This is a genomic window from Rhodanobacter humi (assembly GCF_041107455.1).
Lineage (GTDB): Bacteria > Pseudomonadota > Gammaproteobacteria > Xanthomonadales > Rhodanobacteraceae > Rhodanobacter_A.
This window is the reverse complement of sequence record NZ_JBGBPY010000001.1, coordinates 3,232,797-3,287,301: the sequence shown is the minus strand read 5'-3', so window position 1 is coordinate 3,287,301 and position 54,505 is coordinate 3,232,797. Positions and strand designations below refer to the sequence as shown.

Sequence of the window (54,505 nt, the reverse complement as noted above, 5' to 3'; positions counted from 1 at the left end):
CGGATCTCGCTCATGCCTCGATGCCTCCCGTGGTTTCGGTCGCTACCGTAACCAGGTCGTCGCGGTGCACGATCTCGTGGCCATGGGTGTAGCCCAGCACGGCCTCGATGTCGCGGCTGTGCCGGCCGGCCAGCCGGCGCACCTCGGCGGCGGCGTACTGGCTGAGGCCGCGCGCCACCGCCTTGCCGTCGGCATCCGTGATCTCCACCAGGTCGCCGCGCTGGAATTCACCCTGCGCCCCGGCGATGCCGCCCGGCAGCAGCGAGGCGCGACCGCCGGCCAGTGCACGCGCCGCACCGGCATCCACGCGGATGCAGCCCGGCGCGGCCGGCGCATGGCGCAGCCAGTACTTGCGCGCCTGCATGCGGGTACCCGCGGCGTCGATCAGGGTGCCGTGCAGGCGACCCGCTGCCAGTGCATGCACGGTCGCCTCGTCGCGCCCGCCAAACAGCGCGGTGGGAATGCCCGCCGCGGCCGCCTTCGCCGCGGCTTCCAGCTTGGTGCGCATGCCACCGGTGCCGACCGTGCTGCCGCTGCCGCCGGCCATGGCGAGGATCTCCGGCGTGAGCGCGGCGACGCGCGCCAGCGGCACGGCGGCGGGATCGCGCCGCGGATCGGCGCTGTACAGCGCGGCTACGTCCGAGGCGATCAGCAGCAGGTCGGCGTCGACCAGCGCGGCGACGATGGCGGCAAGGTTGTCGTTGTCGCCCAGCTTCAGTTCGTCCACCGCCACGGTGTCGTTCTCGTTCACCACCGGCAGCACGTCCAGCGCCAGCAGGCCGCGCAAGGTGGTTCGCGCATTGAGGTAGCGGCGGCGGTTGCGCAGGTCGTCATGGGTGAGCAGCACCTGCGCCACCGGCCGCGGCGAGAGCGACTGCCACAGCGCGATCATCGGCGCCTGGCCCAGCGCCGCCAGCGCCTGCCGCGCCGCGAGGTCGCCGGAGGCTGGCGCGTGCTCGCGCAGCAGCGCGCGACCCGCAGCCACCGCGCCCGAGGAAACCAGCACCACCTGCCGTCCGGCGGCATGGCTCGCGGCCACGAAACCGGCCAGAGCCGCCGCATGGCGCGCGGTGAGGCCGCCGCCATCGGCCGCCAGCAGGTTGCTGCCCACCTTGAGCACGGCACGCCGCCAATGCGGCAGCGGCTGGTCCAGCGAGTGCCTCGCACTTTCCACAGCCGCCATCACCTGAACCTCGTTCAGCCGTCTAGACGTCCAAGCCTATCATGCAATTCGTCCAGGCGCAGGTCGTGGCCCGCACCCGGCGAGGTGCGCTGCGCCAGGCTGCCCTCGGGCGTGCGCCCCTGCCCGGCCGAGGCGGCCGTCTCGGCGGCGGCGCGGTAGGCGTCGCGGAACGGCACACCTGCCGCGGCCTGCTCGATGGCCACGTCGGTGGCATACATCGCCGGCTCGATCGCGACGCGCATCTTCGGCTCGTTCCACTCAAGGCGCGTCAGCAGGTCGGGCACCAGCTCCAGCGCCATCAGGCCGTGGCGCACGCCGTGGAAGATCGAGCCCTTGGAGAATTGCAGGTCGCGCTGGTAGCCCGAAGGCAGCGAGAGCAGCTGTTCGATCTCGGTACGCGCCGCCGCCACGCTGGCGTAGCTGGCGCGCAGCAGTTCCACCACGTCCGGGTTGCGCTTGTTCGGCATGATCGAGCTCCCGGTGGTGTACTCGCCCGGCAACTTCACGAAATCGAATTCCGCCGTGGTGAACAGCGACAGGTCCCAGGCCATGCGGCGCGTATCGAGAAGCGCGCTGGCGATGGCCTCCAGCACCGCCATCTCGTACTTGCCGCGTGAGAGCTGGGCGTAGATCGGCGACACCTGCATGCGGGCGAAGCCCAGCGCAGCCGTCGTATGCGCACGGTCCAGCGGCAGGTTCACGCCGTAGCCGGCGGCGGTGCCCAGCGGATTCGCGTCGATCAGCTCGCGCGTGCCGCGGGCGCGGAAGGCGTTGTCGATGAAGCCTTCGGCGAAGCCGGCGAACCACATGCCGGTGGACGACACCACGGCGCGCTGCAGATGGGTGTAGCCCGGCAGCGGGACCGCCGGCTGCGCGGCACGGTCGAGGCAGACCTGCGCGATGGCGCGGCAGTGCGTTTCCAGCGCTTCGAGTTTCTCCTTCAACCACAGTCGCGTGGCGACCAGGATCTGGTCGTTGCGGCTGCGCCCCGTGTGCACGCGACGGCCGGCATCGCCCAGCCGCTCGGTGAGGCGCGCCTCGATGGCGGAGTGGCCGTCCTCGAAACGCTCGTCCAGCACGAAGGCGCCGCTTTTGAAATCCCCGGCCAGCGCATCCAGTTCGCGCTTCAGCGCGGCGGCCTCATCGGCGCTCACCACGCCGATGTTCGCCAGGCCTTCCACGTGCGCCTTGCTGGCGGCGATGTCGTGCAGGAAGAACTCGCGATCGAGGATCACGTCGTCGCCGGCAAGGAAACGCATGATCTTCGCGTCGATCTGGATGCCGTTTTTTTGCCAGAGGGGCTGCGTCATCGTGAGAGATCCTGTAGGAGCGCACCCTGTGCGCGATGGCCTTGATGAGGTTCCGTGAAAGAGCTTTCGCGCACAGGGTGCGCTCCTACGGCTCCAACGGAATGCCGGTGTATTCGTCCACGCCAAGTGCGCGGTTGATGTTCTGCATCGCCTGCGTGGCGGCACCCTTGAGCAGGTTGTCCAGCGTGGCCACCACCACCACGCGCTTGCCGTCGGCCGACAGCGCGAAACCGCCGACCTCGGCGTGGTGCCGGTGCGCGATGCGGCTGACCCACGGCGCCTCGTCCAGCACCGCCACCAGCCTTTCGCCGTCGTAGGCTTGATGGAAACGCGCCAGCACGTCCGCGCGCTTCAGCGGCTTCGCGAGGTACAGGTTGGTGGTGACGGTGAGGCCGCGGAAATGCGGCGCCACGTGCGGCATGAACTCCACCGGCAGGCCGAGCTGGTAGCTGGCCTCCTTTTCGTGGGTGTGGCCGGTGAGCGCATACGGCATCAGGTTGTCGCGCAGCTTCTCGGGATCGTTCTTGTCCGAGGGCGTGGTGCCCGCGCCGGAATAGCCGGAGACGCCGAAGCACACTGGCGGCGCGGCGAGCTGGTCCTTCAACGGTGCAATGGAGAGTTCCATCGCGGTGGCGTAGCAGCCGGGGTTGCTGATGCGCCGCTCCCCATTCCACTTGTCGCGGGTAAGTTCGGGCAAGCCGTAGTACCAGGCCTTGTCGAAGCGGTAGTCGGCCGAGAGGTCGACGACCAGCGTATCGGGCGCCGCCTGGTCGATGACCTCCACGTAGGGTGCGGCCTTGCCGTTGGGCAGCGCCAGGATCACCACGTCGGCGCGCTTGGCCGCCACGGCGGTGGGGTCGAGGCTTTCGTAACGCAACTCGCCGGTGTAGGCGTCGCTGTGCTCGGCCACGCGCTGGCCGGCCAGTTCGCGCGAGGAGACGAAGGCCAGCTCCAGCGCGGGATGCGCCGCGATCAGGCGGATCAGCTCCGCGCCGGTGTGGCCGCGGGCGCCCACGATGCCGATGGTTTTCGATTGCATGAACACCCCTCTCATCAAGTCTGCTTTCCCTTCTCCCTCCGGGAGAAGGTGGCCCGAAGGGCCGGATGAGGGTTCGTTCGAGGCGTCGCGCTTCGACCGAACTCTCTCCCCACCCCTCTTCCTCGCTCCTCAGAGCAGGGGCATCCTGCCCCTTCCCCGCGTCCGGAGGGAGAGGGGCTCAAGCTTCAATCCACCAGCGTCGGCTGCCGCTGCGCGCAATGCGCCACGCAGCGGGCGATGGTGTCGAAGTTGCCGTCCAGGCCGTACCAGAACACCTTCCACTTCGGCTGCTTGAGGCAACCATCCGATTCGGCGTAGTAGAAGATGTTGACCTGGTTGTGGTGGCGCGAGCGCCAGAACAGCTGCGGGTTCTCCTCGCGCATCACCAGCCATACCGCGCGGCCCAGGCCTTCGCCCTGCGCGTCGTCGAGCACGGCGAACTTGTCGAGGTACGGCAGGCCCTCCTCCATGGTGAGGATCATCGCGGCGCGGTAGTTCTCGCTCACGTAGATGCGATACGGTTTGGTGCGCTCGAAGTAATCCGGCACCAGGGTGCGGCCGAAGCTGGATTCAATCAGCGTACGCATGCGTGCCTGGTCCACGCCCTGCCACGACTCGAAGCGCAGCACCTTCTCGCCGCGCCGCACCAGGGTGCCCGATCCCTTGTGGGTGAACAGCTCCTTGGCCAGTTCCGACGGCCGCGTGATCGACACCGAGGAAGCCAGCGGCAGCCCGGCCAGCAGGTCCGCGATCTGCTCGATCTTCAGCCGCATGCCGCCGTTGATCCACGGCTGCGCCATCAGGTGCTCGTACTCGGTGCTGAGGTTGATCGAATCGATCACCTTGCCTTCGCCGTCGAGCAGACCGCCGGTGCCGGTGAGGAACACGATCTTGTACGGCTGCAGCACGCGCACCAGCTCGTTCGCGGCCACATCGGCGTTGATGTTGAGGATCTGCCCCTCGTCGGTCTCGCCCAGGCTGGCGATCACCGGGATCGAGTTCGCGCGCAGGCCGGCCTCGATCGGCGCGAGGTTGATGCTCTCCACCTTGCCGACCATGCCCAGCGCGTCGCGGTCGAGGTAGCTGGCCATGAACACGCCGGAGGCCACCGAGGTGGCGCGCGTATCCATCGCCTGCAGCGCCTCGACCAGCTTGAGGTTCTGCTGCTGGAACACGCGCCGCACGATGCCCAGCGCCTTCGGCGAGGTGACGCGCAAGCCGTTCACCGTCTGCTTCTCGATGCCGGCGGCGGACAGCTCCTCGTCCAGCTGCGGGCCGGCGCCGTGCAACACGATGGGCGTGAGGCCCACCTGCTGCAGGAAGGTGAGCGACGAGGCGAGATCCTGCAGTTCGTCGCGCAGCACCGCGCCGCCGACCTTCACCACGGCGAAGCGCTTGGCGTCCACCTCGGAGAAGCGCCTGAGGTATTGCTGGATTTCCTTGGCGCTGCCCATGGCCGAGAGCAGGCGCACGATGGTCTTGCGGGTGTGCTTGTGCGTTTCCACTGTTGTGTTTTCCCGTGCGTTCATCCGTGAACGCCAGAGTCAAAAAGCGGCCTTCCATGGCCGCACTTTTCAATGAGACGAAAAATCACTTCGGCGTAATGCTGCAACTGTTCCAGCGCCACCCACTCGTCGGCGGTGTGCGCCTGCGCGATGTCGCCGGGGCCGTAGACGAAGGCGGTGTAGCCGGCGGCGGAGAACAGCGAGGCCTCGGTCCAGAAGTCCACCGCATTGCCTACGGGAATTTCCAGCTCGTCGGCGAGGTCACGCGCGGCCAGCCGGCGCGCCTCGGCGGCAGCGGTATCGCCCGCCGGCAGCGAGGGGCCGCGAAAGGTCTCGGCGAACTCCGCCGGCATGGGCTCGGTGAGCGTGCGGAAGCGCTCCAGCAGGCTGTCGGGATGCATCGTCGGCAAGGGCCGCATGCCGAAGCGCACTTCGGCGCTGGGCGCGATCATGTTCGCCTTGATGCCGCCTTCGATGCGGCCGATGTTGAAGCGCAGCCCGGTGAGCCCGCCGAAGCGCTCGTGCGCCTGCGCCGCCACGAAATCCAGCGCCGCATCGCCCCAGCGCACCGCCTGGTGCAGCGCGCTGTCGCTGGGCTTCTGCTCGCCCGAGGCATGACCGGCATGACCGGCGAAGCGCATCAGCACCGACTGGATGCCGCGATGGGCCAGCACGGCTTCACCCTTGGTGGGCTCGGCGACGATCACCGCATCGTAAGCAGGCTTGTCCGCGAGGAAACCGGCGATGCAACGCGGATCATTGGCTTCCTCGTCGGTGGTGAACAGCAACGCCATGTCGCCGTCGCTGGCATTCGCCACCGCCAGCAGCGCAGCCGCCGCACCCTTGATGTCGCAGGCACCGAGGCCGATCGCGCGGTCTTCCGTCACGCGCAGCATGTGCGGGCTGGCCGTCCAGGCCGGGGAGTCGGGCACGGTGTCCAGGTGCACGTTGAACAGCAGTTTCGGCCTGCCACGCACCGCATGCAGGCTCACCGCGCCGGCGCCATGGTCGGTCACCGTGATGTCGAAGCCGGGCAGATGCGCGCGCAGGTAGTCGAAGATGCCGCCCGTGGTGATCGCGCGCGGCGGGTTGCGGGTATCGAACGACACCAGCGCCTTGAGGTGTTCCAATGTGGATTGCAGTAAGTCGCTCATTTCGTCATTGCGCTCATTGCGGGTTCGCGGAATAGAACCACGCCGATTGGATCAATCCCTCGCATACTTCGAACACCGCCATGTTCTCCAGCGGCTGCTCGCCAAGGCCATGGATCAGCTCGTGGTCGAACACCTTGTTGCCGACCACGGTGCGCGAGATCAGCTCCGCCTTCAGCTTCGGATTGTTGAAGCGGTGCTCGGCGTAGAAAGCGGCCAACGCCGGCTTTCCCTGTACCGACGGCGTTTCTGCAGGGATGCGCCACGAACGGAAGTCGTCCGAAAAACAGGCCAGGAAGGCTTCGAGATCGTGGCGGTTGTACGCTTCGAACTGCCGAACCACAGGAGTGGCGATATCAGACATGCAGGAGTCCGCGTGGGAGTTCATGGGATGGCCACCGCGCTTCCGGCGGCTTGGGTGTAGAGATCGGGGTGAAGGATTTCCATCAGACGTTCGGGCCGGGCGGACGGTGCGAAGCCGAATTTCTCGTACAGACTGTGCGCATCGGCCGTGGCGAGCATGAAGCGTCGCAAGCCCTGCAATTGCGGATGCGCCATGACCGCCGCCACCAGCGTCTTGGAGTGGCCATGCCCACGGTACTCCGGCAGCACGAACACGTCCGCCAGATAGCCGAACGTGGCGCCGTCGGTGACCACGCGCGCGAACGCCACCTGGCACCCGTCGACATAGCCGCCGAAGCACAGCGATCCGGCGATGGCCCGCTCCACCGTTGCGCGCGGGATGTCGCGGCTCCAGTAGGCCTCGGTGGACAGGAAACGGTGGATCAGCCCGATGTCGAGCTGATCCTTGTCCGTGGTGACCTGCAGGGCAGTCATGCGGGCTCAGCCCTTGCCCGCCGGGCGGTTGACCTCGGCCCACAACGTGCTGCTCATGCCGAACAGCTTGATGAAACCCTCGGCCTCGGCCACGCCCCAGTCGGCCGACTGTGCGTAGGTGGCGCCCTTGGCGTTGAGGATGTGCTTCGACGCTATCGCCACGGCGTTGACCGTGCCGCCGTTCGTTTCCAGCGTGACCTCGCCGTTGACGGTGGACTGGCTGGAGGCGAGGAAGGCTTCGAGATCCGCCTTGATCGGGTCGTGGAAGAAGCCTTCGTACACCACCTCCACCCACTTGCGCGCCACGTCCGGCTTGAAGCGGTTCTGCTGCTTGCTGAGCACGGCTTCCTCCAGCGCGCGGTGCGCGGTCAGCAGCGAGATCAGGCCCGGCGCCTCGAAGACGATGCGGCCCTTGAGGCCGATGGTGGTGTCGCCGGTGTAGAGGCCGCGGCCCACGCCGTAGGGCGCGAACAGCGCGTTGAGCTTGGCCAGGATCTTGTGGCCGGCGAGCTTCTCGCCGTCCAGCGACACCGCCTCGCCGTTCGCGAAGCCGATCTTCACGCGCAGCGGCGCGGCCGGCCATTCGGCGCGCGGCTTGCACCAGCCACGCGCGCCTTCGCCCGGGGCTTCCCACTTGTCGATCTCGCCGCCGGACATGGTGACGCCGAGCAGGTTCTCGTTGATGGTGTAGGCCTGCTGCTTGGCGCGTACGCCGAAGCCGCGCTCCTCCAGGAACTTCTGCTCGTAGGCGCGCGTCTGCGTGTGCTCCTTCTGGATCTCGCGGATCGGCGCCACGATCTCGTAGTCGCCCAGCGACTTCACCGCGAGGTCGAAGCGCACCTGGTCGTTGCCCATGCCGGTGCAGCCGTGCGCGATGGCGCGCGTGCCGAGTTCCGCGGCGCGCTTCAGCGCAGCTTCCACGATCAGGTAGCGATCGGACACCAGCAGCGGGTACTGGCCCTGGTAGCCCTCGCCCGCCCACACGAAGGGCTTCACGAAACCGTTCCAGATCGCCGGACCGCCGTCCACGGTGACGTGGCTCGCTACGCCCAGCTCCTTCGCGCGGTGCTCGATGAAGGCGCGCTCCTCGGCATCCACGCCGCCGGTGTCGGCGAACACCGTATGCACGGCCCAGCCGCGCTCCTTTAGGTAGGGCACGCAGAAACTGGTGTCGAGGCCGCCGGAGAAGGCGAGGACGATGTCTTTGCTCATGGCTTGCGAATCCAGGTCGGTGAAGTGTCAGTCGGAAGAAATGACGATGCGCGGTTCGCAGCGCACCGGGAAATTCACGGAGTTGGCGATGAAGCAGGCGTGGTGCGCAGCCTCGTGGGCGGCCAGCGCCTTGCCGGGATTGCTGTCGGCCCGGATGGTGACCACCGGGCGCAATACGACCTCGGTGAAGTGGCCGCCATCGCCTTCGGTGGCCATCGTGCCTTCGGCGCTGTCGTCGTAGGCAACGACCACCACGCCGGCCACGGTGGCCATGTGCAGGTAGGACAGCATGTGGCAGGCGGAGAGCGCGGCCACCAGCATGTCTTCCGGATTGTGCCGCGTGGCATCGCCACGGAAGGCGGGATCGGACGAGCCGGCAAGGTCCGGCTTGCCGGGTATGCGGATCACGTGGTTGCGGCTGTAGTTGCGATAGCCGTCGGTGCCAGTGCCGCGGTTGCCGGTCCATTCCACGTCGACGCGGTAGCGATGCGGGTGGTTCATGCCTTCGACTCCTCCTGCAAGGCCATCAGCGCGGCCAGCTCCGCGTCGCCATCGCCGTCGCGGCGGCGCAGGCCGGCGATCACGCCGAGGCGGTTGCGTTCTGGGTGGTTCTGGCTGAGCTTGAACTTGCCTTCGATGCGCTCGATGGCGATCTCGATGCCGACGATGGCGCGTAGCGACTTCTCGATGTGATCGTCCGGCGCATCGGCGACACGCCAGGGCTGCGGCTCGGTGGCCTCGTGGCGGTCGGTCAGGCGCTCCAGCAGAGTGCGCAGCCAGGCCGCGCCCTCGACCACCTTCAGCCGGCCGTGCACGTGCGCCACCGCGTAGTTCCAGGTGGGCACTTCGCGATGCGTCTCCTGCTTGGTCGGATACCAGTTCGGGCTGATGTAGCCGTCCGGGCCGCGGAAGACCACCAGCACCTCGGCGCCGTCCAGCCGCGCCAGCTCGTTGCCGCGCGCCACGTGGCCGTGCAGCGCGCCATCCACCAGCTCGAACGGCAGGTGATTGGCGACGAGACCTTCTGCAGTGTTCGTCAGCACGGTGGCGAACGGATAGTCGTGGATCAATCCGTGCAGGACATCCATGCGCGTCTCGGCGAAATGCCTGGGCGTATACATGGGAGCCTCAGCCCTGCCCCGCCAGCGCTGCCATCACCGCCTTCTGCACGTGCAGGCGGTTCTCGGCCTCGTCGATGGCGAAGCAGTACGGCGCGTCCATTACCGCGTCGGTGGCCTTGACGTTGCGGCGCAGCGGCAGGCAGTGGCTGAAGAGCCCCTTGTGGGTCAGCGCCATCTTTGCCTCGTCCACGATGAAGTGCTTGTGCGCGTCGCGGATGGGCTTTTCCTTTTCCCATTGGCCGAAGTACGGCAGCGCGCCCCAGCTCTTGGCATAGACCACGTCGGCGCCGCTGTAGGCCTCCTCGATGTCGTGGCTGACCTTGAGCGAGCCGCCGTTCTGTTCGGCGTTCAGACGGCCGAATGCCATGTAACGCTCGTCCAGCACGTATTCCGGCGTGGGGCACAGCAGGGTCACGTCCATGCCCATCTTCGTGGCGATCAGCAGTGCCGAGTTGGCCACCGCGGTGTTGAGGGGTTTCGGGTGATACGTCCAAGTCAGTACGTATTTCTTTTTATGCAGATCACCAAGGCGATCCTGCATAGCCAGCGCATGCGCCAGCTCCTGGCAGGGATGGGTGATCGTCTCCATGTTGATCACCGGCACCGTGGCGTACTGCGCGAACGCCTTGATGACCTTGTCCTCACGATCCACCGTCCAGTCCTGGAACTTCGGGAAGGCGCGCACGCAGATCAGGTCCACGTAGCGGCTGAGCACGCGCGCCACTTCGGCCACATGCTCCTCGGTGTCGCCGTCCATCACCGTGCCCGCCTCGAACTCGATCGGCCACGCGTCCTTGCCCGGCGCCAGCACCACCGCGTGGCCGCCGAGCTGGAACGCACCCAGTTCGAAGCTGGTGCGGGTGCGCATCGAGGGGTTGAAGAACAAGAGCGCCACCGACTTGCCGGCCAGCTGCGCACCGGCGGGCGAGCGCTTGAACGCGGCGGCCTGTTCCAGCAGCGCGTCGATCTCGGCGCGGCTCCAGTCCTGGGTGGTGAGGAAGTGGCGGATGGTCATGGGTGAGATCGCTCTTGGTTGAAAGTCCGGCCACGGATGGCCGGGGTTTTGCGGATGGACCCGTGTGGAACTGAACCCAAAACAAAAAACCCGGCACGATGGCCGGGTTTTGTCGTCGATACACATGAAACGCGCGCGACAGCCTACCCGGCCGAATGTCCGTCCAGCGGTCGGCGCGCGCGCGAAGTCATGCCAGCAGCCATGCGGGCGCTGGTCAGGACATTGGCGGTATAGACGGCTGTGGACATGGGGGTTCCAGTCGGGCGAGGCGTCATCATGACGGGATTTTCGCTGCCATGCAACATGCCGTTGCACGACACCAAAACGAAGACGCCGCCCGCAGGCGGCGTCGCATCGTCAATCGGCGGGAGTCACGCTCACCCGCACGCGCAGGCGCTCGCCGGGGTCGTAGTTCAGGCGCGACTCGTAGACCTCGCCGCGATAGCGGTATTCCACGTCGTAGCCCATGATCTGGCGCTGCTCGCTGACCGTGCTGACCTCGCGGCAACGGGTCTGGGTGGTCTCGTAGCTGCCGCCATGGTCGGACACCCGGTTGCCCACCGCGCCGCCGGCCACCGCACCGGCCACGGTGGCCGCCTTGCGGCCATCGCCCTTGCCGATGGTGCTACCCAGCACGCCACCCACCACCGCGCCAAGGATGGTGCCGGCCGTGCTGTTGCCCGGATCCCGCTGCACCACCTGCTGGTCGTAGCACTGCTGGCGCGGCACGGTCGTCTGGGTGACGCCGTAAACCGGGTCGACCCGCAGCACGTCGGCCCAGCCGTAGTGGGCGTTGTCGTCCTGCGGAGGCGCCCCCGGCGGCGGGCCGGGGTAACGCGCGTCCTGCGCCTGGGCGCCAGTGGCGACGGCCAGGGCCAGCACCAGCGTGACAAGGAGAAACTTGGGCATTTCGCGAACTCCACAGGATGTTTCGGGTGCAACTTCGGCGCATGACCGATTGCAGCAAATGGACACTGAATCGCGGCTTAGAATTCCTCGGGTGCGACCCCTTGCCGCCGCGCCGCTTACACCTTGTTAAGATGCACGGCTGGCCTGCTTCCGCCGTCACCGCCCGGACCCGACGATGCCGATCTCGCTCTACAACAGCCGCACCCGCCGCGCCGAGCCGTTCGAACCCCTCGACCCGGACCGGGTGACGATGTACGTGTGCGGCCCCACCGTCTACAACTACGTGCACATCGGCAACGCACGCGGCCCGGTGGTGTTCGACGTGCTGGCCAAGCTGCTGCGCCGGCATTACCCGAACGTGGTCTACGCCCGCAACATCACCGACGTGGACGACAAGATCAATACCGCCGCGCTGGAGCAAGGCGTGGGCATCGAGGCGATCACCGGCAAGTTCACCGCCGCCTACCGCGAGGACATGGCCAAGCTGGGCATCGCACCGCCCGACGTGGAACCCTGCGCCACCGCGCACATCGATCCGATCATCGCGATGATCGAGCGCCTGATCGTCGACGGCCACGCCTATGCGGCCGAAGGCCACGTGCTGTTCAACGTGGCCAGCTACCCCGACTACGGCAAGCTCTCCGGTCGCGACACCGAGGAGATGATCGCCGGCGCCCGCGTGGAAGTGGCCCCGTACAAGAAGAACCCCGCTGACTTCGTGCTGTGGAAGCCCTCCACGCCCGAACTGCCCGGCTGGGACAGCCCCTGGGGCCGCGGCCGCCCCGGCTGGCACATCGAGTGCTCGGCGATGGCCGGGAAGCATCTGGGCGTGACCATAGACATCCACGCCGGCGGCAACGACCTGCTGTTTCCCCATCATGAGAACGAGGTCGCCCAGTCCACCTGCGCCCATGGCGGCAAGCTCTTCGCGCGCTGGTGGCTGCACAACGGCATGCTCACCTTCGACGGTCGCAAGATGTCCAAGTCGCTGGGCAATGTGTTGCAGTTGCACGAGATGCTGAAGCACCATCCGGCCGAGGCGCTGCGCCTGCGCCTGATGAGCGGGCACTACCGCCAGCCGCTGGACTGGTCCGACGCCGCGATCGCGCAGTCGGTGAGCACACTGGACGGCTGGTATCGCGTGCTGCGCGAACTGGCCGACGTCGCGGTGGATACGGCCGCCCTGCCGGTGCCCGAAAAAGTCGAAGCCGCGCTGTGCGACGACCTCAACACGCCGCAGGCGCTGGCCGAGCTTTCCGTGCTGGCCGACGCGGCGCGCGCACAGGGCACGCCCGAGGCCAAGGCCGCCCTGCTCGGCGGCGGCGCCCTGCTGGGCCTGCTGCAGCAGGATCCGGAAGCCTGGTTCAAGCAGGCCGGCGGCGCGACGGTCGACGCCTCGCGGGTGGAAGCCCTGCTGGAAGAACGCCGTGCCGCCCGCGCCGCCCGCGACTTCGCCCGCGCCGATGCGATCCGCGCCGAGCTCGCCGCGATGGGCGTGGCGATCGAGGACGGCGCGCAAGGCACGCGCTGGAGCGTGGCCAAGGCATGAACGCGCCATTTCGCGCCGTGCCGGCAGGCGCGCGATAATGCGCGCATGAACGACACCGTCACGAGCACCACCAGCGCCGACGAGGCGCAACGCGAGATCGCCGAGGAGTTCGCCTACTTCAGCGAGTGGAGCGAACGCTACCAGTACCTGATCGACCTCGGCAGACAGCTGCCGCCGTTCCCGGAGGAATCCAGGACCGAGGCCTGGCGCGTGCACGGCTGCCAGTCGATGGTGTGGCTGGTGCCCAGCGGCGATGCCGCCCGCATGCACTTCGAGGCAGCCAGCGACTCGGCCATCGTCTCCGGCCTGATCGCCTTGGTGCTGCGCGTGTATTCCGACCGCCCTGCCGCCGAAATCGTGGCCACGGAACCGGATTTCATCCAGGCCATCGGCCTGGCCAAGCATCTTTCGCCCACCCGTTCGAACGGGCTGGCGGCGATGCTGGCGAAGTTGAAGGGCTACGCCGCCGCTGCCGCAAGCCGCGGGAAGGAGTAAGAGCGGATCCCTTTTCGCACACGCGCACAAAAAGCCCCGCTCGAAGCGGGGCTTTTGTTGAAAAGTCCGGCATGGATGCCGGTTTGATCTTTGCGCTCATGGAGGAGCGCAAAAGTACCGCCCTCAATCCCCCATCTGCTTCTGCAGATGCTCGCGACGCTCCTGCGCGTCCAGCGACAGGGTTGCGATGGGACGGGCGTCGAGGCGGTCCACGCCGATCTCCTCGTCGGTCTCCTCGCAGTAGCCGTAGCTGCCTTCCTCGATGCGACGCAGCGCCTTGTCGATCTTGGAGATCAGCTTGCGGTAGCGGTCGCGGGTGCGCAGCTCCAGCGAGTTCTCGGTCTCGCGGGTGGCGCGCTCGGCCTCGTCGCCCACGTCGCGCACCTCGTCGCGCAGGTTGTCCATGGTCTGGCGCGACTCCTCGACCAGCTGGTCGCGCCAGTCGCGCAGCTTGTTGCGGAAGTAGGCCAGATGCATCGGGTTCATGTACTCCTCCTTGTTGGAGGGACGGTAACCCTTGGGCAGCGCGATCTGGGTGGTGGCGGGCAAGGCGTAACGCCCGTCTTCGCGGGTGACGCCGTTGTCTAGGATTTTTGCAGCCTGTTTGTTCATTGAGGACGACGTGTTCTTCGATGGCTTGTGGGATGCATGAGCCGTGGCGTTCGCGTTGCGCGGCAACACCATGGCCGTGGCGCTCGCCACCTTGCCCTTGAACGGCGAGGCGGCGGGCGGGGAGTATTTCTTCTCGACAGGCGCCGCCTTGGCCGGCGCGGCGGCCGGCTGCGAAGCGACGGGCTTGCCCTTGGCCGGCCTGGCGACTGCCGCCGGCTTCGTCGCCGGTTTGGCTACCGGCTTCGCAGCGGGCTTGGCTACCGGGGGCTTGGCTACCGGCTTGGCGACCTTCTTCGCCACCGGCTTCGGCGCGGGCTTGGCCGCCTTGTGCGCGACGACCGGCTTGGCCGCCGGCTTCTTCGCCGCGGATTTGGCCGCCTTCGCGCTTGCCGGCTTCTTCGCCACCGGCTTGGCGGCCTTCTTCGCAGCTGGCTTGCTCGCCGGCGCCGCTTTCTTGGCCGGCGCCTTCTTCACCACGGGCTTCTTCGCCACCGGCTTCTTCGCGGCGGGCTTGGCTGCCTTCTTCGCGACCGGCTTCCCCGCGGCGGCTTTCTTCACGGGAGCCTTCACGCTGGCCTTCGCGGTCCGCGCACCGGCGGCTTTCGCCTTGGCGGCGGCGTTACCCGGCCGTGCGGGCGCCTTCCCCTTGCCAGCCTTGGCGGTGGTCGAACTGCGCGTGGTTTTCGCCATATTCCTTCACCATTTTTGGCCGTGGCGGCCGGGTGTTATAGCCCATGTGTCCTACACCGGCAAGCCGGCTTCTGGGATACTGGCAACACTACCGGCGACCAGCTGTTCCGGCAACGTGAATGCCCTGACCCGATTCCTGCTGTTTCTGCTGCGCCTCTACAAACGCTGGCTCAGCCCCCTCTTGGGGCAGCGTTGTCGTTTCTACCCCAGTTGCTCCGATTATGCACGGGTCGCGGTCACGCGCTTCGGTCCATGGCGTGGCTGCCTGCTCACGGCCTGGCGCCTGCTGCGCTGCCAGCCGTTGTGCGAGGGCGGCGAGGATCCGGTGCCCGAACGCTTCCAGTTCCGCCGCTGCCGTGCACACGGAGACCGTCACGCGCACTGAGGCGCGTGGCGCATCGATCAGGGGCCGAAGCCGCCCGGCACGCCCTTGCTGGCGTAGGCCACTGCATCATGCGGATGCAGGCTTTCCTGGTGTTCCACGCGCACGTGGAAATCGGCCAGGCGTTCGTCGGCATCGAGCGCGATCTGGATGCGCCGGGCGGCGTCCTCGCAGAACATCAGGTTGCCGCCGTTGGCGAGCGCGAAGGCCTGCTCGTCCTCGCGCTTCACCGCGGTCTGCACCGGCGTGCCCAGCGCCTGTTCCACGCGGTCCAGGGTATCGATCAGGTCGAACGACACGCCCTCCTTCAGGCGGACCAGCAGCCGCGCCACGCTGCGCTGCGCGTGCGGGGTGGCGACGATGCCCTTCTCGCCGCCCAGCCAGGCCAGCACGGCGGCGTGGTCGACCGACTGGCCCGCGTCGAAATCCTTCGCGAACTGCTCCTGGATCAGCTGGCGCGACAGCGCGGCGGAGGCGGGACAGGTGGAGGAGTAGACCACCTCGGTGCCCAGTTCCAGCCGGAAGCCGTCCGGGCCCAGGCTGGCCTCGACCGACACCGGGTAGCTTCGCCAGCCGCTGTGACCGCTGCGCAGGGCATGGCGGCGCACCAGCGCATCGAAGCGGATGCTAAGGCGGGCATGGTCGGACAGGCCGGCGTGCGATTCGAGGAAGGCGCGCAACAGGTTTTCCAGCATCGCCGCGCCCAGCGGCTGGCCGCCGAGATGGTGGTCGACCAGCAGGTACAGCCGCGACATGTGGATGCCGCGTTTGTCCGGATGCACCAGGTTGACGAAGGCGCCGACCTGGGCATTGGCGCGTTGTACCTCGCCGTCGCCGGCATCGAAACGCACCGGCGCCTCGATGCCGTCCATGCCCACCCAGTCCAGTGCGCCGCGCAGATGCGGCTGCGCCTGGGCGGCGACGTCGGGCATCAGGCGGGTGGTGTTTTCGTGGCTGTGCATGGGTGTACTCGTGAAACGGCGCGGCGTGGCCGCCGTCGAAGCTGCCTATTTTGGGCCAGCCTGCCGCATTGCAACAGCCGACCGCGGGGAAACGCTGCGTTCCGCCGCGATCAGCTCGCTTCGCTGCCGCGCCAGCGGCGCGCCGCACGCCAGGCGGCGAAGGTCGTGCCGAAACCGCCCTGCCCGCCCTGCTGCAGCACGGCCAGAGGATCGTCCGCGCCGCGGGCGCGGCGCAGCAGGCGTTCGGCCTCGCGCGATTCCAGCGCACGGAACACGCTGAGCGGCCCGGGCAGGCGCGCCGATTCATGCCAGGCCGATTGCAGGTCGGTCAACTGCGCCTTGACCGCCTCGTCGCGCGCCGCGCTGCGCTGGCGCAGGGCGGTGCGGGCGAGTCCGTAGCGGGCCAGCCGCGCCATCGGCAACGGGAGGCGATCGCGCTCGGCGTCGTCCTCCAGCCGGCGCAAGGCGTACAACAGATGACCGAGCACGGCCGCGCGCGCGGCGCGCTCCGGCGCCGCCTCGTCGCCGTACCACCATGCGGTTTCCAGCGTGGCCAGTGCGCCGTGCAAGGAACCGGCAGCGGCGAGCTGGGCGGGAAAATCCGCCGCCGTGCCCTCCTCCAGTTGCGCCATCGCGGCCAGCACCGGCGCCAGCCAGCGCTCGGCCGGAATGGCGTGGGCGCGCTCATCGTCGAACAGCACCTGGCTCAGCGGGTGCCGACCGCCGCTGGCGGCGGCGCCGGACAGCTCCTCGGCCCACCAGTTGAGCTTGCCCAGCGCCACCTGCGGCTCGCGGATGCCGTAGGCGGCGGACAGCAGTTCCTGCTCCAGCGCGGCCAGCGCGATGTGGCCGGGATACTTCGCCGGATCGACGAAGGCCAGCGCCACGCGCTGGGCCGGCTGCACCGCCAGCCACTTGTCGACGTAGCTGTGCAGCACACCATGGATGACCGCCAGCTCGCTCACGCCGTCACCGGCAGTTTCAGCAGCTCAGCCAGCTGGCGCGGGTGCTCGATCACCGCGTCGGCGCCCCAGCTGGCCGGGTCGCCGCCATCGAGGTAACCCCAGCGCACCGCCACCGTGTACAGGCCGGCGGCGCGGCCGGCCTCGACGTCGCGCGCGTCGTCGCCCACGAATATGCAGCGTGCGGGCTCGACCCGCGCATGCTCGCAGGCGAGCAGCACCGGTGCGGGGTCGGGCTTCTTCACCGGCAAGGTGTCGCCGCAGACCACCGCGCTGGCGCGCAGATCCCAGTCCATGCGCTTGATCAGTTCCTCGGTGAGGAAGCCGGGCTTGTTGGTGACGATGCCCCAGCGCAGCCCGGCAGCTTCCAGCGCCGCCAGCAACGGCTCGATGCCGTCGAACGGACGCGTGTGCCGCGCCATGATGTCCGCGTAGATGTCCAGGTAACGCGGCATGCGCTGCTGCAGTGCCGCGTCGTCCTCGGCGAAGGCGCAGCGCAGGATCGCGCGGCCGCCGCGCGACACCACCTCGCGCACCATCGCATACGGCGGCACCGCGGCGCCGACTTCGTCGCAGTACATCTGCAGGGCCGCGTAGAGATCGACGGCGCTGTCGAGCAAGGTGCCGTCGAGATCGAACAGCACCGCCTGCACGTCGCTGGGCATCGGCTTCACGCGGGTTTCCTTGCGCAGAGGATGTAGTTGATCGCGGTGACGCGACTCAGCCAGGCCTTGCGGCTGAGCGGGTTGTAGCCGAGGCCGCTGACATCCTCCAGTTCCAGCCCCGCGTGGCGCAGCAGGCGCGCCAGCTCGGAAGGCTTGAGGAACTGGGCATAGTGATGGGTGCCGCGCGGCAGCAGGCGCATCAGGTATTCCGCACCGAGGATGGCAGCGCCGAACGCGGCCGGCGTGCGGTTGAGTGTGGACAGGAACAGCCGGCCGCCCGGTTTCAGCATGGCGGCGAGGTCGTGCACCAGCGCGGCAGGGTCGGGTACGTGCTCGATCAGCTCCATGCAGCACACCGCATCGAAGCTCGCCGGCTCGGCCGCGGCCAGCTCGGCCGAGGACTGCTTGCGGTAGTCCACCTTGAGGCCGGATTCGTGCAGGTGCAGGCGCGCGATCTCGATCACCTTGAGGCCCAGGTCGACGCCGGTGACCTGGGCACCTGCGCGCGCCAGCGCCTCGCTGAGCAGGCCTCCGCCGCAGCCCACGTCGGCCACCTTCGCCCCGCGCAGGTCGACTCGCGCCGCCACGTAGTCGGCGCGCACCGGATTGAGGTCGTGCAGCGGGCGCGACTCGCCGTCCGGATCCCACCAGCGCGCGGCCAGCTGGTCGAAGCGGGCGATCTCGGCGGGGCTGACGTTGGCGGCGGTCATGTTCGAATCCACGGTGAGCGCATGAGTCTATTGAAAACTGCGGCCAAGGATGGCCGCTTCCTGATCTTCGCGTTCATGAAAGAACGCAAAAATCCAACTGAAAGTGCGGCCATGGATGCCGGCTTCTTGAACTTCGCACTCACGGACGAGCGCACCCGTCAACGCTCCGCGATGCGCTCGCGCCAGGCGTGTGCGCGGGCAAGGACGCCGGCCACGTCCATGTCCACCAGCTCGCGCGCGGCCAACTTCCGACGACCGGCGACCCACACGTCGCTGACCTGGTGGCGGCCAGCGGCATAAGCCAGCTGCGAAGCCACGTGATACAGCGGCTGGGTTTCCAGATCCGACAGGCGCACCGCGGCGAGGTCGGCCTGCTTGCCCGCCTCGATGGAGCCGATCTTCGCATCCAGCCCCATCGCCTTCGCGCTGCCCAGCGTGGCCGCGCGCAAGGCGCTGGCGGCATCGAAGGCGGCGGCGTCGTTCGCCACCGCCTTGGCCAGCAGGGCCGCGGTGCGCAGCTCGCCGAACATGTCCAGGTCGTTGTTCGACGCGCAGCCGTCGGTGCCGATGGCGAGAGTCACACCCGCCTTGCGCAGCTTCTCCGCCGGGCAGAAACCGGAGGCGAGCTTGAGGTTGGATTCCGGGCAATGCACCACCGACACGCCGGCCTCGGCGCAGGCGGCGATCTCGCCGTCGGTGAGCTGGGTCATGTGCACGGCGATCAGGCGGTCATTGACCAGACCCAGCTTCTGCAGGCGCTGGAACGGGCGCAGACCGCTCTTGGCCTTTTCTTCCTCGACCTCGTGCGCGGTCTCGTGCAGGTGCAGGTGCACCGGGATGTCGAGCTGGTCGGCCAGCACGCGGATGCGCGCGAAACTCTCGTCGGAAACGGTGTACGGCGCGTGCGGCGCGAACGCGGTGGAGACCAGCGCGTCGCCGCGGAAGCTGTCATGCACTTCGCCGGCGCGCTCGAAGTATTCGTCCTGCGACTTCGCCCATGCGGTGGGGAACTCGATCACCGGCAGGCCCACCACGGCGCGGAAGCCCAGCTTGCGGTAGGTGGCGCCAATCGCGTCGGGGAAGAAGTAATTCTCGTTGGCGCAGGTGGTGCCGCCGCGCAGCATCTCGGCCACCGCCAGCTCCACGCCGTCGCGCACGAACTCGGGGCCGATCACCTTCGCCTCGGCCGGCCAGATGTGCTGCTGCAGCCAGACCATCAGCGGCAGGTCGTCGGCGAGCCCGCGCAGCAGGGTCATCGGATTGTGCGTGTGGGCGTTGACCAGGCCGGGGATCAGCGCATGCTCGGGCAGGCGTACGGTTTCGCGCGGGACATAAGCGGCGCGAGCTTGCGCGATGGGCAACAGGGCGATGATGCGGTCGCCGCTCACCGCCACCGCGTGATCTTCCAGCACCACGGCGTGCGGTTCGACCGGGACGACCCAGCGGGCTTCGATCAGGAGGTCGATGGATTGGGGCTGGGTGTCGCTCATGGCAATCGGTTCCGTGATTCGGATATGCAAAGGGCGGCTTACCTTGCGGCGCCGCCCTTCGATCGTCATCTTGCTCGTCATTCCGGCGTAGGCCGGAATCCAGTTTGGTACTCGTGCGAAGCACACAAATTCAAGAACGCTGCGCGTGAGTATTTCACTGGATGACGGATGGCTCCTGCCATCCGCCCTTCGGGCCGCCTTCGGCGTTCGCTTCGGCATCCTGCCTCCGCAGTCCGGCTTTCGCCGGGATGACGCATTGGCAAGCCGCGCGCAAGCGCGCGGGCCAATGCGTCACTTGCCGACGCGGCTGACGTATTCGCCGGTGCGGGTGTCGACCTTGATCGTCTCGTCCGAGCCCACGAACAGCGGTACGCGCACCACGGCGCCGGTTTCCAGCGTGGCCGGCTTGCCGCCGCCGCCGGAGGTGTCGCCGCGCACGCCGGGATCGGTCTCGGTGATCTTCAGCTCGACGAAGTTCGGCGCCTGCACCGCGATGATCTCGCCGTTGAACAGGGTGACCACGCACTCTTCCTCACCCTTCAGCCACTTCGCCGCGTCGCCCATGCCGGCCTTGCCTGCCTGGTGCTGCTCGAAGGTCTCCTGCTGCATGAAGTGCCAGAACTCACCGTCGGAGTACAGGTACTGCATGTCGGTATCGGTGACGTCGGCGACCTCGTAGGAGTCGCTGGACTTCATCGTCTGCTCGGAGGTGCGGCCGGTCTTCAGGTTGCGGATGAAGATGCGGGTGAACGCCTGGCCCTTGCCGGGCTTGATGAACTCGGCTTCGGTGATGATCCACGGATCGTTGTTGTGAAGGATCTTCATGCCCTTCTTGACGTCGTTGAGACCAGCGGTGGCCATGCAGTGAGCTCCAGGAGGTGAATGGTCAGGGCCCGAACGGCGCCCCTGCGCCGCGGCAGGCGGCTAGAATGGACGGTTCGAGGGTCCGGTACGGCCCGGACAAGGCCACACATGATAACCGCAAGCCCCGGCGCACGCATTACACCCGCCCCCGGTGCGCCTGCCGTCGACTGGCGGCAGTTGTGGCGCGAGGCGGTGACCGACGCCGGCGAACTGCTCGCCCTGCTGGGCCTGTCGCCGTTCGCCGCGCAGCTGCCGCCGGCGGACGCGGGCTTCGCCCTGCGTGTGCCGCGCGGCTTCGTGGCGCGGATGCGCCATGGCGATCCGCGCGACCCGCTGCTGCTGCAGGTGCTGCCGCAGCTGGTCGAGCTGGACCGGGTGCCCGGCTTCGTGACCGACGCGGTGGGCGACCTGGCGGCGCGCGAGGCGCAGGGCGTGCTGCACAAGTACCACGGCCGCGCCCTGCTGATCGCCAGCGGCAGCTGCGCGATCAACTGCCGCTACTGCTTCCGCCGGCATTTCCCCTACGGCGAGGAAATGGCCGCCGCCGGCCAGTGGCGGCAGGCACTGGAACACCTGCGCAACGACCCGTCGATCAGCGAGCTGATCCTCTCCGGCGGCGACCCGCTGGCGCTGTCCACCGCCAAGCTGGAAGAGCTGTCGCGTGGCCTGGCCGATCTCACGCACGTCACCCGCCTGCGCATCCATACCCGCCTTCCGGTGGTGCTGCCCGAGCGCATCGACGACCCCTTCACGACCTGGCTGGCCGCGCTGCCGCTGCAGAAGGTGGTGGTGCTGCACGCGAACCATGCGAACGAGTTCGATGCCGGCGTGGATGCCGCCTGCGCGCGCCTGCGCGCGGCCGGCGCCACCCTGCTCAACCAGTCGGTGCTGCTGCAGGGAATCAACGACGCTGCCGATACACTGATCGCGCTGTCCGAGCGGATGTTCGCCGCCGGCGTGCTGCCCTACTACCTGCACCAGCTCGATCGCGTGCAGGGCGCCGCGCACTTCGAGGTGGACGACGCCCGCGCGTTGGCATTGCTGGATGCGCTGCGCGCGCGCCTGCCCGGCTACCTGGTGCCGAAGCTGGTGCGCGAGGTGGGCGGCGACCCGTCCAAGCGTCCGTTGTAAACCGGTGACCGGTCACGCCCGTTTGGCCGTCCGCTGGCAGTTCCGCCGCCAATCCGTTACAACCAAGCCTGCACATCGTCTCGCCCGGAAGGCAAGCGACCTTCATTGCTTCCCGCAACACGGCAGCCCATGAAAAAAGATTTCGTCATCAGGATTCTCTTCATCGAGCACTCGGTCGAGGAGGCGGAGCAGATCATCAGCCTGCTGCGCAACACCGGCATCGCAGTGCGCCCGGCACGCGCCACCGCCGCGGACCAGGTACAGGCGGCGCTGACCGAGCTGGAACCGGACCTGGTGATGTTCGACCCCGCCAACGGTGCGATCGCCCTGCCCGAGGTGGTACGCATGCTCGACGCCCACGGCAGCGACTACTCCCTGCTCGGCCTGGTCGGTTCGCTGGACAACCGCGAAGTGGCCGAGCTGTTCGAGCAGGGCGTGCACGGCGTTGCCGCGCGCGGCACGCCGGGCCAGTTGCTGGCGGTGCTGCGGCGCGAATTCGAGGCCTTGCAGACGCGGCGCCAGTTGCGCCGGCTGGAAGCCACGCAGCGCGAGCTGGAGCGCCGCTGCGACGCCCTGCTCGACTCCTCCCGTGACGCCATCACCTACGTGCACGAGGGCGTGCACGTGCGCGCGAACCTGGCCTACCTGGAGACCTTCGGCCACGAAAGCTTCGACGATCTGCTCGGCATGCCGATCCTGGACATGATCGACGCCGCCGACGTGGACGAATTCAAGAACCTGCTGCGCGGCCACACCCGCCAGGAGAAGCTGCCGAACCAAGTCAGCCTGCGCGCCCGCCGTGCCGACGGCAGCCCGTTCGACGCCACCGTGGAATTCGCCCCGGCCACGTTCGAGGGCGAGCCCTGCCTGCAGATCGTGTTCCGCCGCCAGTTGGTCGACCCGGCGGCGCTGGAGCAGCTGCAGCGCGACTCGGTCACCGGCCTGTACAACCGCACGCACATGCTGGAGTGCATCGACCATGCGGTGATCGACGCCGCCAAGGGCAAGAAGGGCCAGTCGCTGCTGCTGATCGAGCCGGACAACTGGACCGTGCTGGTGAACAGCATCGGCCTGGCCAAGGCCGACGAGTTGTTGGCCGGCTTCTCCGACCGCGTCCGCATGCTGCTGGGCGCCGACGACGTCGCCGGCATGCTGGCCGAACACACGCTGGGCGTGATCCTCGCCCCCCGCGCGGACGAGGCGATCCGCGAATGGATCGCCAAGCTGCAGCACGCCATCGGCAACGAGATCTTCGACGCCGGCGCGCGTTCGATCACCGTCACCGCCAGCGCCGGCGGCAGCCTGCTCGGCGAGAAGAACGCCAATACCGAGCTGCTGCTCAACCAGGCCAGCCAGGCGCTGCGCACGGCGCAGAGCCTGGGCAGCAGCCAGGTCGAGCTGCACGACCCCGCCGCGCGCGAGAAGGCCGACGAGGAGCGCGAGCGCTACTGGCTGGACCTGCTGCGCAAGGCGCTGGAGGGCGAGGGCCTGATGCTCTACCACCAGCAGACGATCAGCCTGCAGGACGCCGAGGGTGACTACTCGGAGATCCTGCTGCGCATGAACGGCCCGCAGGGCGAGGTGCTGCCGGGCTTCTTCATGCCGATCGCCGAGAAGCACGGCCTCACCGGCGCGGTCGACCGCTGGGTGCTCGACCAGACCATCAAGGCGCTGCAGCAGCGCGAGAGCCTGGGCCAGCCGACCACGTTCTTCGTCAAGCTCACCGCCGCCTCGCTGAAGGACGCCACCTTGCTGAAGTGGCTGGGCGAACGCCTCGGCCAGGCAGGGCTCAAGCGCGGCCGGCTGGTGCTGGAGATGACCGAGAGCAAGGTGATGACCTTGCTGCGCCCCGCGCAGGAATTCGTCACGGCATGGAAGAAGCTGGGCGGCCGCTTCGCGCTGGAACAGTTCGGCTCGGGCCTCAACTCGTTCCAGTTGCTCAACCACATCGACGCGGACTACCTCAAGATCGACCGCAGCTACATGGCCGACCTGCCGCAGCATCCCGAAAACCAGAAGAAGGTGGCCGAGCTCTGCCAGCAGGCGCACGCGCTGAAGAAGCAGACCATCGCGGAATGGGTCGAGGACGCCACCAGCACCTCGCTGCTGTTCGCCGCGGGCGTGGACTTCGTGCAGGGCAACTTCCTGCAGGTGCCGCAGCGGCTGGATTGAGCGCGGCGCCACTGTGCGCTCGCCGCACGAGGTCGTGGCTTCGACGCAACAAGAAACAAGAAACCCGCGGATCGCTCCGCGGGTTTCTTGTTTGTGCAGCGGATGGCGCTCGCGCTTACTCGGCGCTGGCAGCAGCCTTGTTCGCGGCCTTGATCGCGGCGGCGGCAGCGATGTCTTCCTTGATGCGGGCAGCCTTGCCTTCCAGGCCACGCAGGTAGTACAGCTTGGCGCCGCGCACCTTGCCCTTGCGCTTCACCTCGACCGAATCGATCGCCGGGCTGTGCGCCTGGAACACGCGCTCCACGCCAGTGCCGTGCGAAATCTTGCGCACGGTGAAGGCCGAATGCAGGCCGCGGTTGCGCTTGGCGATGACGATGCCTTCGAAGGCCTGCACGCGCTCGCGATTGCCTTCCTTCACCTTGACGTTGACCACCACGGTGTCGCCGGCGCCGAACTCCGGCAAGGGGCGGGTGATCTGCTCGGCTTCGAACTGCTGGATGATCTTGTTCATGGCGACCTCAGTGGTTTGCGACGTTCCGTGCCGCGGTAGTTCTGTAAGCGGCGTTCCCTGGCCGCGATGGTTAGTTTTTGCGATCGTCCCTGATCGCAAGAATCAAACAGCGGTCATCCATGACCGCACTCTTCAATGTCGACCCGACGCGAAATGTTCGCGACGGAATTCTTCCAGCAACGCGCGGGATTCCGCATCCAGCGCGCGTTGCGCCAACAGCTCCGGACGCCTGAGCCAAGTCCGTCCCAGCGCCTGCTTCAGGCGCCAGCGGCGGATCGCCGCGTGGTCGCCGGAGAGCAGCACCGCCGGCACCTCGCCGTAGGCGTCGCTCACCGGCTTCGCGTAGTGCGGGCAGTCCAGCAGGCCGTTCGAGAACGAATCCTGCTCGGCGGACTGCGCGTCGTTCAACGCACCGTCCTGCAACCTGCCCACCGCGTCGATCACCACGGCGGCTCCCAGCTCGCCGCCGGACAGCACATAGTCGCCGATGGAAAGCTCCTCGTCGACCTCGTGCGCCAGCAGGCGTTCGTCCACACCCTCGTAACGCCCGCAGAGCAAGGCGATGCGCGGCAGCTTCGCCAGCGCCTCCACCTTGCCCTGCGTGAGCCGCGCTCCCTGCGGACTCAGGTAAATCACGTGCACCGGTTCCGGCGCCGCCTCGCGCATGGCCTTGAGGGCCGCCCGCAAGGGCTCGATCAGCATCACCATCCCGGGCCCGCCGCCGCAGGTGCGGCCGTCCACGGTGCGGTAGTTGTCGGTGGCGTAGTCGCGCGGGTTCCAGGTTTCCACCTGCAGCAGCTCGCGCTGCTGCGCGCGTCCCACCACACCGACGGCGGCACACTGGCGCATGAAGTCGGGAAACAGCGTGACGACGTCGATGCGCATGGACCTCAAACTCCAGCTTTCAGAATTCGGGGTCCCAGTCCACCACCATGCGCCCGCCGGACAGGTCCACCGAACGCACGTAACTGCCCTGGATGAAGGGGATCAGCCGCTCGCGCGTACCGTCCCGCACCACCACCACGTCGTTGGCGCCGGTGGCGAACAGGTGGCTGACCCGCCCGAGCACCGCGCCTTCGGTGGTGACGACCTCCAAGCCCTCGAGGTCGACCCAGTAATACTCGTCCTTGCCAGGAGGCGGCAACTGCTCGCGGGCGACGTAGATGTCGCTGCCGACGAGGGCGGCTGCCGTATCGCGGTCGTCCACGCCGGGCAGTTGGGCCACCAAGCCCTTGCCTTGCGGGCGCCCCTTCGCTCCCGTGACCTCCGTGACCGCATCCGGCGCCGTTGCCAGCAGCCAGGGGTGGTAATCGAAGATCTTCGTGCGGGGCTCGGTCCAGGATTCGAGCTTGATCCAGCCCTGCACGCCATGCAGCCCGACGATGCGCCCGACCGGGACGCGCCGACCGGCTGTCGTCACGTTCAGGCCGCCTGCTGCTTGCCGGCTTCCTTCACGAGCGCGGCGACCTTGTCGCTCAGCTGGGCGCCCTTGCCCACCCACTCCTGCACGCGCGCGACGTTCAGCTCGAGGCGCTTGTCCTTGCCCGCAGCGACCGGGTTGTAATAGCCCACGTTCTCGATGTTGCGACCATCGCGCTTGTTGCGCTGATCGGTGACCACGACGTGGTAGAACGGGCGGCCCTTGGCGCCACCGCGCGAAAGACGAATCTTGACCATGATGAAAGCTCCAGAGATGCCGGAATCGCCGGCCACACGCACGTGTGGCGTGCGCGGTAAACGCGGCATTTTAGGGAATTGTGGTTAAAAAAGGAAGAGGTGGCGCCGGTCCACCTGAAAAGACGAAGCCTTGCCTGACTGCCCGGGAAGGGCTTTCCTGCCCTTCCCGGGCTCGCCAAGGCCGGCTCGCCGGCCTTGGCTCCGTTTCCATCGCCGCGGCGATGGAAACGAGCGGGCCATCCATGGCCCGCGCTGGTACTCGCGTCAGCGCGGCGGAAGTCCGCCCATGCCACCCATCCCGCCCATGCCCTTCAGCGCGCCGCTCATCTGGCGCAGCAGGCCCTTGCCGCCACCGCGGGAGAGCTTGGACATCATCTTTTCCATCTGCATGTACTGCTTCAGCAGGCGGTTGACGTCGGCGGGCTGGGTACCCGAGCCCCTCGCCACGCGGGCGCGGCGCGAGCCGTTCAGGGTGTCGGGGTGGCGGCGCTCCTTGGGCGTCATCGAGCCGATGATCGCCACCATGCGCTTGATCTCGCCGTCATTGACCTTGGACTTCACGCTGTCGGGCAGGCCGGAGACGCCGGGCAGCTTGTCCATCAGGCCGGCCAGGCCACCCATGTTGTTCATCTGTTCGAGCTGGTCGCGCATGTCGCTGAGGTCGAAGCGCTTGCCCTTCATCACTTTCTGGGCCAGCTTCTGCGCCTTCTCGTGGTCGACCTTGCGCTCGACTTCCTCGACCAGCGAGAGCACGTCGCCCATGCCGAGGATGCGTTGCGCCAGACGGTCCGGATGGAACGGCTCCAGCGCGTCGGTCTTCTCGCCGGCGCCGAGGAACTTGATCGGCCGGCCAGTGATGTAGCGCACCGACAGCGCCGCGCCGCCGCGGGCGTCGCCGTCGGTCTTGGTGAGCACCACGCCGGTGAGCGGCAGCGCGTCGGCAAAGGCCTTGGCGGTGACGGCGGCGTCCTGGCCGGTCATCGAGTCGACCACGAACAGCGTCTCGACCGGCGTGATCGCGGCGTGCAGCGCCTTGATCTCGGCCATCATCGCCTCGTCCACGTGCAGGCGGCCGGCGGTGTCGACCAGCAGTACGTCGACCACTTCGCGGCGGGCCGCGGCGATCGCGTCCTTCGCGATCTGCACCGGATCCTGCCCGGCCTCGGACGGGAAGAACTTCACGCCTACCTGTTCGGCCAGCGTGCGCAACTGCTCGATGGCGGCCGGACGGTAGACGTCGCAGCTCACCACCATCACTTTTTTCTTCTTGCGCTCGGTGAGCAGGCGCGCCAGCTTGGCCACCGTGGTGGTCTTGCCCGCGCCCTGCAGGCCGGCCATCAGCACCACCGCCGGCGGCGTGGCGGCGAGGTTCAGTTCGCTGTTGGCGGTGCCCATCACCGCGGTCAGCTCGTCGCTGACCACCTTCACCAGCGCCTGGCCGGGCGACAGGCTCTTCATCACGTCCTGGCCCACCGCGCGCACCTTGACGCGCTGGATCAGCGCCTGCACCACCGGCAACGCCACGTCGGCTTCCAGCAATGCAATGCGCACCTCGCGCAAGGCCTCCCGGATGTTTTCCTCGGTCAGCCGGCCGCGGCCGCGCAGGCGGTTGACGGTGGTGGACAGGCGTTGGCTGAGCGATTCGAACATGGGGGCGGCATCGGTATGAGCGAACGGGTGATTATAACCGAGCCCGCTCAGCGCGCCGGCCGCGTCTTCACCCAGGCCGCAATGTCGGCGATCACCTTCGCATCCACGTGGGCCGGCGTCTGGTAATCGGCTACCGTCTCCGTCTTGCCCGCCGGCATGAACAGGTGGCTGAGGCCGGGATACAGGTGGAAGTCCGTCTGCGGCCGCCCCGCCAGCGCCTGCTGCCAGCGTGCGAAATCCAGCGTGGGCGACACCTGGAAATCGCCACCGCCCTGCAGGATCAGCATCGGCATCGACGACTTTTTCGCCACCTCCACTTGATGGACCTCGTGCAGGCTCAGCCAGTAGCGTTGCGGCATGCCGCCGAACGAGCCCACCGGGGGATGCCGCGGATCGGCCGCGGCCAGCAGTTTCCGCTCGGCCACGATGGCCTGCTCGCCGGCCGCGATCTGTGCCGCCGTCTCGTGGCTGCGCTGCCCCTGCTCGCGCACCTGTTGGGCGGAAATTTCCAGCAAGGGCCGCGCTGGCGCCGCCAGCAGGATCAGCCCCGCCAGCTGCGGATCGCGCTGACCGATGCGCGGCGCCATCATCGCGCCCAGGCTGTGGCCCAGCACGAACACGCGGCGCGGATCGATGCCCGGCTGCTGCGCCAACAGGCGTGCGGCGGCGAGCGCATCATCGGTCACCTCATCGTCCACGGTGAAAGCCTGCGCGTCGATCTGCGCGGCGTGAGCATACGTGCGCTTGTCATAGCGCAACGTCGCCACGCCCGCCTTGGCCAGCCCAGCGGCCAGATCGCGGAACGGTTTGTTCGGACCGATCGTCTCGTCCTGGTCGTGCGGACCGGAGCCGGCCACCAGCAACACCGCCGGGAACGGCCCCTCGCCTTCGGGCAAGGTCAACGTGCCGGGCAACGGCCCCAGCGGCGAAGGCACCGGCATGGCCCGCGATACCGCATCGGGTATCGCCGGCTCCGGCGCGACGGCGACCGGTTGCACGGACGCAGCGGGCACCACCCGGAAACCGTCGATGCGGGCCTGCGCGTCGCAGTGGATGATCGCCGCCAACGGCGCATCGGAAAACGTCAGCATCGCGACCAGCACGTCCTGCCCGCCCAATGATCGTGGCGCCAAGGCGCCCAGCGACTTGAAGCTGCCCGCCTGCGACTGCAGTTGCCCCCAGACCTGGCGCAGCATCTCCGGCGTGAGCTTGCCAGCCATCACGGGGGCAAAATCCTTGCCGACCTGGTCGAAGCGCCCTTGCGTCCAGGCCTCCAGCGCGGCCTGTCCGTGTGCCTGGCAGGTCGCCGCAGGCTGCGCCACGACCGGCACCGTCAACACCATGCCGAGCATGGCTATCGTCAAACCCGTTGCTCGCTTGAACATGCGCGTATCTCCTCGCTGGTCAGCGGCTGCCTTCCAGCTGCAAGTGGATGTAGTACGAGTACCCCGCCGCGATCAGCCACACCACCGCCAGCACGATCAGCAGCAGCCACGGCGCGGGATCGACCATGGCGATGAGCACCACCGCCAGGCCGCCCAGCATGAACAGCCGGCCGCCGAAACGGTGCGTGCGTTCCCATACCGCGTCGCTGGCCAGCGTCCACGGCGTGCGGATGCCGATGAAGAAGTTGCGGCGCAGCTTGCCCATGTAGTTGCCGAGCAACAGGTACAACACGCCGGCCGCCAGCATGACGATGCTCGGCATCGACACGGCATAGCCAGCCCCGGGCAGCAAGATGCCGAGGCCGGCGACCAGCATGAAGCCCTGCATGACCAGCATCAGCACGCCCCACACGCCCTCGAACCGCCTGATCGCGAACTGGCGCGGCGAAACCGCCGGCAGCACCACGGACAGCACCGCCACGATGAGCACGCCCAACGCCGGGAATGCGGCCGCCCAGAAGCGCGGCGTGACACCGTTGACGTGGTTGTGCAGGTCCCAGTGCGTGGGTACCTCGGCCGGCAGTCGCGGGTACAACCACACGCCTGCGATCACCGCCAGCACGACAAAGACCGCGGACACCAGCAGATTGCGATGCCATTTCATCGTTTGCCTCCCTGACTCCCTTTCGACGGAAACAGATCCAGCACCATGCGGGTGAGATCCTCCATCACGGTGCTGTTGAGCGAGTAGACGATGAACTGCCCCTGCCGCTCGGTGCGTACCAGGTCGGCATGCTTGAGCACGGCGAAGTGGTGCGACAGCGAGGCCGGCGTGATGTCGAACGCCTCGCCGATCTCGCCGGCGGTCAAGGCGCCGCCCTGCAGGCGCTTCAGGATCGCGCGCCGGGTGGGATCGGCCAGCGCCTTGAACACTTCCTGCTGCTTCATCGGCCTCGCCGCACACGGTACATGCATAGATATTTAGACAAATCTCTAAATATAACCAGTGACGGAAGTCATGCCCTGCGTTCACGCAAACCGCAGCCCTGTGCCAAACTCGTCCGCCATGTCGCTCGCCCTGCCTTCCATCCTCGCCATCGTGTGCTACCTCGGCGGTGCCAGCCTGCTGGCGGCGCCGCTGACCGGCTGCCCGCGCTCGCCGCAGCGGCTGGGGCTGCTCGCCGCCACGCTGGGCGTGCTGCTGCACATCGCGGTGCTCATGGGGGCGCATGGCGGCCGGCTGGACCTGCACTTCTTCGCCGCGCTGTCGCTGGTGGCCTGCGTGGTGGCGGCGCTGACTCTGCTGGTGAACCTGGCGCGGCCGGTGGCCGGGCTGGGCGTGATCGTGTTCCCGCTGGCAGCGCTGCTGCTGGGACTGGACATCTTCCTCGCGCCGCCCACCACGCCGAATCCGCTGGACTGGCAGATCAGCCTGCACGTGGCGATCGCCCTGCTCGGCTACAGCCTGCTGTCGATCGCCGCGGTGCTGGCGGTGCTGCTGGCGGTGCAGGAGCGCGCGCTGCGCGCGCACCGGCCGGCGCGTGTGATGAAAGCGTTGCCGCCACTGGTGCAGACCGAGGCGCTGCTGTTCCGCCTGATCGGCGCCGGCTTCGCCCTGCTCACGCTGACCCTGCTGAGCGGCCTCTTGTTCATCCAGAACATCCGCGCCCAGCACCTGATCCACACCACGGTGCTCAGCGTGATCGCCTGGCTGATCTTCGGCACCCTGTTATGGGGCCGCTGGAAGCACGGCTGGCGCGGACGCAGCGCGGTGAACCTGTGCCTGACCGGCATGGCCGTGTTGCTGTTGGCGTTCTTCGGCAGCAAGGCAGTGCTGGAGCTGATCCTGCACAGAAGCGTGTAGGAGCGGCTTCAGCCGCGACCGAGGCGAGGGCGAAGGAATCGCGGCTGAAGCCGCTCCTACGGCCGCTCCTACGACCGCTCCTGCGGCTCGCCGCGCAAACGCACGTCGCCGGGCGCGAGGTCGGCACGCTGTTCGGCGCGCTCCGCACGCTGCGCCTCGAAGAAGCGTTGCACCTGCTGGCATACCGCCATGGTGTTGTCCCGGGCCAGGGCGGAGACGAGGAACCAAGGCGCCTGCCAGTCGAGGCGCCGCACGATGTCCTCGGCCACCTGCTGGCGCTCGTCCTCGGGCAGCGCGTCGGACTTGTTCAGCACCAGCCAGCGCGGCCGCTCCAGCAGTTCGGGATTGAACTTCGCCAGCTCGTGCTCGATCGTCCGTACCTGCTCCACCGGGTCGGTGTCGTCGATCGGCGCGATGTCCACGAGGTGCAGCAGCAGGCTGGTGCGCGAGACGTGGCGCAGGAACTGGATGCCCAGCCCGGCGCCGTCGGCGGCGCCCTCGATCAGGCCGGGGATGTCGGCGATCACGAAGCTCTGGTCGGTGCCCAGGCTGACCACACCCAGGTTCGGGTGCAGCGTGGTGAACGGGTAATCCGCCACCCGCGGCGTGGCCGCCGATACCGCACGGATGAAGGTGGACTTGCCCGCGTTTGGGAAGCCGAGCAGGCCCACGTCGGCGAGCAGGCGCAGTTCCAGCTTCAGCTCGCGCGACTCACCCGGCGTGCCTTGGGTGAACTGGCGCGGCGCGCGGTTCACCGAAGTCTTGAAGTGGATATTGCCGAGGCCGCCCTTGCCGCCCTGCGCCACCAGCAGGCGTTGGCCGTGCGCGGTGAGGTCGCCGATCGTCTCGTCGGTGTCGACGTTGGTGACCATCGTGCCCACCGGCACGCGGATCGCGGTGTCCTCGCCGCCCTTGCCGTACATGTCGCTGCCCATGCCGTTCTGGCCGCGCTGCGCCTTGTAGCTGCGCTGGTGGCGAAAATCGACCAGGGTGTTCAAGCCCTCGTCGGCGATCAGCCAGACCGAACCGCCACTGCCGCCGTCGCCACCGTCCGGCCCGCCGAACGGGATGAATTTCTCGCGGCGGAAACTCGCGCAGCCGTTGCCGCCGTCGCCGGCCTGGACCTTGATGATTGCTTCGTCGACGAATTTCATGGGTGTGGGGCCGGGAATCGGAAACAGGAAATGGAAAACGGGCAAAACGGGCGCGGCGGCCAGTCTAGTGGCACGCGCCAACGCACGGCAGGGAGTCGCCGGGAACGGCTCTTGCGATCCCCCGCCCCTTGCGCCCGGTTCCCTCCAGAAAACAAAAGCCCCGCCGAAGCGGGGCCTCTGCAGCAGCTTCGGAAGGGGTCAGCCCTTCACGACGTTGACGAAGCGGCGGTTGTTCTCGCCGCGAACCTTGAACTCCACCTTGCCGTCCATCAGGGCGAACAGGGTGTGGTCGCGGCCGAGGCCCACGCCGCTGCCGGCATGGAACTGGGTGCCGCGCTGACGCACGATGATGTTGCCGGCCTCGACGGCCTGGCCGCCGTACACCTTCACGCCCAGGTACTTCGGGTTGGAGTCGCGACCGTTGCGGGACGAACCTACGCCTTTTTTGTGTGCCATGACTTGTTCTCTCCGGCTCTAATCAGGCGTTGATGCCCGTGATCTCGACTTCGGTGAAGTGCTGCCGATGACCCTGCTGCTTCTTGTGGTGCTTGCGGCGGCGGAACTTGATGATGCGGATCTTGTCGGCGCGGCCGTGCTTGCGCACGGTGGCGGACACGGTGGCGCCGGCCACGGTCGGCGCACCGACGGTGATCGACTCGCCTTCGCCGACCAGCAACACCTGGTCGAACTTCACGGCGGCGCCTTCTTCGGCGTCCAGCAGCTCCACGCGCAGGACATCGCCCTGCTGCACGCGATACTGCTTGCCACCGGTCTTGATGACTGCGTAACTCATGGGATTATCCCTTCTGTCGTTATTCTCTTGGGTTCCGTCACGGCCTTTCGGGCCGGACGAACCGGGGATTGTAGCCAGCCGGAAGGCTTCTGGTCAAATCGTGACCAACCGAAAAACGCCAGGCCCGGCGACCCGACTTCGTCGGGCAATAAGTAACCTGCCCGGTTTGGTATAGTTCACTTTTCCCCTCCGACCCCACGCATGGACACCATCCGCATCCGCGGTGCACGCACGCACAACCTCAAGAACATCGATCTCGACCTGCCGCGCGACCGGCTGATCGTGATCACCGGCCTGTCCGGCTCGGGCAAATCCTCGCTGGCGTTCGACACCATCTATGCGGAAGGCCAGCGCCGCTACGTGGAGTCGCTGTCGGCCTACGCCCGGCAGTTCCTGTCGATGATGGAGAAGCCCGACGTCGACCACATCGAGGGCCTGTCGCCGGCGATCTCCATCGAGCAGAAATCCACCTCGCACAACCCGCGCTCCACCGTGGGCACAATCACCGAGGTCTACGACTACCTGCGCCTGCTGTACGCCCGCGTGGGCACGCCGCGCTGCCCCGATCACGGCATTCCGCTGGAGGCGCAGACGGTGAGCCAGATGGTGGACGCCACCCTCGCGCTCGACCCCGAGAAGCGCTGGATGCTGCTCGCCCCGGTGATCCGCGAGCGCAAGGGCGAACACGTACAGGTGTTCGAGCAGTTGCGTGCGCAAGGCTTCGTGCGCGCCCGCGTCGACGGCGCGGTGTACGACCTGGATGCCGTGCCGCCGCTGGGCCTGCGCATCAAGCACACCATCGAGGCGGTGATCGACCGCTTCCGCCCGCGCGACGACATCAAGCAGCGCCTCGCCGAATCCTTCGAGACCGCGCTGCGGCTGGGCGACGGGCTGGTGATCCTGGCCGACATGGACGATGCCTCCGCGAAGGAGCAGCTGTACTCCTCGCGCTACTCCTGCCCGGTCTGCGACTACTCGCTGCCGGAACTGGAACCGCGGCTGTTCTCGTTCAACTCGCCGGTGGGCGCCTGCCCGACTTGCGACGGCCTGGGCGTGACCCAGGTGTTCGATCCCGCGCGCGTGGTGGGTCACCCGGAACTGCCGCTGTCCGCCGGCGCGATCCGCGGCTGGGACCGGCGCAACCCGCACTATTTCCAGATGCTGCAGTCGCTGGCCACGCACTACGGCTTCGACGTGGACACCGCCTGGGTCGACCTGCCCAACGCCACCCAGCAGGCCATCCTGTACGGCAGCGGCAAGCAGAAGATCGCCTTCCGCTACCTCACCGAGCGCGGCGGCCGGGTCACCCGCGAGCACACGTTCGAAGGCATCCTGCCGAACCTGGAACGGCGCTACAAGGAAACCGAATCCAACGCAGTACGCGAGGAACTGGCGAAGTACATCAGCGACCACCCCTGCCCGGAGTGCGAGGGCCAGCGCCTGAACCGCTCAGCCCGCAACGTGTTCGTGGCCGACCACGCGCTGCCTGCGCTCACCAACCGCTCCATCGACGACGCGCTGGCGTTCTTCGCGGACCTGACGCTCGCCGGCTGGCGCGGCGAGATCGCAGCGAAGATCGTGAAGGAGATCCGCGAGCGGCTCACCTTCCTCAACGACGTGGGCCTCAACTACCTCACACTGGATCGCCAGGCCGACTCGCTCTCCGGCGGCGAGGCGCAGCGCATCCGTCTCGCCTCGCAGATCGGCGCCGGCCTGGTCGGCGTGATGTACGTACTGGACGAGCCGTCCATCGGTCTGCACCAGCGCGACAACGAGCGCCTGCTCGGCACGCTCACCCGGCTGCGCGACCTCGGCAACACGGTGATCGTGGTGGAACACGACGAGGACGCCATCCGCATGGCCGACCACGTGCTCGACATCGGCCCCGGCGCCGGCGTGCATGGCGGCGAAGTGGTGGCGCAGGGCACGGTGAAGGACATCCTTGCCTCCAGGCGCTCCGTCACCGGCCAGTTCCTCTCCGGCGCGCGCGCCATCGAGGTGCCGAAGCAGCGTCGCCAGCCCAACGACGACGCGTACTGGCTGCGCCTGCACGGCGCCAGCGGCAACAATCTCAAGAACGTGGATCTGGCGATTCCCGCCGGCCTGTTCACCTGCGTCACCGGCGTGTCCGGCTCGGGCAAGTCGACGCTCATCAACGACACCTTGTTCCGCCTCGCCGCCGCCGAACTCAACGGGGCCGGCACGCAGCCTGCACCGTTCAAGTCGGTGGAAGGCTTGCAGCTGTTCGACAAGGTGGTGGACATCGACCAGTCGCCGATCGGCCGCACGCCGCGCTCCAACCCCGCCACCTACACCGGCCTGTTCACCCCGCTGCGCGAACTGTTCGCCCAGGTGCCCGAGGCGCGCGCGCGCGGCTACGAGCCGGGCCGCTTCAGCTTCAACGTGCGCGGTGGCCGCTGCGAGGCCTGCGAGGGCGACGGCATGATCAAGGTGGAGATGCACTTCCTGCCCGACGTCTACGTGCCCTGCGACGTCTGCCACGGCAAGCGCTACAACCGCGAGACGCTGGAAATTCATTACAAGGGCCACACCATCGCCGACGTGCTCGGCATGACGGTGGAAGACGCTCTGAAGCTGTTCGAGAACGTGCCGGTGATCGCGCGCAAGCTCGATACCTTGCGCGCGGTGGGCCTGGACTACATCAAGCTCGGCCAGAGCGCGACCACGCTGTCCGGCGGCGAGGCGCAGCGCGTGAAGCTGTCCAAGGAACTCAGCAAGCGCGACACCGGCAACACGCTGTACATCCTCGACGAACCCACCACCGGCCTGCACTTCCACGACATCGAGCAGCTGCTCGACGTGCTGCACCAGCTGGTCGACCAGGGAAACACCGTGGTGGTGATCGAGCACAACCTCGACGTCATCAAGACCGCCGACTGGCTCGTCGACCTCGGCCCCGAAGGCGGCGCCGGTGGCGGCCGAATCCTGGTCGCCGGCACGCCGGAAGCCGTGGCCGCCACCCCCGGCTCGCACACCGGCCACTTCCTCGCGCCGCACCTCAAGCCCGCCAGGCCCGCCGCGGCGAAGCGGACGAAGAACACCCTCAAGCACATCGCCTCGGCCGACAAGCACAAGCCGATGCGTGGAAAGAAGAAATCCTCATGAGCAAGACCGCCAGCGAATCGCCCAAGCCTGCCCGCCGCGGCAAGAAAGCCGACCCCGCCGCCGCGCCGGCAGTCGCCGATGCAGCGCCGGCCGCACCGAAACCTCTGTTCACGGCGGATATCGCCGCACGCTGGCGCGATCTCGACGCCTTCAACCACGTCAACAACTCGAACTACCTCACCTATCTGGAGGAGGCGCGCCTGCAGTGGCTGAGCCACGTGCCCGGACCGTGGTTCGACGAACACAGCATGCCGGTGATGGCCGCCGTCCAGCTCAACTACCGCCGCCCGATCGAGTGGCCGGCGCAGCTGCACGTGCAGCTCTATTGCGAGCGCATCGGCAACAGCTCGATGACCATAGCCCACCGCTTGGTGGATGTGGCCGACGCCGACACCCTCTACTGCGACGGCCACGTGGTGATGGTGTGGATGGATCCGGCCACCGGCAAACCGGTGGCGCTGCCGCAGGCGATTCGCGACGCGGTCGGCCCCGGCTAGGCCCGCCGCCATGCGCGCACGCCCTGCCCTCGTCCGCACCGCGTTCGCGGTTGGTCGCGAGGCGGGCGTTCCCGTCGAAACGATCGCGGGCAAACGCCATGCCTGGTGTTTCCGCCCGCACTTTCACGCCGGCGACGAGATCGTGCATGTGCTCGCCGGTCGCGCGCGCCTGCGTCTGCCCCACGGCTGTCGCGACGTGGCCGCCGGCGACACGCTGGTCGTGCCGGCCGGCGTGGTCCATCGTTTCGAGCCGCTGGATCGGCAGGGCTGGGCCTTCGTCTCGCGCTTCGTGCCCGCGTCCCGCGCGGCTGCCCGCGAAACCACCATGCTGGCTGCACGAGCCGCCACGCTGCTGGCGCAGCGCCCGTCGTTGCGCACCGATGTCGCCGCGCTCGCGCGAGACTGCGCGGTGTCCGAGGGTCACCTGTCTCGCGCCTTCCACCGCGAGACCGGCAGCAGCCTGCACAACTTCCACATGCTGCTCGCCCTGCAGCAGGCCAAGACACTGCTGCGCCGCCAGGTTCCCGTGGTGGAAGCTGCGCTCTCTTCAGGCTTCCATGACCAGGCGCATCTCAATCGCGAATTCGTCCGCACCTATGGGATGACGCCAGCGGTCTTCCGCGGTGGCTGGACAGCAGCGGCGTAACCTTCAACCCAGTTCCAGCGCCATGTACAGCGTGCCCGGCAACGGGTTGTCGTAGTAAGGCGGCATCGGCTGGAAACCCAGCTCCACATACAGCCGCCGCGCAGCATGCATGCTGGCCAGCGTGTCCAGCACCACGCGCGCATGGCCCGCCTCACGGGCACGCGCGAGGATCGCTTCCGCCAGCCGGCGCCCCAGCGCCTGACCACGCGCAGCGGGACGCAGGTACAGGCGTTTCATCTCGGCCGTGCCCGGCAGCGCCGTGGGCCGCAATGCCACGCAACCCAACACCATGCCTGCAGCGTCGCGGGCGATCAGGATGTCGCCCAGCGGCGGTGCGTACTTGCCGGGCAGTTGCGCCAGTTCCGCCGCGAAGCCCTGGAAGGAGAGATCGATGCCGAGGCTGTCCGCGTATTCCGCGAACAGCTCGCGCACCACCGCGCCGTCCGCGGGAAAGCGGGCCGGCGCGATGCTGATGCCTGATGCTGTCGACATGCCCGCTCGCCTCCGTCAGCCGGTTTCGCACCAGTCTGCCGGAGGCGATCGCCGCGCGCTTGGATCCATCTGATCCATCGCGCGGCGCGCGGCGGCTACTTCACCAGGATCTCGTCCGCGAACAGCCAGGTGTTGGCGGCGCCGTCGGGGAAACCGGCGGGCAGCGTGGCGTAGCGGGTCGCAGTGACGCGGACATAGCGCGCGCTCAACGGCTTGCTCGCCTTGAACACGAGGTGGAACTCCGTCGGCCGCGCGCTCATCACGTCGGCTTTCGGCTGCCCGGTCTGCAGCGTGGTCCAGTGCTGCCCATCGTCGGAGACCTGGAAGTTCACCTGTTGCGGCGGCAGGATGCGCGAGCCGGTGTCCTGCAGGAAATCCACGGCGATCGAGTGGATGGCCGTGGACTTCTGCAGGTCGATGCTGGCGTCGATGTCGTGGTCGTTCCAGCCCGACCACTGTCCGTCGTGGAAGTCGCCGCTGCCCAGCACGCCGTCCGTCAGCGCGCTGGCGGGCGCGTATTTCGGCGAAGGCGGCTGGGCGAGGCTGAGCGGTTTGCCGGTGGCGAGGTTGTCCACCAGGGTGAAGCTGGTCGGATTGTCGTAGCGCAGCCCCTTGCGGAACGGCACCACCTGCAGCGTGCCGGCGTGATGCAGGGTCACCGTGTCGGTGAACGACGGCGACTTCGCGGTCGGCGTGCTGCCGTCCAGCGTGTAATGGTTCACCAGGTCGTCGAAGCCGCGTTGCGCATGCAGCTGCCAGCCGCCCTTTGCATCCGCCGTGATCGCGTACTGCACCACTGCGCGATCCTCCGGACCGTAGGCCACGTGCCACGCGTCCAGCCGCGGGTACTGCGCCTGCAGCCGCCGGTGGAAGTCCGCCCAGGCCGCGTCGTCGTGCGCATTGCCGCGCCACAGGTTCTCGGCGAAGGCCAGCACGCGCGGGTACAGCTTGGACTCGGCGTTGTACGGGTTCGCGCGCTCGCTCCACAGCGGCGCCTCGGCGCCCAGGATCTGCGCGCGGTGCGTCGCGATGACGGCGGCATTCTGCGGCCTGGCCTCGGTGTACAGCGTCGGTGCGGCGCCGGTGATGTCGGTGCGAAACACGTTCTGCACGGTGAGCTTGAGCAGCGGCGAGTCGAGGTAGAACGGCCCGGCCACGATCGCGCGATTGCCGTTCTCGAGCGCCTTGCGCGCCTCGTCGTCGCCGCGCCAGACCTCGACGACGGCGTTCCTGCTGGCGCCGCCTTCGAGGATCTCGTCCCAGCCGATCATGGTCTTGCCCTTGCCCTCCAGGTACTTCTGGATGCGCTGGATGAAGTAGCTCTGCAGGCCTTCCTCGTCCTTCAGCCCCAGCTTGTGCATCAGCTCCTGGCAGGACGCGCAATCGTGCCAGTCGTCCTTCGGCACCTCGTCGCCGCCGATGTGCACGTACTTCGACGGGAACAGCGGCAGCACCTCGTCCAGCACGTTCTGCAGGAAGGTGAAGGTGCCTTCGTCGCCCACGCAGTCGATGTTCTTGAACACGCCCCAGGTGGTGGGCACGGTCGCCGGCTGCTTGCTGCACGAAAGCTCGGGATAGGCCGCGATCGCCGCCACGCTGTGCCCCGGCATCTCGATCTCGGGAATCACGGTGATGTTGCGCTGGCGCGCGTAGTCCACCACTTCGCGGATCTGCGCCTGGGTGTAGAAACCGCCGTAGCGCGTGCCGTCCGTCTCGGTGCGCCACGCGCCCACGCTGGTGAGTTTCGGGTAGCGCTTGATCTGGATGCGCCAACCCTGGTCGTCGGTGAGGTGCCAATGGAAGGTGTTGATCTTGTAGTAGCTGAGCAGATCGAGCTGCTTCTCGATGAAGCTCACCGGGTAGAAATGCCGGGCGACATCGAGCATCACGCCACGCCAGGCGTAGGCCGGCGCGTCCTCGATGGTCACCGCGGGAACCGTCACCTGCGCGGCGTGTTCCAGCGGCAGCAGCTGGCGCAGCGTCTGCACGCCCCAGAACAGCCCCTTGTCGGTCGAGGCGCTGACCGTGATGCGCTTCGGCGTCACCGCGAGCCGATAGGCTTCGTCGCCCTGCACGGCCGGATCGAGCTTCAGTTCGATGCCGTGCGCGGCGGCACCCTCCTGCACCGCGATGCCGGTCTGGGCGCGGATCGCCGCGCGCAGGAAGGCGGCGATCTCGCGGCTGCGGGCATCCTTCGGCGCCGCCACGCGGGTATGCGCATCGAGCCAGTAGCTGCCCTGCCCAGGTTGCAGGTGTTGCGGCTGCGGAATGATCGCCACGCCGGCCGCCGTGGCAAGCACCGGCAGCAACGCGGACAGGCCCAGCAGGCATCGCGCAAGCATCTTCGACATCAATGCATCCCCTCGTCGGTCGGACGGAGCCGATGGCCATGACGCATCCGGCGCATGACGACGATCGGAAACCGGGACAGCCCGGCGGCTGGCCGTTGCCTGCAGTCCATGGCAACGACATTTACTCACTTGTAAATCATCGTTTCATAGGTGCACACTAACACGCAAGGCTGAGCTCGCAACGCCGCGCGCGAACCCGCAGCCCCGATTCCGCCGGCTGACCGGCGGCACGCGCCCGATGGCATCACGCAGCGCAGGATGAAGAAATGACGCATGCCAGCGCAGACAAGGGGCCGCTTCGCGCCGCGGAAACGCCACGACAGGCGGTGCTGCGCCGGCTGCCGCAGCTGTCCTTCGGCGGCGCACCGATCGGCAACCTGTATGCCGGCGTGGCGGAAGCCGATGCCATCGCGGCCGTGCGGCACGCCTGGCAACTCGGCGTCCGCCATTTCGACACGGCGCCCTACTACGGCTACGGCCTCAGCGAGACGCGCCTCGGCGCTGCGCTGGCAGGCATTTCCCGCGCCGACTACAGCCTGTCGACCAAGGTCGGCCGACTGCTGCTGGATGTCGACGACGCCGGTGCGACGGCGGACGACGGCTTCGCGGTACGCGGGCGGCAAGCCGTGTTCGACTACAGCCGCGACGGCATCCTGCGCTCGGTGGAATCCAGCCTGCGCCGGCTGGCCACCGACCATGTCGAGATCCTGCTGCTGCACGACATCGGCGCGTCGACCCACGGCGCGCGCCACTCGGCCATCCTGCGCCAGGCGCTGGACGAGGCCCTGCCGACGATGGCCGAGCTGCGCAGCCAGGGGATCTGCGGCGCGATCGGCCTGGGCGTCAACGAGCAGGACGTGTGCCTGCAGGTGATGCCGGAGTTTCCACTCGACGTCATCATGCTGGCCGGCCGCTACACCTTGTTCGAGCAGCGCGACAGCGCGCAGCTGATGGCGCTGGCCGTGCAGCAGGACGTCGCGATCATGGTGGCCGGCCCCTACAACTCCGGCCTGCTCGGCGCCGACGACGCGCCCGGCACCACGTACAACTACGCGCCCGCCGATGCCGCCACCCGTGCCCGCGCGCAGCGTTTCTACGACATCTGCAGCCGGCTCGGCGCCAGCATCGGCGCGGCCGCGCTGCAATTTCCGCTGGCCCATCCCGCCGTCGCCACGGTGGTGTGCGGCCTGCGTTCGCCAGCGGAAGTCGACAGCGCCGCGCAGCGCCTGCACGCGCCCTTGCCGCCTGCGCTGTGGAACGAACTGCGCCAAGCCGGCCTACTCGACGCGAACGCCGCCACGCCATGAACCTGGTCGACGCCCACCAGCATTACTGGCGCGTGGATCGCGGTGACTACACGTGGCTGCACGACGCGCCAGCATCGCTGCAACGCGACTTCCTTCCCCCTGATCTGCAGGCCCAGCGCAGTGCCGCCGGCGTGGCCGGCAGCGTGCTGGTGCAGGCGGCGGCGAGCGAGGCGGAAACGCGCTACCTGTTCGAACTGGCCCGCGCCGATCGCAGCATCCTCGGCGTGGTGGGCTGGGTGGATTTCGAGGCGCCCGACGCGGCCGCGCGCATCCGCGCGCTGGCGCGCGACGGCGACGGCCTGCTGCTCGGCCTGCGGCCGATGGCGCAGGACCACGCCGATCCCGACTGGCTGGCACGTCCCGCGCTCGATGCGGCCTTCGACTGCCTGCAGGGACTGGACCTCGCCTTCGACGCCTTGGTGCGGCCACCGCAACTGCCGGCGCTGCAGCGGCGACTGCGGCGCGAACGCGAGCTGCGCGTGGTGCTCGACCACGCCGGCAAGCCGGACATCGCGCACGGCCGCTACGACGACTGGGCCGCGCCGATCCGCGAGCTGGCCGCCTTGCCCAAGGTCAGCTGCAAGTTCTCCGGTCTGCTCACCGAGCTCGCGCCCGGCATGCCGACCGGCACGCTCGATCCGTACGTCGACCACCTGTTTGCCTGCTTCGGCCCCGCGCGGCTGATCTGGGGCAGCGACTGGCCGGTGCTCACGCTGCGCGGCAGCTATGCGCACTGGCTGGAACTCGCCCGCGCGCTCGCGCAACGGCATGCCCCCCACGCGCTGGACCGCATCTTCAGCCGCAACGCGCTGGCGTTCTACCGGCCGCGCCGCGCACCCGACTTCCCCGCTTCCGCTGGAGCCATCCCATGAACCACTCACCCGCCCAGAGGCCACGCGCATGAATGGCCGACTGCAAGGCAAGCATGCTCTCGTCACCGCGGCCGGCGCCGGCATCGGCCGCGCCACCGCGCTCGCCTTCGCCCGCGAAGGCGCCACGGTGCTGGCCACCGACATCGACGCCGCGGCGCTGGCCAGCCTCGCGCAGGAACACGCCTCGATCAGCACGCAGCGACTGGACGTCACCCGCGCCGCGGACATTCGCGCGCTGGTCGACGGCAATGCGCCATTCGACGTGCTGTTCAACTGCGCGGGCTACGTTCACGCCGGCACCATCCTCGACACCGACGACGACGCCTGGCAACGCTCGTTCCGCATCAACGTGGACAGCATGTACTGGCTGTGCCGCGCGGTGCTGCCGGCGATGCTGGAGCGCGGCCGCGGCAGCATCATCAACATGTCCTCGGTGGCGTCGAGCATCAAGGGCGTGCCGAACCGCTTCGCCTACGGCACGACCAAGGCCGCGGTGATCGGCCTCACCCGCGGGATCGCCGCCGACTTCGTGGCGCGCGGCGTGCGCTGCAACGCGATCTGTCCCGGTACGGTGAAGACGCCCTCGCTGGGCCAGCGCGTGCGCGCGCTGGGCGGCGACGAGGAAGCCGTGTGGAAGAGCTTCACCGACCGCCAGCCGATGGGTCGCCTCGGCACGCCGGAGGAAATCGCCGCGCTGGCGCTGTATCTCGCCGCCGACGAATCCTCCTTCACCACCGGCACCGTCCACGTCGTGGACGGCGGCTGGTCCAACTGAAACGCGTTCAACCGAGCACACCACCATGAAACTCGTCCGTTACGGCGCCCCCGGCCAGGAGCGGCCCGGCCTGATCGACGCGCAGGGCACGCTGCGCGACCTCTCCGCCCACGTTGGCGACATCGACGCCGGCGCACTCGTGCGCGCCGGCCGCACGCGCCTCGCGGCGCTCGATCCCGCCAGCCTGCCGGAGGTCGCCGGCACGCCGCGTTACGGCGCACCGGTGGCGCACGTGGGCAAGATGATCTGCGTGGGCCTCAACTACAGCGACCACGCCGCCGAGACCGGCGCGGCGATACCCGAGCAGCCGATCCTGTTCATGAAGGCCACCAGCGCGATCATGGGGCCGAACGATGACGTGATCATCCCGAAGGATTCAGTCAAGACCGACTGGGAAGTGGAACTGGGCGTGGTGATCGGCGACACCGCGCGCCACGTTCGCGTCGAGGATGCGTTGAATCACGTCGCCGGCTACCTGGTGGTGAACGACCTTTCCGAGCGCGCGTTCCAGCTCGAACACGGCGGCCAGTGGACGAAGGGCAAGGGCTGCGACACCTTCGGTCCGATCGGCCCCTGGCTGCTCACCGCCGACGAGGTGGCCGACCCGCAGGACCTCGCGTTGTGGCTGGAGGTCAACGGCCACCGCTACCAACACAGCAGCACGGCGAACATGATCTTCGGCGTGGCCGAGCTGGTGAGCTACATCAGTCGCTACATGAGCCTGCAGCCGGGCGACATCATCAGCACCGGCACGCCGCCCGGCGTGGGCCTGGGCCAGAAGCCGCCGGTCTACCTGCGCCCCGGCGACGTGATGGAACTCGGCATCGCCGGCCTCGGCCGGCAACGCCAGCGCACCGTCGCCTACGCAGACGCGGGGCAGCCATGAACAGCGCCATCGACACTACGCCCGCCAACATAGGCGCCGCGCGCATCGTGGCGCTGGACACACTGGACGTGCGCTTTCCCACCTCGCGCGAGCTGGACGGCTCGGACGCGATGAATCCCGACCCGGACTACTCGGCCGCCTGCGTCACCCTGCGCACCGACCAGCCCGGGCTGGCGGGCTACGGCTTCGTGTTCACCATCGGCCGCGGCAACGACGTGCAGAAGGCGGCGCTGGATGCGCTGGCCGAGCATGTCGTCGGCCTCTCCGTCGAAGCGGTCGTCAACGACCTCGGCGGCTTCGCGAAACGTCTCACCGGCGACTCGCAGCTACGCTGGCTAGGCCCCGAGAAGGGCGTGATGCACATGGCGATCGGCGCGGTGGTCAACGCCGCCTGGGACCTCGCCGCGCGCATCAAGGGCAAGCCGCTGTGGCGCTACATCGCCGAGCTGTCCCCGGAGGAGATCGTCGCCGCGATCGACTTCCGTTATCTCAGCGACGCGCTCACGCCGGAAGAAGCGCTGACCCTGCTGCGCGCCGCCGTGCCGCACCGGCAGCAACGCATCGAGCAACTGCTGGCCGAAGGCTACCCCGCCTACACCACCTCGCCCGGCTGGCTGGGCTACAGCGACGAGAAGATGCAGCGGCTGGCGCGCGAAGCGGTCGCCGACGGCTTCCGCACGATCAAGCTCAAGGTGGGCCTGAACGCGACGGACGACGTGCGTCGCTGCCGCCTCGCGCGCGAAACCGTCGGTCCCGACATCGCCATCGCGATCGACGCGAACCAGCGCTGGGACGTCCCCGACGCGATCGTCTGGCTCAACCAGCTCACCGCCTTCGACATCGCCTGGATCGAGGAGCCGACCAGCCCCGACGACATCCTCGGCCACGCGGCGATCCGCCGCGCCGTCGCACCCATGCCGGTCTCCACCGGCGAGCACACCCACAACCGGGTGATGTTCAAACAGCTGTTCCAGGCCGGTTCGGTCGACCTGGTGCAGATCGACGCGGCCCGCGTGGGCGGCGTCAACGAGAACCTGGCGATCCTGCTGCTGGCCGCGAAGTTCGGCGTGCGCGTGTTTCCGCACGCCGGCGGCGTAGGGCTGTGCGAACTGGTGCAGCACCTGGCGATGGCCGACTTCGTGGCGATCACCGGCCGGAAGGAAGACCGCGCGATCGAGTTCGTCGACCACCTGCACGAACACTTCATCGACCCGGTGGTGATACGCGAAGGCCGCTACATCGCACCCATGGCGCCGGGTTTTTCCGCGGAGATGAAGGAAAGCTCACTGCGCGATTACGCCTTCCCGCATGGCGCGGCGTGGCAATCCTGAAAAGCCGGAGTCACTGATGAAGATGCCGTACCGCTTCGTGAAATCCGCCCTCGCCTGCGCGCTCGCCTCCGCCTGCGCCATGGCGCACGCCGCGACTCCCACGGACACCGGCATGCATCCGGTCCCGGCGATCCAGGACACCGAAACACCGGCGCAGCGCGACGCACGCATGGCGTGGTGGCGCGCGGCGCGCTACGGCATGTTCATCCACTGGGGCGTGTATTCGGTGCCGGCAGGCGTGTGGCACGGCAAGCCGGTGGATGGTGCGGGCGAATGGATCATGCACGACGCACGCATCCCGGTGGCCGAGTACAGGCAGCTGCCCGCGCGCTTCGACCCTGCGCAGTTCGACGCGCACACCTGGGTCTCGCTGGCCAGGGCCGCGGGCATGAAGTACATCGTGATCACCGCCAAGCACCACGACGGCTTCGCGATGTTCGACTCCAAGGCGAACGCGTTCAACATCGTCGACGCCACGCCGTTCAAGCGCGACCCTTTGCGCGAACTGGCCGACGAGGCGAAGCGGCAAGGCATCAAGTTCGGCGTGTACTACTCGCAGGATCAGGACTGGACCGCGCCCGGCGGCGCCGCGATCGGCGGCCACTGGGACAAGGCGCAGGACGGCGACTTCGCCACCTACCTGCACACCAAGGCGATCCCGCAGATCAAGGAACTGCTGACGAAGTACCACCCCGCGGTGCTGTGGTTCGACACACCCACCCGCGAGATGACGCCGCAACTCGCCTCGGAAATCGTGAAGCTGCTCGACCAGTATCCGCAGCTGATCTGGAACAACCGGCTGGGCGGCGGCTATCCGGGCGACACCGAGACGCCCGAGCAGCGCATCCCGCCGCAGGGCTTTCCCGGCAAGGACTGGGAAACCTGCATGACGATCAACGACACCTGGGGCTACAAGTCGGGCGACACCGACTTCAAGTCGACCACCGTGCTGCTGCACAACCTGGTCGACATCGCCAGCAAGGGCGGCAACTACCTGCTCAACGTGGGACCCGACGCGCACGGCGTGATCCCTGCTGCCGAGGCCGAACGCCTGCAGGCCATCGGCCAGTGGCTCAAGGTCAACGGCGAATCGATCTACGGTACCGGCCCCACGCCGTTCGCCGATCCACATGGCAGCTACTCGGCCACGCAGAAAGATTCCAACGGCAAGCCCGTGTGGGTGCCTGCCTGGGATTGGCGTGCCACCCGCCGGCCCGGCAAGATCTACGTCCACCTGTTCGAGTGGCCCGGCGCATCGTTCCACGTTGCCGACGCGAACCTCCACGCCACCGGCGCCTATCTGCTGGCCGACCCGCAGCACACGCCGCTCAAGTTCACCCAGCACGGCACGCAACTCGACGTGCAGTTGCCGGCCAAACCGCTGGACCCGGTCGACACCGTGCTGGTCGTCACGACCAAGAGCTGAGGGCAGTTGCCCCGGTCACCGACGGACGCCGGTGACCGGGCGATCGATCCGGCCCCGCCGTGACACTGCACTGCTATCGGTGTTCGCCCTGCTCCGCCGCATCGCAGGCGGTCAGCGCGTCCTTCAGCGAAAAAATTCCGCGCATCGCCACCCATTTCTCGCCCGGCTTCGCCCACGGCAGACGCTGCTGATAGCGATCCATCAACTGCTCCCACTCATGCACGCGCGGGTCGGCTGCATCGGCGGTCTGCTTGCCGGCGGCGTCGTAGCCGTCGGGCACCTGCATCACCATCACCAGCCGGTTGCCGCTGCGGAAGATCTCCATCTCCTCGATGCCGGCGTTGCGGATCGAGGCGACGATCTCCGGCCAGACCACGCCGGGCCGGTGCCAGTTTTCGTACTCGGCGATCGCCGCCGCGTCGTCGCGCAGGTCGAGCGCGTAGTAGAGCCGCGGCATCAACGTTCCTCCGCGCGTGCATGCTTCAGTTGCCGCCACGCGAACCACGCCACCACCGCGAAACTCAGCGCCGGCACGGCGAGCGCACGCGCAATGCCGGCGACATCGGACACCGCCCCCATCGCCGCGGTGAGCACCGCGCCGCCGATGATGGTCATCACCAGCAGGGCCGAACCGAGCTTGCGCTCGTCGTCGTCCATGCCCTCCACGCCCAGCGCGAAGATGGTCGGGTACATCACCGACATGAAGAAGCTGCAAGCCACCAGCGCGACCGCGCCGCTGAAGCCCGGCTGCAGCAGCGCGTACAGCGTGAGCACCACGTTGATCGCGGCGAACGCCAGCAGCAGGCGCACCGGCGCGAGGAATTTCATCAGCGCCGTGCCGACAAAGCGACCCGCCATGAAGCACGCCAGTGCGGCGAGGATGAAGCTCGCCGCCGCGTGCGCCGAGGTGCCGGGCATGCTCGATTGCACGTAGCGGATGGTGTAGCTCCACACCCCGACCTGCGCACCCACGTAGAAGAACTGCGCCGCCATCGCGCTGGTGAAGCCGCGGTCGCGCAGCAGCCGCGCCAGCGCGCCGTCGCGCCCGGTGGCGCGCGTGGTCAACACGTGCGGCGCGGCCACCGCGGGAAAGCGCATCACCAGCACCAGCACGGCCCAGGCCAGCACCACCAGGCCGATGCACAGGTACGGCCACTGCACCGCATGCGTCGCCGTGGTGAAGTACGCATCGCGCTCGGCGGCGCTCATCGCGGCCAGTTGCGCGGGCGTGTGCTCCGCGCCCGCGAGGATGAAATGCTTGCCGATCAGCACGCCGGCGATCGAGCCCAGCGGGTTGAATGCCTGTGCGAAGTTGAGTCGCCGCGCCGCGCCCTCGCGCGGTCCCAGCACGGTCATCAGCGGGTTCGCCGAGGTTTCCAGGAAGGCCAGCCCGGTGGCGATCACGAACAGCGCGAACAGGAACAGCCCGTAAGTGCGCAGCTGCGCCGCCGGCCAGAACAGCAGCGCGCCCGCGCCGTACAGCACCAGGCCCAGCACCACTGCCTCCTTGTAGCCGTAGCGGCGCATGAACATCGCCGCCGGCATCGCCACCAGGAAATAGCCGAGGTAGAACGCGCTCTGCACCAGGCCCGCCTGGAAGTCGTCCAGCACGAAAGCCAGCTTGAACTGCGCGATCAGCACGTCGTTGAGGTTGTTCGCGCCGCCCCACAGGAAGAACAAGCCGACGATCAGGAACAGCGGCAGCCAGCGGCGGACGCCTTGCGGCGCGGTGGCAACGGGTGTTGCCGGGGACTCCGTCATCACTTGCACATCCACCCCTCTCTCCCGTTGCGTGGCGCTGGCGCCCGGCGATGCGTGCCGCGCAGGATTCGCGCCGGCGTGCAAATATGAAACAGTTATTCACCAGCATAACAAGACGCGCCGCAACATGCCGTGTTCCACATGACGACCACCCGCAGCATGCGGCAAGCTAGGGAACCATGACGAAACCCGCACCGAAATACCGCGCGCCCGCGCTCGACAAGGGCCTGGACATCCTCGAACTGCTGGCCAGCGCGCACCAGCCGCTCAGCATCGTGGAGATCTCCGAAGGCGTGGGCCGCTCGCGCGGCGAGATCTTCCGCATGCTGCAGGTGCTGGAGGAACGCGACTACCTTGCCCGCGCCGAAGGCGACGGCGGCTACTGCATCACGCCGCGACTGTTCCGCCTCGCGATGGAGCAGCCGCCGGTGAAGAGCGCGATCGAGGCCGCCCTGCCGGTGATGCACCGGCTCGCCGAGACCACCGAGCAGGCCTGCCACCTGGTGGTGCCTTCGCGCGACCAGATCGTGGTGATCGCCCGCGCCGATCCGCCGGGCGAGATCGCCCTGGTGGTGCGCATCGGCCATCGCCGGCCGATGTCCCTGGCCACCTCGGGCCACGTGCTGCTGGCCTTCCAGGACGAACAGGTGCGCGAGCACTGGCTGGACCTGATCGCCGCCCAGGAGCCCGACCTCGACCGCAAGAAACTGGTCCGCCAGCTGGCGCAGGTGCGCAGCCAGGGCTACGCCTGCGCGCGCAGCCACGTGGTGGATGCAGTCACCGACCTCTCCGCCCCGGTGCTTCACCACGGCCACGCCGTCTGCGCGCTCACCGTGCCGTTCATCGAGCAGCGCGCCTCGGCACAGACCCGCCAGCGCACCGTCGAGGCGCTGTGCAAGGCCACCGCCGAGATATCCGACATCCTGCACTACGGCATGACGACGCAGAAGCGATAAACCTGCAGGAGCGGCTTCAGCCGCGACCGGCGTCTGAGGAATCGCGGCTGAAGCCGCTCCTACAGCCGCTCCTACAAAGAGTCCAAGCCATGCAAGGAGCATCTCCATGAACCAGCCCGCCCTCTCCGCCATCGCGCTCGCCTGCGTCGCCGGCCTGGCTTTCGCCGCGCCGGTCCACGCGGCGACGCCCACGGCGAACGGCGCCGACATCACGCTGTACCGCAGCGACAGCGCCGCGCTGTACGCCAGCAGCGGCGACAACAACGTCGACGACGGTTACGCGGTGGTGCGCGAACTGCGCGCGCTCGCGCTCAAGCCCGGCCTGCAGGACATCACCCTGGGCGACCTGCCCGACCATCTCGATGCCGAGGCGCTGGCGCTGGGCTTTCCCGATGGCGGCGCCAAGGTGGTCTCGCAGCGCCTGCTTCTGGGCCAGGGCGGCAGCGCCGCACTGACCGGCCTGCTCGGCCGCGAAGTCACCGTGCTGGGCGACAACGGCCAGGCCATCGCCAGCGGCACGCTGCGGCGCGCGGGCAACGACGGCCTGATGGTCAGCGACACCACCGGCACCAGCTGGATCCGCCAGTACGCCGGCGTGCGCGTCGGCAGCGGCGATTTCCCCACCGGCTCCAGCCTGCGCCTGCGCATCGACGCCACGCGCGGCGGCAACACCGCGGCCGTGCTCAGCTACCCCACCAGCGGCCTCGGCTGGCGCGCCGCCTACGTCGCCACGCTGCAGCCCGGCGACGACTGCCGCATGCAGTTCGAATCACGCGCCAGCATCGCCAACCGCAGCGGCCGCGACTGGCACGACGCGAAACTCACCCTGATCGCGGGCGAACCGAACTTCGCCAAGGCATCGGCGCCACGTCCGATGATGATGCAGGCCAAGGCCTTTGCAGCCGCCGCGCCCATGCCCGAGCAGGCGCAGATGGACAACTACCGCAGCTACACCCTGCCCGCGGCGGTGAACCTTCCCGACGGCAGCGTCAGCCAGGTGCCGCTGTATGCCACGCGCACGCTGGGCTGCGAGCGCACCAACCTGGTCGAGAACGGCGGCACCTGGCAGCCGCCGCAGCCGATGCTGGGCCGCGACTTCAACGGCGGCGGCAGCAACGGCACTATCGTCAGCACGTTGAAACTCACCGCCTTCGACAGCCTTCCCGCCGGCTACCTGCGCGTGCTCGCGCAGGACAGCCACGGCACGCCGCAATTCATCGGCGAAGGCCGCATCGGGGACACGCCCAAGGGCGGCGACGCCACCATCGCCCTGGGCCAGGCCTTCGACCTGCGCGCCCAGCGCGAGCGCACCGCCTTCCACGTGGACCAGGCTGGTCGCACGCTGGACGAAGCCTTCCGCATCACGCTCACGAACGCCGGCGACAGCGCGCGCACCGTCACCGTGCGCGAGCATCCCAACCGCTGGCGCGAATGGAAGCTGGCCTCGTCCAGCCAGAAGCCCAGCCGGCAGACCACCGACACGCTGGAGTTCCGCGTCAACGTGCCCGCCAACGGCAAGGCCGTGCTGGACTACGCCGTGCACTACAGCTGGACCGCCACCGACAAACCGCAACCGTAACCCGAGGCCCGCCATGCTCAACCTCATCAAGCACGACGCCATCGCCGAGATCCAGCTGGCGCGGCCGCCGGTCAACGCGCTCAACCTCGAACTGCTGCGCAGCCTGCGCGAAAGCGTGGGCGATGCCGTGCGCGACGGCGCACGCGGCATCGTGTTGTCCGGCGTACCGGGCATGTTCTCCGCCGGCGTCGACGTGCCGGCGCTGCTGCTGCGCGATCGCGCCGGGGTGCGCGAATTCTGGCGCGAGTTCTTCGCGCTGTGCTCGACGTTGGCGTGTGCGCCGGTACCGCTGGTCGCCGCGATCACCGGCCACAGCCCGGCCGGCGGCGCGGTGCTCGCGTTGTTCTGCGACTACCGCGTGATGGCGCAGGGGCCGTACAAGATCGGCCTCAACGAGGTGCAGGTGGGCTTGATCGTGCCGGACTGCATCCAGCTCGCACTGCGCCGCGTGGTGGGCGCCTACCGCGCCGAGCGTCTGCTGGTGGCCGGCGCGATGATCGACGCGGAACAGGCGCTGGCTTGCGGCTTCGTCGACGAAACCACCGGCATCGAACAGGTGACCACCCGCGCCCTGCACTGGCTCGGCGAGCTGCTGGCGCGACCGTCGTACGCGATGCTGACCACGCGCGCACTGGCCCGTGCCGACCTGATCGCCGCCTGGGCCAACGTGGACGCGCTGCCGCTCGACGATATCACCGAGGCGTTCCTCCATCCGCAGGCGCAGGCCACCTTGCAGGCGCTGGTGGCGCGGCTCAAGAGCAAGGGCTGACTACCCGGAATGCGGCCTGCTGCAGCTTGCCCGCTCCTCCAACCCTCCCGCGCACGCTGGAGGGGCATACGCCGCTCGCTCAATAACCCTCGAATTCCTCGGTGCGCAGGTTGTCCTCGTCGGCGCCGAGTTCGATCAGCAGGGCGCGGGTGGCGCGCACGAAGGCTTCGGGGCCGCTGACGTACCACTTGGGCCTGGCGATGTCGGCGACGTGGCGGCGGATGATTTCCGCGCTCAAGTGCCCGCTTTCGGCGCCGACCTCGCTGCCCGCGCCGCGGCTGTAGACCGGCACGTAGTGGAAGTGCGGATTGGTCTTGGCGAATGCCTTGAAATCCTCGGCATAGGCCGCGCGCGAGGAATCACGGTTGACGTAGAACAGCGTGATGTCGTGCGCACTGTGATCGTGCGTGGCCTGCGCGATGGCGCTGCGTGCGGGGGTGACGCCGATGCCGCCGGCGAGGTACACCGCAGGCATGGCTTCGTTCTTGTGCAGCACGAAGTCGCCGAAGTTGGCGTCGATCTGCACCGGCGTGTGGTCGGGCAAGTCGCGCATCGCGTTCTTGAACGGCGTGTCGCGCATGCGCGTGGCCACGGCGAGGTGATCCTCGAACGGCGAGGAGACGAAAGAGAAGCCGTGCACGTGGCTCATCTTGTCCGCGCCCGGCGTGGCCTTGAGCAGAATGTCAAGGAACTGTCCGGCGCGATAGCTGTGGCCGACGGGCTTGCTGAAACGGAACTCCGTGGTGCCCTCGGCCACGTCGCGCTTGCCGAGATATTCGACGTCGTAAATTGCCATGACTGCCTCCCTTGGGTTGAACGATGACGCCAGGCGCATTCGTCCCCGATCAAGGGAAGGCGGATGGTCGTTGTGACTGGTTACGCTCCTGCGGCCACGGGCCGCGAGCGGTCGCTGACCCAGCCGCTCCATGACGGTGCATACAGGCGCGAGCCGGCGAGGCCGGCGTGCTCCATCGCCAGCAGGTTGTGGCAGGCCGTGACGCCGGAGCCGCACATGTGCACGACGTCGGCCGGCGCGCGCGCGCCGAGCACGGCGAGGAATTCGCTTTTCAATTCCGCCGCGCTCTTGAAGCGGCCATCGGCGGCGAGGTTGTCGGCGAACGGGCGGTTGCGCGCGCCGGGCACGTGGCCGGCGACGGGATCGAGCGGCTCGGTATCGCCGCGGTAGCGTGGCGCGGCGCGGGCGTCGAGCAGCAGCGGCGCCGGCGCGGCATGCAGTGCGGTGTGATCGAGCACGACCTGGGCAGGGTCGAACTGCACCGTCGCCATAGTCGGCACGCGCTGCGGCGCGATGGTTTCCACGGGCAGGCCCACAGCCTGCCACGCGGCCCAGCCGCCATCGAGCACAGCCACCGCACGTTCGTCGGCGAGGCGCAGCAGCCACCACAGCCGCGCGGCGGCCAGCGCGCCACTGGCGGCGTCATACGCCACCACCTGCAGTCCCGGGCGCCAGCCCCAGCGACCCAGCACGGCGGCGAACGCCGTCGCCGATGGCAGCGGATGCCGGCCCAGGCCCTGCGATTGCAGCGAGAGGTCGGAGAGGTCCGTGTCGAGTTCGGCGTAGACCGCTCCCGGAATATGACCGGCGAGATAATCGCGCCGGCCCTTCGCCGGATCGGCGAGGTCCTTGCGGCAGTCGACGACCAGCACTTCACCGGGCGGCAGCGCCGCCAGCTCGGCTGCGGAGATCAGCGTGCTCTTCATGCGCGTCCCATCCTCTTCAGCAGGTTCAGCAGGATCGCCGCGGTGGCGCCCCAGATGCGGTGCCCGCCGTGCACGAACTCCACCATGTCGCGCCGGTGGCCGCGGTATTCCATGACATAACGACGCAGGTTGGCTGGTTCAAGGAAGAACGCCAGCGGCACCTCGAACACCTCGGCCACTTCCGCGGGTGCGGCGCGCAGCTGCGCGTTCGCGGCGATGCGCGCCACCACCGGGGTGATGCGGTAGCCGCTGATCGTCTCGAAGTTGTCGAGGTAGCCCAGCGGCGTCACCAGCGTGCGGTCGAGGCCGATCTCCTCTTCGCTCTCGCGCAGCGCGGTGGCCAGCGCGTCGATGTCGCCGGGGTCCATGCTTCCGCCGGGGAACGCCACCTGCCCCGCATGCGACTGCAAGTGGTCGGTGCGCACGGTGAACACCAGCCGCGGCTGCACGCCCTCGCGCAGCCCCAGCAGCACCGCCGCCGGGCGACGCTGCGTGTTGCCCAGCAGTTCGGTGATGTCGGCGTGGTTCCAGCCTGGCGCGATGGGTGGCGCGGACAGCGGCCGCAAGGCCGGCAGCAGGATGCCCTCGTTCATGGGCGGCTGCGCGCGGGCAGCACGTCGCGCATCACGTGCAAGCGCTCGGCCTCGCTCATGCCGCGCCAGCGACCGATCTCCTCGATCGTGCGGCGGCAGCCGATGCAGTAGCCCCTGGAGTCCAGCCGGCAGATGCCGATGCACGGCGTGGCCGGGGATGACGGTGCGGAGGGAGGTTCGTTCGACATCCCCGTCATTCTAGAGTCTGTTCGATATCCCCGCATGGTCTGCGGGGATATTGAACCGACTCTTGGCGGCTGGGTCGCGCGTGCTCAGCGCGAATCCTGCTCCGGCGCCGGCGGCTTGATCGCCAGCAGTTCGATCTCGAACACCAGCGCCTCGTTGGGACCGATGCGCGGCAGCGCGCCTTCCTTGCCGTAGGCCAGTTGCGGCGGGATCACCACCTTCCAGCGATC

58 protein-coding genes (2 of these 58 only partly in view) are annotated in these 54,505 nt (G+C 68.3%); 18 read left to right on the top strand and 40 right to left on the bottom strand.

All coding sequences use genetic code 11. The features are described 5' to 3' along the window. The 13 genes from AB7878_RS14695 to AB7878_RS14635 all read right to left on the bottom strand — a co-directional run. Positions 1–14, bottom strand: the 5' portion of a protein-coding gene (locus tag AB7878_RS14695; protein WP_369495069.1) for a glutamate-5-semialdehyde dehydrogenase. 1,243 nt of this gene lie to the left of the window's left edge; the window shows 14 of its 1,257 coding nt (coding positions 1–14); the start codon lies at positions 12–14; its stop codon lies off the left edge, out of view. Then, the gene (gene proB, locus AB7878_RS14690) at positions 11–1,183 is read right to left on the bottom strand and encodes a glutamate 5-kinase (protein WP_369495068.1); all 1,173 of its coding nucleotides are present in this window, start codon (positions 1,181–1,183) and stop codon (positions 11–13) included. Before proB ends, AB7878_RS14695 begins: the two co-directional genes overlap by 4 nt. Before the next feature lie 14 nt (positions 1,184–1,197). Then, a complete protein-coding gene (locus AB7878_RS14685; protein WP_369495067.1) occupies positions 1,198–2,493 on the bottom strand; it encodes an argininosuccinate lyase in 1,296 nt (431 codons plus the stop codon). 85 nt (positions 2,494–2,578) lie between these two features. After that, the gene (gene argC, locus AB7878_RS14680; RefSeq protein ID WP_369495782.1) at positions 2,579–3,538 is read right to left on the bottom strand and encodes an N-acetyl-gamma-glutamyl-phosphate reductase; all 960 of its coding nucleotides are present in this window, start codon (positions 3,536–3,538) and stop codon (positions 2,579–2,581) included. A 179-nt stretch (positions 3,539–3,717) separates the two neighbouring features. Next, entirely contained in the window at positions 3,718–5,061 is a 1,344-nt protein-coding gene (locus AB7878_RS14675; protein ID WP_369495066.1) for an acetylglutamate kinase, read from the bottom strand. Continuing rightward, positions 5,058–6,191 (bottom strand): acetylornithine deacetylase, encoded by a 1,134-nt coding sequence (locus AB7878_RS14670; RefSeq protein ID WP_369495065.1) that lies wholly within the window; start codon positions 6,189–6,191, stop codon positions 5,058–5,060. Before AB7878_RS14670 ends, AB7878_RS14675 begins: the two co-directional genes overlap by 4 nt. 13 nt (positions 6,192–6,204) lie before the next feature. Then, on the bottom strand, positions 6,205–6,552 hold the full coding sequence (locus AB7878_RS14665; protein WP_369495064.1) for a nuclear transport factor 2 family protein: 348 nt from the start codon (positions 6,550–6,552) through the stop codon (positions 6,205–6,207). Positions 6,553–6,572: 20 nt separating this feature from the next. Then, positions 6,573–7,025, bottom strand: a complete 453-nt coding sequence (locus tag AB7878_RS14660) for a GNAT family N-acetyltransferase (RefSeq protein ID WP_369495063.1) — start codon at positions 7,023–7,025, stop codon at positions 6,573–6,575. 6 nt (positions 7,026–7,031) lie between these two features. After that, positions 7,032–8,237 carry an argininosuccinate synthase gene (locus tag AB7878_RS14655; RefSeq protein WP_369495062.1) on the bottom strand — a complete coding sequence of 402 codons (1,206 nt, stop codon included), beginning with the start codon at positions 8,235–8,237 and terminating at the stop codon, positions 7,032–7,034. A 27-nt stretch (positions 8,238–8,264) separates the two neighbouring features. Beyond that, positions 8,265–8,738 (bottom strand): OsmC family protein, encoded by a 474-nt coding sequence (locus AB7878_RS14650; RefSeq protein WP_369495061.1) that lies wholly within the window; start codon positions 8,736–8,738, stop codon positions 8,265–8,267. After that, positions 8,735–9,358, bottom strand: coding sequence for an FMN-binding negative transcriptional regulator (locus AB7878_RS14645; RefSeq protein ID WP_369495060.1), 624 nt, complete (start codon positions 9,356–9,358; stop codon positions 8,735–8,737). Before AB7878_RS14645 ends, AB7878_RS14650 begins: the two co-directional genes overlap by 4 nt. Before the next feature lie 7 nt (positions 9,359–9,365). Further along, positions 9,366–10,373 carry an N-acetylornithine carbamoyltransferase gene (locus AB7878_RS14640; RefSeq protein WP_369495059.1) on the bottom strand — a complete coding sequence of 336 codons (1,008 nt, stop codon included), beginning with the start codon at positions 10,371–10,373 and terminating at the stop codon, positions 9,366–9,368. Between the two features lie 357 nt (positions 10,374–10,730). Next, the gene (locus AB7878_RS14635) at positions 10,731–11,282 is read right to left on the bottom strand and encodes a glycine zipper 2TM domain-containing protein (protein WP_369495058.1); all 552 of its coding nucleotides are present in this window, start codon (positions 11,280–11,282) and stop codon (positions 10,731–10,733) included. Between the two features lie 175 nt (positions 11,283–11,457). Between AB7878_RS14635 and cysS the strand changes: the two genes are divergently transcribed. Together cysS and AB7878_RS14625 are read left to right on the top strand one after the other, a co-directional pair. Continuing rightward, on the top strand, positions 11,458–12,831 hold the full coding sequence (gene cysS / locus AB7878_RS14630) for a cysteine--tRNA ligase (protein WP_369495057.1): 1,374 nt from the start codon (positions 11,458–11,460) through the stop codon (positions 12,829–12,831). 45 nt (positions 12,832–12,876) lie between these two features. After that, positions 12,877–13,326: a SufE family protein gene (locus tag AB7878_RS14625; RefSeq protein ID WP_369495056.1), complete on the top strand. Its 450-nt coding sequence runs from the start codon at positions 12,877–12,879 to the stop codon at positions 13,324–13,326. 123 nt (positions 13,327–13,449) lie between these two features. Here the strand turns inward: AB7878_RS14625 and dksA are convergent, their stop codons facing one another. Continuing rightward, positions 13,450–14,628 carry an RNA polymerase-binding protein DksA gene (dksA, locus tag AB7878_RS14620; RefSeq protein ID WP_369495055.1) on the bottom strand — a complete coding sequence of 393 codons (1,179 nt, stop codon included), beginning with the start codon at positions 14,626–14,628 and terminating at the stop codon, positions 13,450–13,452. Here dksA and yidD point away from each other — a divergent pair. Beyond that, the gene (gene yidD, locus AB7878_RS18535; RefSeq protein ID WP_439653803.1) at positions 14,600–15,013 is read left to right on the top strand and encodes a membrane protein insertion efficiency factor YidD; all 414 of its coding nucleotides are present in this window, start codon (positions 14,600–14,602) and stop codon (positions 15,011–15,013) included. The two genes, dksA and yidD, sit on opposite strands and share 29 nt — an antisense overlap. Positions 15,014–15,030: 17 nt before the next feature. Here yidD and folE2 read toward each other — a convergent pair whose 3' ends face one another. From folE2 to efp, 6 genes are all read right to left on the bottom strand, one after another. After that, the gene (gene folE2, locus AB7878_RS14610) at positions 15,031–15,972 is read right to left on the bottom strand and encodes a GTP cyclohydrolase FolE2 (protein ID WP_369495054.1); all 942 of its coding nucleotides are present in this window, start codon (positions 15,970–15,972) and stop codon (positions 15,031–15,033) included. A gap of 110 nt (positions 15,973–16,082) precedes the next feature. Next, positions 16,083–16,937, bottom strand: a complete 855-nt coding sequence (locus AB7878_RS14605; protein ID WP_369495053.1) for a squalene/phytoene synthase family protein — start codon at positions 16,935–16,937, stop codon at positions 16,083–16,085. After that, a complete protein-coding gene (gene gph, locus AB7878_RS14600) occupies positions 16,934–17,608 on the bottom strand; it encodes a phosphoglycolate phosphatase (RefSeq protein WP_369495052.1) in 675 nt (224 codons plus the stop codon). The genes AB7878_RS14605 and gph overlap by 4 nt, the downstream gene beginning before the upstream one ends. Next, positions 17,605–18,309, bottom strand: coding sequence for a bifunctional 2-polyprenyl-6-hydroxyphenol methylase/3-demethylubiquinol 3-O-methyltransferase UbiG (ubiG, locus tag AB7878_RS14595; protein ID WP_369495051.1), 705 nt, complete (start codon positions 18,307–18,309; stop codon positions 17,605–17,607). The genes gph and ubiG overlap by 4 nt, the downstream gene beginning before the upstream one ends. A 158-nt stretch (positions 18,310–18,467) precedes the next feature. Then, entirely contained in the window at positions 18,468–19,799 is a 1,332-nt protein-coding gene (locus AB7878_RS14590) for a TRZ/ATZ family hydrolase (RefSeq protein WP_369495050.1), read from the bottom strand. Between the two features lie 291 nt (positions 19,800–20,090). Next, positions 20,091–20,660 (bottom strand): elongation factor P, encoded by a 570-nt coding sequence (gene efp / locus AB7878_RS14585; protein WP_077482030.1) that lies wholly within the window; start codon positions 20,658–20,660, stop codon positions 20,091–20,093. A gap of 111 nt (positions 20,661–20,771) precedes the next feature. Here efp and epmB point away from each other — a divergent pair, with 111 nt between their 5' ends. Then, the gene (epmB, locus tag AB7878_RS14580; RefSeq protein ID WP_369495049.1) at positions 20,772–21,794 is read left to right on the top strand and encodes an EF-P beta-lysylation protein EpmB; all 1,023 of its coding nucleotides are present in this window, start codon (positions 20,772–20,774) and stop codon (positions 21,792–21,794) included. A gap of 129 nt (positions 21,795–21,923) precedes the next feature. Beyond that, complete coding sequence (locus AB7878_RS14575; protein WP_369495048.1) at positions 21,924–23,966, top strand: EAL domain-containing response regulator; 2,043 nt, start codon at positions 21,924–21,926, stop codon at positions 23,964–23,966. Between the two features lie 115 nt (positions 23,967–24,081). On the opposite strand, the gene rplS is transcribed toward AB7878_RS14575, so the two are convergent. The 8 genes from rplS to AB7878_RS14535 form a co-directional block, all read right to left on the bottom strand. Then, positions 24,082–24,477: a 50S ribosomal protein L19 gene (rplS, locus tag AB7878_RS14570; protein ID WP_077482024.1), complete on the bottom strand. Its 396-nt coding sequence runs from the start codon at positions 24,475–24,477 to the stop codon at positions 24,082–24,084. A 132-nt stretch (positions 24,478–24,609) separates the two neighbouring features. Further along, positions 24,610–25,362: a tRNA (guanosine(37)-N1)-methyltransferase TrmD gene (gene trmD / locus AB7878_RS14565; RefSeq protein ID WP_369495047.1), complete on the bottom strand. Its 753-nt coding sequence runs from the start codon at positions 25,360–25,362 to the stop codon at positions 24,610–24,612. A gap of 19 nt (positions 25,363–25,381) precedes the next feature. Then, positions 25,382–25,897: a ribosome maturation factor RimM gene (gene rimM, locus AB7878_RS14560; RefSeq protein WP_369495046.1), complete on the bottom strand. Its 516-nt coding sequence runs from the start codon at positions 25,895–25,897 to the stop codon at positions 25,382–25,384. 2 nt (positions 25,898–25,899) lie between these two features. Next, positions 25,900–26,154, bottom strand: a complete 255-nt coding sequence (gene rpsP, locus AB7878_RS14555; RefSeq protein ID WP_077482018.1) for a 30S ribosomal protein S16 — start codon at positions 26,152–26,154, stop codon at positions 25,900–25,902. Positions 26,155–26,418: 264 nt separating this feature from the next. After that, the gene (gene ffh / locus AB7878_RS14550) at positions 26,419–27,804 is read right to left on the bottom strand and encodes a signal recognition particle protein (protein WP_369495045.1); all 1,386 of its coding nucleotides are present in this window, start codon (positions 27,802–27,804) and stop codon (positions 26,419–26,421) included. A gap of 47 nt (positions 27,805–27,851) precedes the next feature. Beyond that, complete coding sequence (locus AB7878_RS14545) at positions 27,852–29,189, bottom strand: alpha/beta hydrolase (protein ID WP_369495044.1); 1,338 nt, start codon at positions 29,187–29,189, stop codon at positions 27,852–27,854. 19 nt (positions 29,190–29,208) lie between these two features. Beyond that, positions 29,209–29,853 carry an SdpI family protein gene (locus tag AB7878_RS14540; RefSeq protein WP_369495043.1) on the bottom strand — a complete coding sequence of 215 codons (645 nt, stop codon included), beginning with the start codon at positions 29,851–29,853 and terminating at the stop codon, positions 29,209–29,211. Continuing rightward, on the bottom strand, positions 29,850–30,137 hold the full coding sequence (locus AB7878_RS14535; protein WP_077482010.1) for an autorepressor SdpR family transcription factor: 288 nt from the start codon (positions 30,135–30,137) through the stop codon (positions 29,850–29,852). Before AB7878_RS14535 ends, AB7878_RS14540 begins: the two co-directional genes overlap by 4 nt. 118 nt (positions 30,138–30,255) lie before the next feature. On the opposite strand from AB7878_RS14535, the gene AB7878_RS14530 reads away from it, so the two are divergent. Beyond that, positions 30,256–31,053 carry a cytochrome C assembly family protein gene (locus AB7878_RS14530; protein WP_369495042.1) on the top strand — a complete coding sequence of 266 codons (798 nt, stop codon included), beginning with the start codon at positions 30,256–30,258 and terminating at the stop codon, positions 31,051–31,053. 68 nt (positions 31,054–31,121) lie between these two features. Here AB7878_RS14530 and cgtA read toward each other — a convergent pair whose 3' ends face one another. The 3 genes from cgtA to rplU all read right to left on the bottom strand — a co-directional run bounded on the left by cgtA (position 31,122) and on the right by rplU (position 33,000). Next, the gene (gene cgtA, locus AB7878_RS14525) at positions 31,122–32,207 is read right to left on the bottom strand and encodes an Obg family GTPase CgtA (RefSeq protein WP_369495041.1); all 1,086 of its coding nucleotides are present in this window, start codon (positions 32,205–32,207) and stop codon (positions 31,122–31,124) included. A gap of 198 nt (positions 32,208–32,405) precedes the next feature. Next, a complete protein-coding gene (gene rpmA, locus AB7878_RS14520) occupies positions 32,406–32,663 on the bottom strand; it encodes a 50S ribosomal protein L27 (protein ID WP_369495040.1) in 258 nt (85 codons plus the stop codon). 22 nt (positions 32,664–32,685) lie between these two features. Then, positions 32,686–33,000: a 50S ribosomal protein L21 gene (gene rplU / locus AB7878_RS14515; RefSeq protein ID WP_369495039.1), complete on the bottom strand. Its 315-nt coding sequence runs from the start codon at positions 32,998–33,000 to the stop codon at positions 32,686–32,688. A 201-nt stretch (positions 33,001–33,201) separates the two neighbouring features. On the opposite strand from rplU, the gene uvrA reads away from it, so the two are divergent. The 3 genes from uvrA to AB7878_RS14500 are packed head-to-tail and all read left to right on the top strand — an operon-like array spanning position 33,202 to position 37,269. Next, entirely contained in the window at positions 33,202–36,126 is a 2,925-nt protein-coding gene (uvrA, locus tag AB7878_RS14510) for an excinuclease ABC subunit UvrA (protein ID WP_369495038.1), read from the top strand. Next, positions 36,123–36,623: an acyl-CoA thioesterase gene (locus AB7878_RS14505; protein WP_369495037.1), complete on the top strand. Its 501-nt coding sequence runs from the start codon at positions 36,123–36,125 to the stop codon at positions 36,621–36,623. The genes uvrA and AB7878_RS14505 overlap by 4 nt, the downstream gene beginning before the upstream one ends. Positions 36,624–36,633: 10 nt before the next feature. Next, positions 36,634–37,269, top strand: a complete 636-nt coding sequence (locus AB7878_RS14500) for a helix-turn-helix transcriptional regulator (protein WP_369495036.1) — start codon at positions 36,634–36,636, stop codon at positions 37,267–37,269. Between the two features lie 3 nt (positions 37,270–37,272). On the opposite strand, the gene AB7878_RS14495 is transcribed toward AB7878_RS14500, so the two are convergent. Both AB7878_RS14495 and AB7878_RS14490 read right to left on the bottom strand, forming a co-directional pair. Then, on the bottom strand, positions 37,273–37,761 hold the full coding sequence (locus AB7878_RS14495) for a GNAT family N-acetyltransferase (protein WP_369495035.1): 489 nt from the start codon (positions 37,759–37,761) through the stop codon (positions 37,273–37,275). Between the two features lie 95 nt (positions 37,762–37,856). Next, positions 37,857–40,112: a family 20 glycosylhydrolase gene (locus AB7878_RS14490; protein ID WP_369495034.1), complete on the bottom strand. Its 2,256-nt coding sequence runs from the start codon at positions 40,110–40,112 to the stop codon at positions 37,857–37,859. 266 nt (positions 40,113–40,378) lie between these two features. On the opposite strand from AB7878_RS14490, the gene AB7878_RS14485 reads away from it, so the two are divergent. The 6 genes from AB7878_RS14485 to AB7878_RS14460 are packed head-to-tail and all read left to right on the top strand — an operon-like array spanning position 40,379 to position 46,709. Further along, positions 40,379–41,419, top strand: coding sequence for an aldo/keto reductase (locus AB7878_RS14485; protein WP_369495033.1), 1,041 nt, complete (start codon positions 40,379–40,381; stop codon positions 41,417–41,419). Continuing rightward, a complete protein-coding gene (locus AB7878_RS14480) occupies positions 41,416–42,291 on the top strand; it encodes an amidohydrolase family protein (protein ID WP_369495032.1) in 876 nt (291 codons plus the stop codon). Before AB7878_RS14485 ends, AB7878_RS14480 begins: the two co-directional genes overlap by 4 nt. 28 nt (positions 42,292–42,319) lie before the next feature. Continuing rightward, the gene (locus AB7878_RS14475; protein WP_369495031.1) at positions 42,320–43,066 is read left to right on the top strand and encodes an SDR family oxidoreductase; all 747 of its coding nucleotides are present in this window, start codon (positions 42,320–42,322) and stop codon (positions 43,064–43,066) included. Between the two features lie 25 nt (positions 43,067–43,091). After that, positions 43,092–43,952 carry a fumarylacetoacetate hydrolase family protein gene (locus tag AB7878_RS14470; RefSeq protein WP_369495030.1) on the top strand — a complete coding sequence of 287 codons (861 nt, stop codon included), beginning with the start codon at positions 43,092–43,094 and terminating at the stop codon, positions 43,950–43,952. Continuing rightward, the gene (locus AB7878_RS14465; RefSeq protein ID WP_369495029.1) at positions 43,949–45,283 is read left to right on the top strand and encodes an L-fuconate dehydratase; all 1,335 of its coding nucleotides are present in this window, start codon (positions 43,949–43,951) and stop codon (positions 45,281–45,283) included. Before AB7878_RS14470 ends, AB7878_RS14465 begins: the two co-directional genes overlap by 4 nt. A gap of 16 nt (positions 45,284–45,299) precedes the next feature. Beyond that, entirely contained in the window at positions 45,300–46,709 is a 1,410-nt protein-coding gene (locus AB7878_RS14460) for an alpha-L-fucosidase (protein WP_369495028.1), read from the top strand. Positions 46,710–46,782: 73 nt separating this feature from the next. Here AB7878_RS14460 and AB7878_RS14455 read toward each other — a convergent pair whose 3' ends face one another. Beyond that, a complete protein-coding gene (locus AB7878_RS14455; protein WP_369495027.1) occupies positions 46,783–47,166 on the bottom strand; it encodes an L-rhamnose mutarotase in 384 nt (127 codons plus the stop codon). Next, a complete protein-coding gene (gene fucP / locus AB7878_RS14450) occupies positions 47,166–48,470 on the bottom strand; it encodes an L-fucose:H+ symporter permease (protein ID WP_369495026.1) in 1,305 nt (434 codons plus the stop codon). The genes AB7878_RS14455 and fucP overlap by 1 nt, the downstream gene beginning before the upstream one ends. A gap of 179 nt (positions 48,471–48,649) precedes the next feature. On the opposite strand from fucP, the gene AB7878_RS14445 reads away from it, so the two are divergent. The 3 genes from AB7878_RS14445 to AB7878_RS14435 all read left to right on the top strand — a co-directional run bounded on the left by AB7878_RS14445 (position 48,650) and on the right by AB7878_RS14435 (position 51,774). Continuing rightward, positions 48,650–49,426 carry an IclR family transcriptional regulator gene (locus AB7878_RS14445; RefSeq protein WP_369495025.1) on the top strand — a complete coding sequence of 259 codons (777 nt, stop codon included), beginning with the start codon at positions 48,650–48,652 and terminating at the stop codon, positions 49,424–49,426. Between the two features lie 106 nt (positions 49,427–49,532). Continuing rightward, positions 49,533–51,005 carry a DUF4139 domain-containing protein gene (locus tag AB7878_RS14440; protein ID WP_369495024.1) on the top strand — a complete coding sequence of 491 codons (1,473 nt, stop codon included), beginning with the start codon at positions 49,533–49,535 and terminating at the stop codon, positions 51,003–51,005. Between the two features lie 13 nt (positions 51,006–51,018). Next, the gene (locus tag AB7878_RS14435) at positions 51,019–51,774 is read left to right on the top strand and encodes an enoyl-CoA hydratase/isomerase family protein (RefSeq protein ID WP_369495023.1); all 756 of its coding nucleotides are present in this window, start codon (positions 51,019–51,021) and stop codon (positions 51,772–51,774) included. 79 nt (positions 51,775–51,853) lie between these two features. Here the strand turns inward: AB7878_RS14435 and AB7878_RS14430 are convergent, their stop codons facing one another. From AB7878_RS14430 to bamJ, 5 genes are all read right to left on the bottom strand, one after another. Beyond that, positions 51,854–52,570, bottom strand: coding sequence for an FAD-dependent oxidoreductase (locus tag AB7878_RS14430; RefSeq protein WP_369495022.1), 717 nt, complete (start codon positions 52,568–52,570; stop codon positions 51,854–51,856). An 80-nt stretch (positions 52,571–52,650) separates the two neighbouring features. After that, positions 52,651–53,496: a sulfurtransferase gene (locus tag AB7878_RS14425; protein ID WP_369495021.1), complete on the bottom strand. Its 846-nt coding sequence runs from the start codon at positions 53,494–53,496 to the stop codon at positions 52,651–52,653. Next, positions 53,493–54,089, bottom strand: coding sequence for a CoA pyrophosphatase (locus AB7878_RS14420; protein WP_439653802.1), 597 nt, complete (start codon positions 54,087–54,089; stop codon positions 53,493–53,495). Before AB7878_RS14420 ends, AB7878_RS14425 begins: the two co-directional genes overlap by 4 nt. Then, complete coding sequence (locus tag AB7878_RS18530; RefSeq protein WP_439653801.1) at positions 54,086–54,277, bottom strand: DUF1289 domain-containing protein; 192 nt, start codon at positions 54,275–54,277, stop codon at positions 54,086–54,088. Before AB7878_RS18530 ends, AB7878_RS14420 begins: the two co-directional genes overlap by 4 nt. 84 nt (positions 54,278–54,361) lie before the next feature. Further along, positions 54,362–54,505: the 3' portion of a BamJ family beta-barrel-assembly machinery protein gene (bamJ, locus tag AB7878_RS14415; RefSeq protein WP_369495020.1), read on the bottom strand. 597 nt of this gene lie beyond the right edge of the window; the window shows 144 of its 741 coding nt (coding positions 598–741); the start codon falls outside the window, past its right edge — the gene reads right to left on this strand; its stop codon occupies positions 54,362–54,364.

Bases quoted from the DNA above. Each gene is read 5' to 3' on its own strand.
- AB7878_RS14665 (WP_369495064.1), bottom strand. From the start codon at position 6,552: ATGTCTGATATCGCCACTCCTGTGGTTCGGCAGTTCGAAGCGTACAAC.
- uvrA (WP_369495038.1), top strand. From the start codon at position 33,202: ATGGACACCATCCGCATCCGCGGTGCACGCACGCACAACCTCAAGAAC.
- AB7878_RS14685 (WP_369495067.1), bottom strand. From the start codon at position 2,493: ATGACGCAGCCCCTCTGGCAAAAAAACGGCATCCAGATCGACGCGAAG.
- AB7878_RS14495 (WP_369495035.1), bottom strand. From the start codon at position 37,761: ATGTCGACAGCATCAGGCATCAGCATCGCGCCGGCCCGCTTTCCCGCG.
- AB7878_RS14670 (WP_369495065.1), bottom strand. From the start codon at position 6,191: ATGAGCGACTTACTGCAATCCACATTGGAACACCTCAAGGCGCTGGTG.
- AB7878_RS14545 (WP_369495044.1), bottom strand. From the start codon at position 29,189: ATGTTCAAGCGAGCAACGGGTTTGACGATAGCCATGCTCGGCATGGTG.
- rpsP (WP_077482018.1), bottom strand. From the start codon at position 26,154: ATGGTCAAGATTCGTCTTTCGCGCGGTGGCGCCAAGGGCCGCCCGTTC.
- AB7878_RS14650 (WP_369495061.1), bottom strand. From the start codon at position 8,738: ATGAACCACCCGCATCGCTACCGCGTCGACGTGGAATGGACCGGCAAC.
- AB7878_RS14590 (WP_369495050.1), bottom strand. From the start codon at position 19,799: ATGAGCGACACCCAGCCCCAATCCATCGACCTCCTGATCGAAGCCCGC.
- AB7878_RS14505 (WP_369495037.1), top strand. From the start codon at position 36,123: ATGAGCAAGACCGCCAGCGAATCGCCCAAGCCTGCCCGCCGCGGCAAG.
- AB7878_RS14465 (WP_369495029.1), top strand. From the start codon at position 43,949: ATGAACAGCGCCATCGACACTACGCCCGCCAACATAGGCGCCGCGCGC.
- AB7878_RS14500 (WP_369495036.1), top strand. From the start codon at position 36,634: ATGCGCGCACGCCCTGCCCTCGTCCGCACCGCGTTCGCGGTTGGTCGC.
- AB7878_RS14440 (WP_369495024.1), top strand. From the start codon at position 49,533: ATGAACCAGCCCGCCCTCTCCGCCATCGCGCTCGCCTGCGTCGCCGGC.
- ffh (WP_369495045.1), bottom strand. From the start codon at position 27,804: ATGTTCGAATCGCTCAGCCAACGCCTGTCCACCACCGTCAACCGCCTG.
- cysS (WP_369495057.1), top strand. From the start codon at position 11,458: ATGCCGATCTCGCTCTACAACAGCCGCACCCGCCGCGCCGAGCCGTTC.
- AB7878_RS14490 (WP_369495034.1), bottom strand. From the start codon at position 40,112: ATGTCGAAGATGCTTGCGCGATGCCTGCTGGGCCTGTCCGCGTTGCTG.
- AB7878_RS14535 (WP_077482010.1), bottom strand. From the start codon at position 30,137: ATGAAGCAGCAGGAAGTGTTCAAGGCGCTGGCCGATCCCACCCGGCGC.
- AB7878_RS14635 (WP_369495058.1), bottom strand. From the start codon at position 11,282: ATGCCCAAGTTTCTCCTTGTCACGCTGGTGCTGGCCCTGGCCGTCGCC.
- ubiG (WP_369495051.1), bottom strand. From the start codon at position 18,309: ATGACCGCCGCCAACGTCAGCCCCGCCGAGATCGCCCGCTTCGACCAG.
- AB7878_RS14640 (WP_369495059.1), bottom strand. From the start codon at position 10,373: ATGACCATCCGCCACTTCCTCACCACCCAGGACTGGAGCCGCGCCGAG.
- AB7878_RS14530 (WP_369495042.1), top strand. From the start codon at position 30,256: ATGTCGCTCGCCCTGCCTTCCATCCTCGCCATCGTGTGCTACCTCGGC.
- AB7878_RS14445 (WP_369495025.1), top strand. From the start codon at position 48,650: ATGACGAAACCCGCACCGAAATACCGCGCGCCCGCGCTCGACAAGGGC.
- proB (WP_369495068.1), bottom strand. From the start codon at position 1,183: ATGGCGGCTGTGGAAAGTGCGAGGCACTCGCTGGACCAGCCGCTGCCG.
- AB7878_RS14430 (WP_369495022.1), bottom strand. From the start codon at position 52,570: ATGGCAATTTACGACGTCGAATATCTCGGCAAGCGCGACGTGGCCGAG.
- AB7878_RS14645 (WP_369495060.1), bottom strand. From the start codon at position 9,358: ATGTATACGCCCAGGCATTTCGCCGAGACGCGCATGGATGTCCTGCAC.
- rplU (WP_369495039.1), bottom strand. From the start codon at position 33,000: ATGAGTTACGCAGTCATCAAGACCGGTGGCAAGCAGTATCGCGTGCAG.
- AB7878_RS14655 (WP_369495062.1), bottom strand. From the start codon at position 8,237: ATGAGCAAAGACATCGTCCTCGCCTTCTCCGGCGGCCTCGACACCAGT.
- AB7878_RS14540 (WP_369495043.1), bottom strand. From the start codon at position 29,853: ATGAAATGGCATCGCAATCTGCTGGTGTCCGCGGTCTTTGTCGTGCTG.
- AB7878_RS14575 (WP_369495048.1), top strand. From the start codon at position 21,924: ATGAAAAAAGATTTCGTCATCAGGATTCTCTTCATCGAGCACTCGGTC.
- trmD (WP_369495047.1), bottom strand. From the start codon at position 25,362: ATGCGCATCGACGTCGTCACGCTGTTTCCCGACTTCATGCGCCAGTGT.
- AB7878_RS14485 (WP_369495033.1), top strand. From the start codon at position 40,379: ATGACGCATGCCAGCGCAGACAAGGGGCCGCTTCGCGCCGCGGAAACG.
- folE2 (WP_369495054.1), bottom strand. From the start codon at position 15,972: ATGCACAGCCACGAAAACACCACCCGCCTGATGCCCGACGTCGCCGCC.
- AB7878_RS14425 (WP_369495021.1), bottom strand. From the start codon at position 53,496: ATGAAGAGCACGCTGATCTCCGCAGCCGAGCTGGCGGCGCTGCCGCCC.
- fucP (WP_369495026.1), bottom strand. From the start codon at position 48,470: ATGACGGAGTCCCCGGCAACACCCGTTGCCACCGCGCCGCAAGGCGTC.
- efp (WP_077482030.1), bottom strand. From the start codon at position 20,660: ATGGCCACCGCTGGTCTCAACGACGTCAAGAAGGGCATGAAGATCCTT.
- AB7878_RS14675 (WP_369495066.1), bottom strand. From the start codon at position 5,061: ATGAACGCACGGGAAAACACAACAGTGGAAACGCACAAGCACACCCGC.
- AB7878_RS14625 (WP_369495056.1), top strand. From the start codon at position 12,877: ATGAACGACACCGTCACGAGCACCACCAGCGCCGACGAGGCGCAACGC.
- AB7878_RS14455 (WP_369495027.1), bottom strand. From the start codon at position 47,166: ATGCCGCGGCTCTACTACGCGCTCGACCTGCGCGACGACGCGGCGGCG.
- AB7878_RS14420 (WP_439653802.1), bottom strand. From the start codon at position 54,089: ATGAACGAGGGCATCCTGCTGCCGGCCTTGCGGCCGCTGTCCGCGCCA.
- AB7878_RS14435 (WP_369495023.1), top strand. From the start codon at position 51,019: ATGCTCAACCTCATCAAGCACGACGCCATCGCCGAGATCCAGCTGGCG.
- cgtA (WP_369495041.1), bottom strand. From the start codon at position 32,207: ATGAAATTCGTCGACGAAGCAATCATCAAGGTCCAGGCCGGCGACGGC.
- AB7878_RS14475 (WP_369495031.1), top strand. From the start codon at position 42,320: ATGAATGGCCGACTGCAAGGCAAGCATGCTCTCGTCACCGCGGCCGGC.
- AB7878_RS14660 (WP_369495063.1), bottom strand. From the start codon at position 7,025: ATGACTGCCCTGCAGGTCACCACGGACAAGGATCAGCTCGACATCGGG.
- rpmA (WP_369495040.1), bottom strand. From the start codon at position 32,663: ATGGCACACAAAAAAGGCGTAGGTTCGTCCCGCAACGGTCGCGACTCC.
- AB7878_RS14460 (WP_369495028.1), top strand. From the start codon at position 45,300: ATGAAGATGCCGTACCGCTTCGTGAAATCCGCCCTCGCCTGCGCGCTC.
- epmB (WP_369495049.1), top strand. From the start codon at position 20,772: ATGATAACCGCAAGCCCCGGCGCACGCATTACACCCGCCCCCGGTGCG.
- AB7878_RS14480 (WP_369495032.1), top strand. From the start codon at position 41,416: ATGAACCTGGTCGACGCCCACCAGCATTACTGGCGCGTGGATCGCGGT.
- AB7878_RS14470 (WP_369495030.1), top strand. From the start codon at position 43,092: ATGAAACTCGTCCGTTACGGCGCCCCCGGCCAGGAGCGGCCCGGCCTG.
- dksA (WP_369495055.1), bottom strand. From the start codon at position 14,628: ATGGCGAAAACCACGCGCAGTTCGACCACCGCCAAGGCTGGCAAGGGG.
- rplS (WP_077482024.1), bottom strand. From the start codon at position 24,477: ATGAACAAGATCATCCAGCAGTTCGAAGCCGAGCAGATCACCCGCCCC.
- AB7878_RS18530 (WP_439653801.1), bottom strand. From the start codon at position 54,277: ATGTCGAACGAACCTCCCTCCGCACCGTCATCCCCGGCCACGCCGTGC.